51 protein-coding genes, 1 tRNA gene and 1 pseudogene (1 of these 53 cut by a window edge) are annotated in these 56,719 nt (G+C 69.0%); 25 read left to right on the plus strand and 28 right to left on the minus strand.

What is annotated here, in order from left to right; translation table 11 throughout:
* Window positions 1–722, minus strand: a 722-nt coding sequence (locus tag AC0IY1_RS08430) for a TPM domain-containing protein (RefSeq protein WP_471769150.1), incomplete at its 3' end; no start/stop codon positions are given.
* A 96-nt stretch (window positions 723–818) separates the two neighbouring features.
* The gene (locus tag AC0IY1_RS08435) at window positions 819–1,457 is read right to left on the minus strand and encodes a LemA family protein (RefSeq protein ID WP_471768872.1); all 639 of its coding nucleotides are present in this window, start codon (window positions 1,455–1,457) and stop codon (window positions 819–821) included.
* Between the two features lie 216 nt (window positions 1,458–1,673).
* Between AC0IY1_RS08435 and AC0IY1_RS08440 the strand changes: the two genes are divergently transcribed.
* The 9 genes from AC0IY1_RS08440 to AC0IY1_RS08480 all read left to right on the plus strand — a co-directional run bounded on the left by AC0IY1_RS08440 (window position 1,674) and on the right by AC0IY1_RS08480 (window position 13,751).
* Window positions 1,674–1,991, plus strand: coding sequence for an Rdx family protein (locus AC0IY1_RS08440; RefSeq protein WP_471768874.1), 318 nt, complete (start codon window positions 1,674–1,676; stop codon window positions 1,989–1,991).
* Window positions 1,988–4,201 (plus strand): sensor histidine kinase, encoded by a 2,214-nt coding sequence (locus tag AC0IY1_RS08445; protein ID WP_471768876.1) that lies wholly within the window; start codon window positions 1,988–1,990, stop codon window positions 4,199–4,201. Before AC0IY1_RS08440 ends, AC0IY1_RS08445 begins: the two co-directional genes overlap by 4 nt.
* Before the next feature lie 589 nt (window positions 4,202–4,790).
* Window positions 4,791–6,164 (plus strand): methyl-accepting chemotaxis protein, encoded by a 1,374-nt coding sequence (locus tag AC0IY1_RS08450; RefSeq protein ID WP_471768878.1) that lies wholly within the window; start codon window positions 4,791–4,793, stop codon window positions 6,162–6,164.
* Window positions 6,165–6,285: 121 nt separating this feature from the next.
* Window positions 6,286–7,854, plus strand: coding sequence for a class I adenylate-forming enzyme family protein (locus AC0IY1_RS08455; RefSeq protein WP_471768880.1), 1,569 nt, complete (start codon window positions 6,286–6,288; stop codon window positions 7,852–7,854).
* 173 nt (window positions 7,855–8,027) lie between these two features.
* Window positions 8,028–8,119 (plus strand) — tRNA-Ser (locus AC0IY1_RS08460).
* 574 nt (window positions 8,120–8,693) lie between these two features.
* Window positions 8,694–9,902, plus strand: coding sequence for a Na+/H+ antiporter NhaA (gene nhaA, locus AC0IY1_RS08465; protein WP_471768882.1), 1,209 nt, complete (start codon window positions 8,694–8,696; stop codon window positions 9,900–9,902).
* Between the two features lie 116 nt (window positions 9,903–10,018).
* Window positions 10,019–10,657, plus strand: coding sequence for a TRAP transporter small permease subunit (locus tag AC0IY1_RS08470; protein ID WP_471768884.1), 639 nt, complete (start codon window positions 10,019–10,021; stop codon window positions 10,655–10,657).
* A gap of 44 nt (window positions 10,658–10,701) precedes the next feature.
* Window positions 10,702–12,585: a TRAP transporter large permease gene (locus AC0IY1_RS08475; protein ID WP_471768886.1), complete on the plus strand. Its 1,884-nt coding sequence runs from the start codon at window positions 10,702–10,704 to the stop codon at window positions 12,583–12,585.
* Between the two features lie 74 nt (window positions 12,586–12,659).
* Window positions 12,660–13,751, plus strand: coding sequence for a TRAP transporter substrate-binding protein (locus tag AC0IY1_RS08480; protein WP_055953301.1), 1,092 nt, complete (start codon window positions 12,660–12,662; stop codon window positions 13,749–13,751).
* A gap of 261 nt (window positions 13,752–14,012) precedes the next feature.
* Here AC0IY1_RS08480 and AC0IY1_RS08485 read toward each other — a convergent pair whose 3' ends face one another.
* From AC0IY1_RS08485 to AC0IY1_RS08510, 6 genes are all read right to left on the minus strand, one after another.
* Window positions 14,013–14,357, minus strand: coding sequence for a nitrile hydratase accessory protein (locus AC0IY1_RS08485; protein ID WP_471768888.1), 345 nt, complete (start codon window positions 14,355–14,357; stop codon window positions 14,013–14,015).
* The gene (gene nthB / locus AC0IY1_RS08490; RefSeq protein WP_471768890.1) at window positions 14,354–15,031 is read right to left on the minus strand and encodes a nitrile hydratase subunit beta; all 678 of its coding nucleotides are present in this window, start codon (window positions 15,029–15,031) and stop codon (window positions 14,354–14,356) included. The genes AC0IY1_RS08485 and nthB overlap by 4 nt, the downstream gene beginning before the upstream one ends.
* Complete coding sequence (nthA, locus tag AC0IY1_RS08495; RefSeq protein WP_471768892.1) at window positions 15,028–15,669, minus strand: nitrile hydratase subunit alpha; 642 nt, start codon at window positions 15,667–15,669, stop codon at window positions 15,028–15,030. Before nthA ends, nthB begins: the two co-directional genes overlap by 4 nt.
* A 345-nt stretch (window positions 15,670–16,014) precedes the next feature.
* Complete coding sequence (locus AC0IY1_RS08500) at window positions 16,015–17,706, minus strand: FAD-dependent monooxygenase (protein ID WP_471768894.1); 1,692 nt, start codon at window positions 17,704–17,706, stop codon at window positions 16,015–16,017.
* Window positions 17,707–17,735: 29 nt separating this feature from the next.
* Window positions 17,736–18,104, minus strand: coding sequence for an antibiotic biosynthesis monooxygenase family protein (locus AC0IY1_RS08505; RefSeq protein WP_471768896.1), 369 nt, complete (start codon window positions 18,102–18,104; stop codon window positions 17,736–17,738).
* 1 nt (window position 18,105) lies between these two features.
* Complete coding sequence (locus AC0IY1_RS08510; RefSeq protein ID WP_471768898.1) at window positions 18,106–18,621, minus strand: MarR family winged helix-turn-helix transcriptional regulator; 516 nt, start codon at window positions 18,619–18,621, stop codon at window positions 18,106–18,108.
* 406 nt (window positions 18,622–19,027) lie between these two features.
* On the opposite strand from AC0IY1_RS08510, the gene AC0IY1_RS08515 reads away from it, so the two are divergent.
* From AC0IY1_RS08515 to AC0IY1_RS08535, 5 genes are all read left to right on the plus strand, one after another.
* Entirely contained in the window at window positions 19,028–19,984 is a 957-nt protein-coding gene (locus tag AC0IY1_RS08515) for a LysR family transcriptional regulator (protein WP_471768900.1), read from the plus strand.
* 134 nt (window positions 19,985–20,118) lie between these two features.
* A complete protein-coding gene (locus AC0IY1_RS08520; protein WP_471768902.1) occupies window positions 20,119–20,487 on the plus strand; it encodes an HU family DNA-binding protein in 369 nt (122 codons plus the stop codon).
* 208 nt (window positions 20,488–20,695) lie between these two features.
* Window positions 20,696–21,709 (plus strand): iron ABC transporter substrate-binding protein, encoded by a 1,014-nt coding sequence (locus AC0IY1_RS08525; protein WP_471768904.1) that lies wholly within the window; start codon window positions 20,696–20,698, stop codon window positions 21,707–21,709.
* Window positions 21,710–21,762: 53 nt separating this feature from the next.
* On the plus strand, window positions 21,763–22,767 hold the full coding sequence (locus AC0IY1_RS08530) for a FecCD family ABC transporter permease (RefSeq protein ID WP_471769151.1): 1,005 nt from the start codon (window positions 21,763–21,765) through the stop codon (window positions 22,765–22,767).
* A complete protein-coding gene (locus AC0IY1_RS08535) occupies window positions 22,764–23,540 on the plus strand; it encodes an ABC transporter ATP-binding protein (RefSeq protein ID WP_471769153.1) in 777 nt (258 codons plus the stop codon). Before AC0IY1_RS08530 ends, AC0IY1_RS08535 begins: the two co-directional genes overlap by 4 nt.
* A 50-nt stretch (window positions 23,541–23,590) precedes the next feature.
* Here AC0IY1_RS08535 and AC0IY1_RS08540 read toward each other — a convergent pair whose 3' ends face one another.
* Window positions 23,591–24,607: a substrate-binding domain-containing protein gene (locus AC0IY1_RS08540; protein WP_471768906.1), complete on the minus strand. Its 1,017-nt coding sequence runs from the start codon at window positions 24,605–24,607 to the stop codon at window positions 23,591–23,593.
* A gap of 325 nt (window positions 24,608–24,932) precedes the next feature.
* Here AC0IY1_RS08540 and AC0IY1_RS08545 point away from each other — a divergent pair, with 325 nt between their 5' ends.
* Entirely contained in the window at window positions 24,933–25,559 is a 627-nt protein-coding gene (locus AC0IY1_RS08545; RefSeq protein ID WP_471768908.1) for a hypothetical protein, read from the plus strand.
* Window positions 25,560–25,855: 296 nt separating this feature from the next.
* A complete protein-coding gene (locus AC0IY1_RS08550) occupies window positions 25,856–26,932 on the plus strand; it encodes a catalase family protein (RefSeq protein ID WP_471768910.1) in 1,077 nt (358 codons plus the stop codon).
* A gap of 306 nt (window positions 26,933–27,238) precedes the next feature.
* Here the strand turns inward: AC0IY1_RS08550 and AC0IY1_RS08555 are convergent, their stop codons facing one another.
* Complete coding sequence (locus tag AC0IY1_RS08555) at window positions 27,239–28,258, minus strand: zinc-dependent alcohol dehydrogenase family protein (protein WP_471768912.1); 1,020 nt, start codon at window positions 28,256–28,258, stop codon at window positions 27,239–27,241.
* Window positions 28,259–28,522: 264 nt separating this feature from the next.
* On the opposite strand from AC0IY1_RS08555, the gene AC0IY1_RS08560 reads away from it, so the two are divergent.
* The 4 genes from AC0IY1_RS08560 to AC0IY1_RS08575 all read left to right on the plus strand — a co-directional run bounded on the left by AC0IY1_RS08560 (window position 28,523) and on the right by AC0IY1_RS08575 (window position 32,429).
* A complete protein-coding gene (locus tag AC0IY1_RS08560; RefSeq protein ID WP_471768914.1) occupies window positions 28,523–29,515 on the plus strand; it encodes a catalase family peroxidase in 993 nt (330 codons plus the stop codon).
* A gap of 567 nt (window positions 29,516–30,082) precedes the next feature.
* Window positions 30,083–30,358, plus strand: coding sequence for a hypothetical protein (locus tag AC0IY1_RS08565; RefSeq protein ID WP_245436647.1), 276 nt, complete (start codon window positions 30,083–30,085; stop codon window positions 30,356–30,358).
* Window positions 30,359–30,497: 139 nt separating this feature from the next.
* A complete protein-coding gene (locus AC0IY1_RS08570; protein WP_471768916.1) occupies window positions 30,498–30,785 on the plus strand; it encodes a hypothetical protein in 288 nt (95 codons plus the stop codon).
* Between the two features lie 210 nt (window positions 30,786–30,995).
* A complete protein-coding gene (locus tag AC0IY1_RS08575) occupies window positions 30,996–32,429 on the plus strand; it encodes a mannose-1-phosphate guanylyltransferase/mannose-6-phosphate isomerase (protein ID WP_471768918.1) in 1,434 nt (477 codons plus the stop codon).
* Between the two features lie 362 nt (window positions 32,430–32,791).
* On the opposite strand, the gene AC0IY1_RS08580 is transcribed toward AC0IY1_RS08575, so the two are convergent.
* Complete coding sequence (locus AC0IY1_RS08580) at window positions 32,792–33,058, minus strand: DUF6894 family protein (protein ID WP_471768920.1); 267 nt, start codon at window positions 33,056–33,058, stop codon at window positions 32,792–32,794.
* Between the two features lie 259 nt (window positions 33,059–33,317).
* Between AC0IY1_RS08580 and AC0IY1_RS08585 the strand changes: the two genes are divergently transcribed.
* A complete protein-coding gene (locus tag AC0IY1_RS08585) occupies window positions 33,318–34,151 on the plus strand; it encodes a YdcF family protein (protein ID WP_471768922.1) in 834 nt (277 codons plus the stop codon).
* Here the strand turns inward: AC0IY1_RS08585 and AC0IY1_RS08590 are convergent.
* From AC0IY1_RS08590 to AC0IY1_RS08645, 12 genes are all read right to left on the minus strand, one after another.
* Window positions 34,109–34,372, minus strand: coding sequence for a DUF3253 domain-containing protein (locus tag AC0IY1_RS08590; RefSeq protein ID WP_245436063.1), 264 nt, complete (start codon window positions 34,370–34,372; stop codon window positions 34,109–34,111). The genes AC0IY1_RS08585 and AC0IY1_RS08590 overlap by 43 nt on opposite strands.
* 146 nt (window positions 34,373–34,518) lie before the next feature.
* Window positions 34,519–35,241, minus strand: a complete 723-nt coding sequence (locus AC0IY1_RS08595) for a DUF599 domain-containing protein (RefSeq protein WP_055953252.1) — start codon at window positions 35,239–35,241, stop codon at window positions 34,519–34,521.
* A 114-nt stretch (window positions 35,242–35,355) separates the two neighbouring features.
* Complete coding sequence (locus AC0IY1_RS08600; protein WP_471768923.1) at window positions 35,356–35,634, minus strand: acylphosphatase; 279 nt, start codon at window positions 35,632–35,634, stop codon at window positions 35,356–35,358.
* A gap of 166 nt (window positions 35,635–35,800) precedes the next feature.
* Window positions 35,801–36,232: a gamma-glutamylcyclotransferase family protein gene (locus AC0IY1_RS08605; protein WP_471768925.1), complete on the minus strand. Its 432-nt coding sequence runs from the start codon at window positions 36,230–36,232 to the stop codon at window positions 35,801–35,803.
* A 79-nt stretch (window positions 36,233–36,311) separates the two neighbouring features.
* Window positions 36,312–38,315, minus strand: coding sequence for an acetyl-CoA carboxylase biotin carboxylase subunit (locus AC0IY1_RS08610; RefSeq protein WP_471768927.1), 2,004 nt, complete (start codon window positions 38,313–38,315; stop codon window positions 36,312–36,314).
* 199 nt (window positions 38,316–38,514) lie between these two features.
* On the minus strand, window positions 38,515–38,949 hold the full coding sequence (locus AC0IY1_RS08615; protein WP_055953242.1) for a hypothetical protein: 435 nt from the start codon (window positions 38,947–38,949) through the stop codon (window positions 38,515–38,517).
* A gap of 250 nt (window positions 38,950–39,199) precedes the next feature.
* Window positions 39,200–39,622 (minus strand): aspartate 1-decarboxylase, encoded by a 423-nt coding sequence (locus tag AC0IY1_RS08620; protein WP_471768929.1) that lies wholly within the window; start codon window positions 39,620–39,622, stop codon window positions 39,200–39,202.
* A gap of 163 nt (window positions 39,623–39,785) precedes the next feature.
* Window positions 39,786–40,931, minus strand: coding sequence for a helix-turn-helix domain-containing protein (locus AC0IY1_RS08625; RefSeq protein ID WP_471768931.1), 1,146 nt, complete (start codon window positions 40,929–40,931; stop codon window positions 39,786–39,788).
* Between the two features lie 188 nt (window positions 40,932–41,119).
* Complete coding sequence (locus AC0IY1_RS08630) at window positions 41,120–42,739, minus strand: porin (protein WP_471768933.1); 1,620 nt, start codon at window positions 42,737–42,739, stop codon at window positions 41,120–41,122.
* 361 nt (window positions 42,740–43,100) lie between these two features.
* Entirely contained in the window at window positions 43,101–44,171 is a 1,071-nt protein-coding gene (locus tag AC0IY1_RS08635) for an ABC transporter ATP-binding protein (RefSeq protein ID WP_471768935.1), read from the minus strand.
* A complete protein-coding gene (locus AC0IY1_RS08640) occupies window positions 44,164–45,834 on the minus strand; it encodes an ABC transporter permease (protein ID WP_471768936.1) in 1,671 nt (556 codons plus the stop codon). Before AC0IY1_RS08640 ends, AC0IY1_RS08635 begins: the two co-directional genes overlap by 8 nt.
* A 3-nt stretch (window positions 45,835–45,837) precedes the next feature.
* Complete coding sequence (locus AC0IY1_RS08645; protein ID WP_103709237.1) at window positions 45,838–46,935, minus strand: ABC transporter substrate-binding protein; 1,098 nt, start codon at window positions 46,933–46,935, stop codon at window positions 45,838–45,840.
* A gap of 153 nt (window positions 46,936–47,088) precedes the next feature.
* Here AC0IY1_RS08645 and AC0IY1_RS08650 point away from each other — a divergent pair, with 153 nt between their 5' ends.
* The 3 genes and pseudogenes from AC0IY1_RS08650 to AC0IY1_RS08660 form a co-directional block, all read left to right on the plus strand.
* Complete coding sequence (locus AC0IY1_RS08650) at window positions 47,089–47,772, plus strand: response regulator (RefSeq protein ID WP_471768938.1); 684 nt, start codon at window positions 47,089–47,091, stop codon at window positions 47,770–47,772.
* The gene (locus tag AC0IY1_RS08655; RefSeq protein ID WP_471768940.1) at window positions 47,769–49,208 is read left to right on the plus strand and encodes a sensor histidine kinase; all 1,440 of its coding nucleotides are present in this window, start codon (window positions 47,769–47,771) and stop codon (window positions 49,206–49,208) included. The genes AC0IY1_RS08650 and AC0IY1_RS08655 overlap by 4 nt, the downstream gene beginning before the upstream one ends.
* A 411-nt stretch (window positions 49,209–49,619) precedes the next feature.
* Window positions 49,620–52,892, plus strand: a pseudogene (locus AC0IY1_RS08660) (5'-nucleotidase C-terminal domain-containing protein); the annotation flags it as partial.
* Between the two features lie 226 nt (window positions 52,893–53,118).
* Here AC0IY1_RS08660 and AC0IY1_RS08665 read toward each other — a convergent pair.
* Window positions 53,119–53,775: a L,D-transpeptidase gene (locus AC0IY1_RS08665; protein ID WP_471768942.1), complete on the minus strand. Its 657-nt coding sequence runs from the start codon at window positions 53,773–53,775 to the stop codon at window positions 53,119–53,121.
* A 150-nt stretch (window positions 53,776–53,925) separates the two neighbouring features.
* Here AC0IY1_RS08665 and AC0IY1_RS08670 point away from each other — a divergent pair, with 150 nt between their 5' ends.
* Window positions 53,926–54,855 carry a histone deacetylase family protein gene (locus tag AC0IY1_RS08670; protein ID WP_055953830.1) on the plus strand — a complete coding sequence of 310 codons (930 nt, stop codon included), beginning with the start codon at window positions 53,926–53,928 and terminating at the stop codon, window positions 54,853–54,855.
* A 29-nt stretch (window positions 54,856–54,884) separates the two neighbouring features.
* Here the strand turns inward: AC0IY1_RS08670 and AC0IY1_RS08675 are convergent, their stop codons facing one another.
* The 4 genes from AC0IY1_RS08675 to AC0IY1_RS08690 all read right to left on the minus strand — a co-directional run.
* Window positions 54,885–55,082, minus strand: coding sequence for a hypothetical protein (locus AC0IY1_RS08675; RefSeq protein ID WP_055953211.1), 198 nt, complete (start codon window positions 55,080–55,082; stop codon window positions 54,885–54,887).
* A 23-nt stretch (window positions 55,083–55,105) separates the two neighbouring features.
* On the minus strand, window positions 55,106–55,729 hold the full coding sequence (locus AC0IY1_RS08680; protein ID WP_055953208.1) for an acyl-homoserine-lactone synthase: 624 nt from the start codon (window positions 55,727–55,729) through the stop codon (window positions 55,106–55,108).
* Window positions 55,730–55,877: 148 nt separating this feature from the next.
* Complete coding sequence (locus tag AC0IY1_RS08685) at window positions 55,878–56,612, minus strand: autoinducer binding domain-containing protein (protein WP_055953205.1); 735 nt, start codon at window positions 56,610–56,612, stop codon at window positions 55,878–55,880.
* A 96-nt stretch (window positions 56,613–56,708) separates the two neighbouring features.
* Window positions 56,709–56,719, minus strand: the final stretch of a protein-coding gene (locus tag AC0IY1_RS08690; protein ID WP_471769155.1) for a DUF488 domain-containing protein. Its footprint extends 421 nt past the window's final position; 11 of the gene's 432 nt are visible here — the last part of the coding sequence; the start codon falls outside the window, past its right edge; its stop codon occupies window positions 56,709–56,711.

The following is a 56,719-nucleotide window of genomic DNA, read 5'->3' on the forward strand; positions in this document are numbered from 1 at the left end:
CCCGACGAGCCACCCCCGCCGGAGAAGCCGCCCCCGTCGAAGCCGCCGGAGACGCCGCCGCTCCAGCCACCCGAGGATGGCCCCGGCAGGATGATGAAGCCGCCTCCCCCGCCCCGGCGCCCACGGTTCATCCGGTAGACGACGAACAGGACGACGAGGAACAGCACGATGAAGATCACCACCTGTCCGGGATCGGCCTCGTCGCTGCGCACCTCCGCCTTGCGGTGCCACGCCTCGGCGTCGCCCGCGACGATCGACAGCATGGCGTCGACGCCCGCATTGATGCCGCCGGCGTAGTCGCCCGTCTTGAAGCGCGGCGTGATCGCGGTCGTGATGATCACCTTCGAGAGGGCATCGGTCAGGGCGCCCTCGAGGCCGTAGCCGACTTCGATCCGGACCTTGCGTTCATTGGGGGCGACGAGGAGCAGCGCCCCGTTGTTGGTCTTGGCCTGTCCGAGCTTCCAGGCGCGGAACAGGCGGTTGGCATAGTCCTCCACGGTCCGGCCCTGCAGGCTCGGGACCGTGGCGACCACCACCTGATCGGAGGTCTTGTCCTCGTACGCCTTGAGCTTGGTCTCGAGGACCGTCCGGTCTTCGGGCTTGAGGATGCCGGCGCCGTCGACCACCCGTCCGGTCAGGGCGGGAAAGGTCGGTTCGGCGGCACCGGTCTGCGCGAGGGCGAGGCCGCTGGTGGCTGCGACGAGCCAGAGCCCGAGGATCAGCCGCGTGGCGATCGACCGGATGGCGGATGTCCCGGCGCCGCCCGAGCGCGGACGGCCCGAGTGCGGACGGCCCAAGCGCGGGCGATCCATGGCGGGCTAGAACTTCACGTTCGGCGGGCGCTCGGAATTGGGCGTCGCCGTGAAGGTCTCCATCGGCTTTGCCTCGGGGTAGAACCAAGCGGCGATCCAGCGTCCCGGAATGGTCCGGACCTCGGTGTTGTAGTCCTGTACGGCGCCGATGTAGTCGCGGCGCGCAACGGCGATCCGGTTCTCGGTCCCCTCGAGCTGCGATTGCAGGGCGAGGAAGTTCTGGTTCGACTTCAGCTCGGGGTAACGCTCCACCGTCACGAGCAGGCGACCCAGGGCGCCGGAGAGCTGGTTCTGGGCGTCCTGGAATTCCTTGAATTTCTGCGGGTCGCTCACCGTGGAGGCGTCGACCTTGACGCTGGAGGCCTTGGCCCGCGCCTCGGTGACGCCGATCAGCACGTCCTTTTCCTGTTGGGCGTAGCCCTTCACCGTCTCCACGAGGTTCGGGATCAGGTCGGCCCGGCGCTGGTACTGGTTCTGCACCTCGCTCCAGGAGGATTTGGCCCGCTCCTCCAGGGTCGGAACCCGGTTGATCGCGCCGCAGCCGGTCAGGGTCGTGCCCAGGGCGAGAGCCGCGACGGCGATCCGAACCCTGCCGAGCCAGGCCCGGACGGGGCCCGTCGTCGGGGTGACGACACCTGAACGCATGCTTGAACTCCCTGCAAACCGAGCGCCGCGCGAGGATGGGTCCCTCACCGGCACGTGATCACACATAGGCACGCTGGCGCTGCGATAAAGACGCACAGGGAAAAACTTGGCCGTTCACGGGAAATCTTGGTCGAACCCTGCCGAGGCCGGCGCCTCGGGGTGCCCCGGCGTGCGTTTCGGTTGACAAGCCGGGGGCGATCGGTCGCTTTACCCGCCATGGACGAAACGCCCCGCCCATCGCCCGAGAAGCCGCGGGTTTCGATCACCTACTGCACGCAGTGCCAGTGGCTGCTGCGGGCGGGATGGATGGCGCAGGAGCTCCTCTCCACGTTTCGGGACGACCTCGGCGAGGTGGCGCTGGTTCCCGGAACCGGCGGCGTGTTCGTGATCCTGTGCGGACCGCACCTGATCTGGGATCGGACGCGCGACGGCGGCTTTCCCGACGTCAAAATCCTGAAGCAGCGCGTTCGGGATCACCTCGCGCCGGAGCGCGACCTCGGACATATCGATCGCGCGGGCGTCGCGCGCCCATGAGCAATCCGCCTCCGGGAGAGACCACGACGGGGCGCCGCTGGTGGGGGCCGAGGTCGCTCGCCTCCGCCTTCGCGCGTGTTCGACAGCGCGGGTTCTCGACCCAGGTCTATCTGGTCGCCTTGGTGATCGCGCTGATCGGACCGGGCCTGCTGTTCACGGCCATCCTCCTCGCGCGCTATGCGGGGACGGAGCGGGCCCGCTTCGAGCAGGACGCCCGCGAGAACGTGCGCAGCATCGCTCTCTCCGTCGACCGCGATACGGCGGGCCTCGTCTCGGTGCTGCAGACCCTCGCCACGTCGCCGCGGTTGAAGGACGGCGAATTCGACAATTTCGACGCTCAGGCGCGCCTCGTGCGGGACGCGGTCGGCCTCGACATCCTCCTGCGGCGGCCGGACGGACAGCAGGTCGTGAACACGGCGGTGCCGCGCCGGGCCCCGCTGCCGCGCAGCGCGTTGCCGTTCGATCGCGAGATCGCCTCGGGCAGTCAGCGCGCCGTGGTCTCCGGGTACGTCAAGGGCATGAAGCCGACGGACGCGACCTACGCGGTCGCCGTGCCGGTGTTCGGCGAGGGCGGCGTCACCCACATCCTCAGCTTCACGGTCCCGATCAGCCGCCTGGACAGCCTCGTCGCCCGGGAAGCCGTCGAGGGTTGGACCACCGGCCTCTCCGACCGGGACGGGCTCATCCTGGCGCGGCTGCCCGATCCGGACGCCATAATCGGCTCGCAGCGCCTCGCGACGCTGCGTCAGTACCAGACTGCGACGCCGAATGTCTGGGAAGGCAAGGATCGTCGCATGAAGCCCGTGACGGTCGTCGAGGCACGCTCCCGCCTCACCGGCTGGACGGCGGCCGCGATCATTCCACAGGCCCTGGTGGAAGCGCGCCTGCGCAACTGGATCTGGGCCTTCTGCGGCTTCGGCCTCCTCGTGCTGGCGACCTCGTCCATCCTGGCGGTGCACCTGTGGTCACGGGTCTCGCAGCCCCTGCGCCGGCTCGCGGCGACGGGGCCGGCCCTCGCGCGCGGCGAGGTCATCCCGCGGATCACCTCGCCGATTCACGAGATCCGGCGCCTGGGGGACGTGCTCGCGGATGCCTCCCAGCGCCTGCGCCTGCGCAGCGACGAGCGCGACCGGGCCTTGGCGGAGACCGAGCGGGGCCTGAGTGCCCTGCGCGAGAGCGAAGCGCGCTTCCGCCACATGGCCGATTCCGCGCCGGCCCTGATCTGGATGACCGACGAGAGCGCCCAGATCAGCTTCGCCAACATGCATTTCGACCACATGTTCGGCCTCCATACGGCCGCCGTGCTGGCCGGCGAGGACTGGCGCCGGATCATCTTCGCCGAGGATTACGAGGCCTTCGCGACCCGCTTTCGCGATGCCTTCGTGGCCCGGTTGCCCTTCCAGGCCGACGTCCGGGTGGTGGACCAGGACGGCGTCGTGCGCTGGCTGCGCTGCGAGGGGGTGCCGCGGACGGACGATACCGGCAATTTCCTCGGCTATACCGGGTGCAACGTCGACATCACCGACGCCAAGCGCGCCGCCGAGCACCAACAACTCCTGATCCACGAATTGAACCATCGGGTGAAGAACACCCTGGCCACCGTGCAATCGATCGCGGGGCAGTCCCTGCGCCGGCTCGAAGGGCCGGAGGCCACCGCGGCGCGCGCCGCGTTCGAGGCCCGCCTGCTGGCCCTGGCGCGGGTCCACAACGTCCTCACCCGGGAGAGCTGGGACGGCGCCGAACTCGGAAACGTCGTGGCCGACGCCATCGCCCCGCTCGATGCGACGGAGGGACAGCGCTCCCGGTTCGTCGTCTCCGGTCCCGCCCTGCGGCTGCCGCCGCGTCTGGCCCTCTCGATCGCCATGGCGCTGCACGAACTCGGCACCAATGCGGTGAAGTACGGTGCGCTCTCGCAGGAGGGGGGCACGGTGACGATCGCCTGGTCGGTGGAGCGCCAGGCGGAAATCCGCCTGATCCTGCGCTGGAGCGAGGATGGCGGCCCCCCCGTGGTTGCGCCGACCCGGACCGGGTTCGGCTCGCGCCTGATCGAGCGCAGCCTTGCCCGGGAACTCGACGGCGAGGTTCAGCTGCTGTTCGCGGCCACGGGTGTCGTCTGCACCATCGAGGCTCCGGTCCCGCCGCCGACTTTATTGGAGCGCAAGGCGGATCTGATCGGTCCGCGCGAAGTGCCCCTGTCCCGCTCGGCCTGAGACACGGCTCGCTCCGACCGGTCTCCCAACGCGGACGAGCGACCGGGATCCGACGCGCCGCGGGTCGCCCGGCGCCCCTGCCCCGGTGCCACCCTGCATTGTGGGGCCCTGCCCGGCGCCATGATCCCCGGGGTGGTTCAACGACTGAACAGATTTGGTCCAGACTGGTGCCTGCCGCCCTCGCTGGAGGCTGCGCGAAGCTGCGTCCCCGACCGCCCAGGCGAGGCTCAGCATCGTTGGATTGTGTGAAAGTAGACACAGGCCTGAAGCATCTTTCATGCCCGCCTTAATACCGGAGGGACGCGCCTCTCGGTCTGCGCAACGGCCCCTCGGCAGTCGCGGAAGGGCCCTGTCAAGACCGCCTTTAGGCTATAGACTCAGGAAAGATCGAAGTTTTCCGACCTCGGATCTACGGTAGACAACAAGCAGTGATTGCGCCGAGCGAGGTTTCGATCGGTTGCGCTGCACCAAGACTCGTCAAGGCAGGACACGGAACGCTTCTCGACCTGATGTGGATGTCTTGGGCAATAAGGATACATTAATGGAAGACCGGTAGATCACATCGCTACGCCTTACAGGACCAACCGCGATGCTCGGCCTTCCCTTCGCCCGTTCCACCCAGAAGCCACCCGTCACCGAAGCGGCGCCGGAGGCCGCTCAGATCCGCGACGAAGCCCGTCTGGTGCAGGCCGTCGAATCGCTGATGGTGAGCCAAAATCTCGCATCGGTCGATCTGCCCGAGGGGCCGCTGCGCGCCGCGATCGAGCGGTTGCACGCCGATCGCGAAGCCGACCTCCTGCGCAGCCTGGGCACCACCGCCACCGTCGCGCGCGAAGCGTCGGAGGCGGCAACCAACACGGGCTGGATGACCTACGACGTCGGTGAGGTGGCGAGCGCCACCCAGACGATCGCGGGCGCCGCCGAGGAGATGGCGGCGTCCGTGGCGGAGGTGGCCCAGACGTCCGAGACGGTCGTGACCGTCGCGCGGGATGCCCTCGCGGAGACCCAGGCCTGCATCCAGGACGCGCAGAAGGCGCGCACGGCGATGCACGAGATCGATGCCCGGACGTCCCAGATCTCCGATCGCGTCATCGTCCTGGAGCGCGCCATCGCCCAGATCGAGGTGATGGCCACCACCATCGCGGCGATCTCGGCGCAGACCAATCTCCTGGCCCTCAACGCCACGATCGAGGCCGCCCGGGCGGGCGAGGCCGGTCGCGGGTTCTCCGTGGTCGCCGCCGAGGTCAAGTCGCTCTCCGCCCAGACCGCCAAGTCCACCGGGGAGATCCGCGGGCTGCTGAGCACCCTCACCGCCGAGATGGGGGCGATCTCGGAGGCGGTTCACGAGAGCCGCAGCGCCGTCACCACGGGCCGCACCATCGTCGATCACCTCGAACATCGGATCGTCGAGACGAATGCCCGCATCGCCCAAGCCAGCGACCTGAACCAGGCGATCTCGCAGATGCTGGGACAACAGCGGGCCGCCACCTCGGAAATCTCGACCAGCGTGCAGAACATCGCCGCGAAGGCCGCGAAGACCCACGAGGAGATCGAGAAGATCACGAGCCGCCTCGTGCGCGCCGAGGCCACCGGCCAGACGGCGCTGAACACCAATGCCCGCGACGTACCGGTCTACGCCCTGGTGCGTCTGCCGGCCGATATCGGCGCCTGGAAGCGCAAGCTCGCGCGGGTTCTCGTCGGCATGGCGCAGCCGGACCCGACCCTGGCCACCCTGTCGGGACAGCCCGGCCGGAGCCTGAAGACGGACCTGGCCGGGACCGCGCCTGCCGCCCACCCCGCCTTCGCCCGGTTGGTGGCGGCGGAGAGCAAGGCCTTCGCAGAGGCCAGCAAGATGCTGGAAGCCCTGAAGGTCAGCAACTGGGATGTCGGCACCCCCGCCTACCAGGCTGCCGCGGAAGCCATGAAGGAGATGCTGGTCGCCGCCAAGGAGATCGCCGGCTGAGGCGTTCGCTGGCGGAGGGCGCGCCGCGCCGCGGGGCACCAAGCCGGGAACAGGGAAGCGGGTGCCCTTGTCGGGGCGCCCGCTTTCGGCTTCCTTGCGCGGGTCGCCACGGAGCCCACGCTTGACCTCATCCTTCGCCGCCGCCGCCGAGGCCCCGCCGTTCAACGGCGCGCGCTTCTGCCTTGCCGAGAATGCCCGCCTGCGTGCCGACAAGACGGCGCTCATCATGGCGGGCGCCGGCGACGACGTTCGCAGCCTGACGTTCGGCGAGGTCGATCGGGCGGTCCGGGGCATCGGCGCCGGGCTCCGTGCCCTCGGCCTCGCGCCCGGCGCGCGCGTCATGATCCGCATGGGCAACGAAGCGGACTACGTGCTGGTCTACTTCGGCGCGCTGGCCGCCGGCCTCGTGGCCCTGCCCTCCTCACCACAGCTGACGGAGCCCGAGGCCGCGTTCCTGATGGAGAATGCCGGCGCGTCCGTCGTGGTCGTGGGGGCGGGCCATTCCATCGATCCGGCCGGGCTCGGGGACCGCATCCTGCTCCGGTCCGACGACATCGCCGCGATGAAGACCGGCCCGGCGCTGACCGACTACGCGGACACCCGGGCCGAGGATCCCGCGACGCTGGTCTACACCTCCGGGACGACGAGCCGGCCCAAGGGCGTTCTGCACGCCCATCGGGCCATCCGCGGGCGCCGGCCGATGCATGCGCACTGGCTCGGCCTGTCGGAGCACGACGTCATGCTCCATGCGGGTACGATGAACTGGACCTACACGCTGGGCGTCGGGATCACCGATCCCTGGGCCTGCGGCGCCACGGCGGTGCTCTACGACGGGCCGCGCGATCCGGCGATCTGGCCGACCCTGATCGCCCGTCATCGGGCAACGCTGTTCGCCGCCGTGCCGAGCCTCTACCGCCAGATCCTGAAATATGCCGATCTCGGCGCCGTCGATCTCGGCACCCTGCGCCACGGGGTGACGGCGGGGGAGGCCTTGTCGCCCGAACTCCTCACAGCCTGGACCGAGGCGACCGGAAAGCCCCTCTACGAAGCCCTCGGGATGAGCGAGTGCTCGACCTACGTCTCGAGTGGCCCGACGATTCCCGTGCGCCCCCGTTCGCCCGGCAAGCCGCAGCCCGGGCGCCGCGTCGCGATCCTGCCGGCCGAGGGGCCGGCGGATCCGCTGCCGCCGGGAGAGGTCGGGCTCCTCGCCATCCACCGCTCCGAGCCCGGCTTGATGCTGGGCTACTGGAACCGGCCCGAGGAGGAGGCCGCGGTGATGCGCGGCGCGTGGTTCGTGGGTGGCGACCTCGCGAGCCTCGATGCGGACGGCTACCTGACCTTCCACGGCCGCAACGACGACCTCATGAATGCGTTCGGCTACCGCGTCTCGCCGAACGAGATCGAGGGGGTCCTGATCGAGCATCCCGGCGTCGCCGAGGTCGGTGTCGCGGAGATGGCGGTTCGGGCCGACCTCAGCGTCATCACCGCCTTCGTCGTCCCGAAGCCCGATGTCGTGATGGACGCCGACGATATCATGGCCTGGTGCCTCGATCGGCTCGCGACCTACAAGTGCCCCCGCGAAGTCCGCTTCCTCGACGCGCTGCCGCGGACCGCCAACGGCAAGGTCCAGCGCAAGCGCCTCGCCAGCGCCCAAGACCGTGCCAGCTCTCAAGACCGTGCCAGCGCCTGAGACGGCGCGGCGGCTGGGAGAGGCCGCCCCGCCCTGCCCGGATCAGCCGTGCCGAGGCATCCACCGGGCCTGTGGCCCCGACGGCACGCCCGCCCGGAAGGCATCGATTTCCCGGCCGCCGCGCCAATCGCAGCTTGACCCGCCCCATCCGAAATTCTAGATCGACCGCCTGCGGAGACGTGGCCGAGCGGCTGAAGGCACTCGTTTGCTAAATGAGCATACCCCGAAAGGGGTATCGAGGGTTCGAATCCCTCCGTCTCCGCCATCCCCTTCGGTGCCCTGCAAATTCCTGCCGACGCTGCTGACGCGTCTGCGACCGGCTCGTCGCCGCTTTGGTCATGGAACCCTGTCGGATCGGCCAGCGGCGTCATCGCTTCGGGCTCCCATCCTTAACTGTTCCCACGCGCGTCCCGCCCCTGCCCTTCGCGAGGGATCGGATGCGCCAGCTCATGGACCGCTCACGGCCTCGAAGCCTCGGAGCCAGCGGCTCGGCCGCCCTCGCCCGGACAGGGTCCGTGCTTAGCGCGGTAAGGTCGCCGGGATATCGGAAACCCTGTTTCCGAGAGGTGCCTCCACGCGGCGTCACGCGGCCCTTGCCGGGTCAGCCTTGGCGCGCCTTCGCCGATCCGACGAGAAACGGCATCTGCTCTCCAGGATCTCGATCGGTGCGAGGAACCGCGCGGCCGGATCGGCCTGCCTCGATCCGTCCGACAGGTCGCCAGGCCGCGTGTTGCGAGATCGGGCCTGCCGATGGCATAGAACCCGTGGGTGCATGGTCCGAAGATCGGATCCGCAGGCTTCTTCGCTGGTCGGGCCGCCAGCGACGGAGACGCACGACCATGCCACGTCACTTTCGCCCCGCCTCGGTCCTGCGCAGCTTCCTGACGAGTGAAGCCAGCGGCGGCATGATCCTGATGGCGAGCGCGGCCCTCGCCTTGGCGATCGCGAATTCCGCTTGGTCCGACGCGTACTTTTCCACCCTCAAGACCTACGTCGGCGGCCTCAGCATCCTGCACTGGATCAACGACGGCCTGATGGTGGTGTTCTTCCTGCTGGTCGGCCTGGAGATCAAGCGCGAGGTCCTCGACGGACGCCTGCGGACCTGGCCGGACCGGCTCCTTCCCGGCATCGCCGCCCTCGGTGGCATGCTCGCCCCGGCGCTGGTCTACGTCGCGGTGAACCGGCACTCGCCCGAGACCCTGCGCGGCTGGGCGATCCCGACAGCCACCGACATCGCCTTCGCGCTGGGCGTACTCGCCCTTCTGGGATCGCGCGTCCCGGTCTCGCTCAAGATCTTCCTGACCGCGCTCGCCATCATCGATGATCTCGGCGCCGTCGTCATCATCGCGGCGTTCTACACCGCCGACCTGTCGCTGCCGATGCTCGGCGGCGCTGCCGCCGTCTTCGCGGTCCTGTTCGGCATGAACAGGGCCGGGGTCAAACGCCTGACGCCCTACTTGGTCCTGGGGGCGGTGCTGTGGTTCCTGGTGCTCAAGTCCGGCATTCACGCCACCATCGCGGGCGTCCTCCTCGCCCTGACGATCCCCCTGCGCCTCAGTCTCGGTGAGCCGGACGATCCGACCTCGCCCCTGCACACGCTTGAGCACGCCATCCACCCGTGGTCCGCCTATCTGGTGCTGCCGGTGTTCGGCTTTGCCAATGCCGGCGTCTCGTTCGCGGGCATGAGCACGCAGATGCTGCTCGACCCGGTCACGCTGGGCGTGGCCCTCGGATTGTTTCTGGGCAAGCAGGCCGGCGTGTTCGGAGCGGTCCTCGCAGCGGTCAAGCTCGGTCTGGCGCAGCGCCCCGCCCATGCGGGATGGTGGCAGGTTTACGGGTTGTCGCTCCTGTGCGGCGTCGGTTTCACCATGAGCCTGTTCGTCGGCCTCCTGGCTTTTGCGAGCAGCCCCGAACTCGAGGCCGAGGTGAAGATCGGTGTCCTGCTCGGCTCGGGGACATGCATGGTCGCCGGTGCCCTCGTCCTCCTCCTCGCGTCCAAGGCCGACCGGATCGCGATTGCCCGGAAGCGGCACGAGACCCCTGCTTAGAGCCCCGCAACTGTAACAAAGACTGTAAAATCTCTCATCGTGTGCTGATCTCGGCCGAGCTTCGCGCTAGGAAGCATGGAAGGGCGTCGAATAACGACCCCGTGAGGAGGATGCGCATGCTCCGCTTGAGCCGCTGGATCGACGTGCTCAACGAGCGCATCGGTAAGATCGCCGCCTGGGCGATCGTGGCTGCGGTCATCGTCTCCACCTTGAACGCGATCGTGCGCAAGCTGTTCGGCACGTCCTCGAACGCGTGGCTCGAGCTGCAATGGTACCTGTTCGGTGCCGTCTTCATGCTGTGCGCGGCCTGGACGCTCAAGGACAACGAGCATATTCGCATCGACATCCTTTCGAGCCGGCTGTCGAAACGCGGACGTGACCTTGTCGACGTGTTTGGACACTTATTCTTCCTGCTGCCGTTCCTTGCGGTCATGATCTGGCTGGTGGTGCCGTTCTTCCTAAACTCATATAATTCCGGCGAAGTCTCCACCAACGCAGGTGGATTGCTGATCTGGCCAGCCAAGGGGTTGATCCTCGTCGGCTTCGTCCTGCTCGGGCTGCAGTGGCTCTCCGAACTGATCAAGCGCCTGCTCATCCTGTCCGGCCGGATCGAGGACACGACGAGCGCGGGCGGTCATCACGCTGCCGCCGAATCGGAGGCCGAGCGCCTCGTGGCGGAACTCGCGGGCGAGCCCGCGAAGGCAGCCTTCGCGGTCGACCCCAAGGCGGGTCCGAAGCCGGCGCCCAAGGCCTGAGCCAGACATAAGCCCTTCACAGCCCTCGAACCCACCAAGGTCCGATGTTCGCCGAGTTGATCGCCCACAACCTCGCGCCGATCATGTTCGCGACACTCGTCGTGTTCCTGCTGCTCGGATACCCGGTGGCCTTCGCGCTGGCCGCCAACGGTCTGCTGTTCTTCGTGGTGGCGGTCGAACTCGCGCCCTACGCCCCGGACACGATCACCCTGTCCTGGCCGCTGCTGCAGGCGCTGCCGGAGCGGGTCTTCGGGGTGATGTCGAACGAGGTGCTGCTGGCCGTCCCGTTCTTCACCTTCATGGGACTGGTTCTTGAACGCTCCGGCATGGCCGAGGACTTGCTCGACACGATCGGCCAGCTCTTCGGGACCATCCGTGGCGGCCTCGCCTACGCCGTGATCTTCGTCGGCGCGCTGCTCGCCGCCACCACCGGCGTGGTTGCGGCCTCCGTGATTTCCATGGGCCTGATCTCGCTGCCGATCATGCTGCGCTACGGCTATGACCGGCGCCTCGCCACGGGCGTGATCGCGGCCTCCGGCACGCTCGCGCAGATCATCCCGCCCTCCCTGGTGCTGATCGTCATGGCCGACCAGCTCGGCCGCTCGGTGGGCGACATGTACGAGGGCGCGTTCGTGCCCGGGCTCGTGCTCTCGGCGATGTATGCCGGCTATGTGCTCCTCGTCACGCTGATCTGGCCCAAGGCAGCGCCCGGCCTGCCCAAGGACGCGATCGGCTACCGCGAAGAGAACGGCGCCCGGGGCGTCTGGCAGCTCGGCATCCTGGTGCTGTTCTCCGCCGTGATCGGCATCGCCGTGATGGCGCAGACCGGCACGAAGGCCGGTGCGGACTACGTCATCCTGACGATCTGCATCGCGACCGTGGTGGCGCTGGTCTGCGCGGTGATGAACCGCTTCCTCGGTGCGCAGCGCGTCATCGTCTCGGTGTTCCTCGCCGCAGGCCTCGTGAGCCTCAGTCTCTACCTGCGCGCGACGGCGGCGGGCACCTGGGGCCTGGTGGCCGAGCTCGGCGCGGCCGGCGCGCTCTACGCCCTGGTCGTCGGGATCGTCGAGCGCCTGACCGGGCTTCGCCTCATCTCGCGCATGGCGCAGCAGGTCACCTTCGTCATGGTGCCGCCCCTGCTGCTGATCTTCCTCGTGCTGGGCACGATCTTCATCGGCATCGCGACCCCGACCGAGGGGGGCGCCATGGGTGCCGTCGGATCGCTCATTCTCGCCGGGATCAAGCGCATCCTCGACCGCAACCCGGCACGCCTGAACGTCACGCTCGTGAAGCAAGCGACGGAGTCCACCGCTAAGCTCTCGACGTTCGTGCTGTTCATCTTGATCGGGGCGCGCGTGTTCTCGCTGACGTTCTACGGCGTCAACGGGCACGTCTGGGTCGAGCACCTGCTCACCAGCCTCCCGGGTGGCCAGATCGGCTTCCTGATCTTCGTGAACATCCTGATCTTCCTGCTGGCCTTCTTCCTCGATTTCTTCGAGCTGGCCTTCATCATCATCCCGCTGATCGGGCCTGCGGCAGACAAGCTCGGCATCGACCTGATCTGGCTTGGCGTGATGCTCGGGGTGAACATGCAGACGAGCTTCATGCACCCGCCCTTCGGCTTCGCCCTGTTCTACCTGCGCTCGGTCGCCGCCAAGGTTCCCTACCTCGACCGCGTCACCGGCAAGCGCATGGAGCCCATCACCACCGGGCAGATCTACTATGGGGCGATCCCCTTCGTGATCATCCAGTGCATCATGGTCGCCCTGGTGATCCTCTTCCCCGGCATGGTCACGCACTACAAGTCGAGCGGTACCAAAGTCGATCCGGCGGCTGTCCAGCAGCAGCTCGACAATCTGCAGGGGCTGGGAGCCGGCTCCGGCGACGATGCGCCTCCGATCGATCTGGGCCCCCCGAAGATCGAGTGAGCGCGCGGGCCGACCCGTCCGGAGGACTGCGCCGTCCTCCGCAGAGTGCGAACCAGAAACGAACGGAGGAAACGATGAAGAGACGCGAATTCCTGAAGCGTGCCGGCCTCGGTGCGGTCGCGGCCGGCGGCGTCGCCGCTCCCGCTATCGCCCAATCGTCCCCCGAGGTGCGCTGGCGCCTGAGCTCCGGCTTCCCGAAATCCCTCGACACGATCTACGGCGCGGCCGACGTCCTCGCGAAGTTCGTCTCGGACGCCACGGACGGCAAGTTCGTGATCCAGCCCTTTGCCGCGGGCGAAATCGTCGGGACCTTCCAGGCGGCGGATGCGGTCAGCAACGGGACCGTCGAGATGGTCCACACGGCGGGGTACTACTACGTCGGCAAGGATCCGAGCTTCGCCCTCGGCGCTGCCGTTCCCTTCGGGCTGAACAGCCGTCAGCAGAACGCCTGGCTCTATCACGGCGGCGGCAATGAGATCGTCAACGAGTTCATGGCCAAGCAGAACATCTACGCGCTACCCGGCGGCAACACCGGCACGCAGATGGGCGGCTGGTTCCGCAAGGAGGTCAAGACCGTCGCCGACCTGCAAGGTCTGAAGATGCGCATCGCCGGCATCGCCGGACAGGTCATGGCCAAGCTCGGCGCGGTGCCGCAGCAGGTCGCGGGCGGCGACATCTACCCGGCGCTGGAGCGCGGAACCATCGACGCCGCCGAGTGGATCGGCCCCTACGACGACGAGAAGCTCGGCTTCAACAAGGTCGCGCCGTTCTACTATTATCCCGGTTGGTGGGAGGGCGGGCTCACCCTGCACTTCTACATCAACAAGGCGAAGTGGGAGAGCCTGCCCAAGAACTATCAGTCCGTTCTCCAGGCGGCCGCCATGGCGGCCAATGTCGACATGCTGGCCAAGTACGATGCCAAGAACCCGGCCGCTCTGCGCCGCCTGATCGGCACCGGAGCACAACTGCGGCCCTATTCCAACGAGATCATGGAAGCGGCCCTGAAGGCGACGAACGAGGTCTATGCCGAGATCTCCGCCAAGAACCCTGACTTCAAGAAAGGCATCGACAGCCTGCGGGCGTTCCGCGGTGAGGAGTATCTCTGGTTCCAGGTGGCGGAGTACACCTATGACGGCTTCATGATCCGGAACCGGACCAAGAACTGACCAGCGCGTCTGGCCGACGCGTCCACCGCGACGCGCCGGCCGGATGCTCGAGAGCCGTGGTCCTCGGGTCTGGGGGCGGGACGCTCGAATGAAGGAGCCGAGATCACGGCGGCCGATCGGGCGTTTCGAGTTTGGAGCGACGATTCAGGTACCTGTCCGGCTCTTGCTGCGGTTGCGTCACACGTCAGGACACCATTTCGTTTCGGCCTCGCCCGGCCTGCGAGCCCAAGCGCGGGGCCGGAACAGCAGCACCTCGGGCCGTCATCCCGGGAGGGGGACTGAGAGCGGATCGTTCGCCAGGAGAATCGGCTCGCCGTGCGGTGTCGCGGCAGCGGCTCGCGCGAAGGCCGCTCGGCGCTCGGCGAGGAGCTCGGGCGGCGCGACCCCGCGTGCCGCGAGCAGGCTTTCGAGGGTCGAGAGCCAGGCGGCATAATCCGCGGCCTGCCCGGTTCGCCGCGTCTGCGCCCCCAGCGCCTCTGCCCACTCGCTCCAGTCGAACAGCCCCTGATCGTGGAGCGCCACCACGAGGGCGAAAGCTTGTGCCTCCCAGGGCTCCGCAAAGACCGGGGCAGCGGCGTCGTCCCGGGGAATTCGATCGGTGCTCATGCGATCCGTTCCGGTTCGAGGGCTTCCAGATAGCTCTCGAAGGCGTTCACCGAGACGCTATGGCCGGGTTCGGCCTGGTCCCCCCAGAGGTCACGCCCGCAAAATCGGACGGTGTAGAGCCATTGCGGCGCCTCGCCGGCGAGTTGCGCGTTCGTGTCGGGGAAGACGAAGCCGCCATGCACCGCCTCGACGGTACCGATATGGCCCCGCACGTAGCGTGGCAGCCGCGTGTGTCCGACCGGATTGATGCGCCGGGCGCGGACGCGGTCACCCAGCGAGAAGCGCGCCGGGTCGGGAACGAGCCGGTCGCTGGGGAAGCCTCGCGCGAAGAGCGGCGCCACCTCCTCACCCCGAAGGACGCGCTTGACCGGGGCAGCCGGGGCTGACGCCGTGCCGGTGGACAGCTCCTCGGGCGTGACGAGGCCATGGTGCTGAACCTGGCGTTCCAGGGCCTTGAGCCAGATCGCGTAGTAGCTGGAGGTAAGGTACTCGCCCGGCGGCAGCGCTTCGCGGGCCGACCGGCTCGCATCGAGGTTCCAGGTGCCGGAGAGACCCATGGCCATCGCGAGGCCGAACACGCGCTTCTCCCAGTCGGCATGGAAGCGCGGCTCGTCCTTTTCCGGCGCGACGGGACCGAAGCCGTGCATGCCGCCGAGATCCTGACCCCCGTTCATGCGATCCGTTCCGCAGTCGGCGGGAGGCCGGTGCCGATCATGGAATCCCGGGTGACGAGGGCGGCGAGGGCGGGCTCGTCCAGCCCCTCCGTCCCGGCGGGGCGCATCGGCAGAACCATGTAGCGAAGCTCGGCGGTGGAATCCCACACGCGGATGCGCTGGGCGGCCGGGAGCGTCAGGCCGAATTCGGCCAGGACGGCACGCGGCGCGATCACGGCGCGCGAGCGGTAGGGAGGCGACTTGTACCAGACCGGCGGCAGGCCGAGCACCGGCCAGGGATAGCAGGAGCAGAGGGTGCAGACGACGAGGTTGTGTTCCTCGGGCGTGTTGGCGACGACGACCATATGCTCACCGCCCCGCCCGCCGACCCCGAGTTCGTGCATGGCCGGGGTTGCATCCGCCAGCAGGCGGGCGCGAAAGCCGGGATCGACCCAGGCCCGCGCGACCACCCGGGCCCCGTTATGAGGTCCGACCCGGGTCTCGTAGGTCTCGATCAGCGCATCGAGGGCTGCCGGGTCGACGTAGCCCTTTTCCACGAGAATGGATTCGAGGGCACGAACCCGCAACTCCATCGGCGAGAGTTCACTCGCCGGGTGCGTTCCGTGCGGATGGTCATCGTGATCGTGATGGTGCGCCATGCTCAATCTCCAGGTCGCACCTTACGGGCTGAATCCGCGAGCGTCATGCGTGCCGCCAGCCCTGCGCGCATCCCGGGCAGATCTGTCACGATCGACGACGCAGACGGATTGGACGCCGGGCGGCAAGGGACGGCGATGGCACCGTCCGGTATCCGGCTCCTCCGGCCGAATGCGTCCGAACGACGGCATTCTGCCAGCCGTGATCACACCTCGTGCGGTCGCGGCGGAGCGGGACCCGTCCGCGCTCGCAGTGCGCGGAACGGACGATCGTGGGTCCTCCCCGCGCAGATGCCGCATCGACCCCGCGGCGTCCCGGTCCGGATTGCTCCGACCGGTTTGAACCGCTCAATCCTGGACGCTCGACCCCGAGACACCTGCACCAGTCCCGAAGATCCGGTGACAGTAAGCAGCCAGCCGGTCGTGCCGCTCGGCTGCGGCGCGGAAGGCGATATGCCCGTCCGGGCGGATCAGGACGACACCCGGCCGGCCCTCCAGGCCGTAGGCCCCGTGTGCCTTGCCGTCGAGGTCCGACAGCATGGGCACGTCCCCTATGGCGAGAGACGGGCCCGCCAGGACGAGCCGCGGGCGGAGGTGCCCCCAGGGCGACACGGCGTTGATGGCCTCCGCCAGCGAAGGGCCCGCGTCCGATGAGCGACCGTCGAAGCAGAGCAGCGCCCAACCCGTTGTCCAACCATCCGGATTGTAGAGAAACCGGAACAGCGAGGTCGTCGTCCCGGCATGCGTCACCTCTGCATCGGGGGCGCGTTCGCCCGGTGCCGGCCCGCGTTGCAGCAGGTGGGTCGGCCCGGAGAGATGGTCCTCGTTCAGCGGACTGTCCGGATAGCGCACGCTCATCTGCTGCAGGTCGTCCGTTCCCTGAAGCAGGGCTCCGAGGCTCGGGATCGCCTTTGCCGCCAGTCCGAGTGCGGCATCCGTCAGGGAGCCGCGATAGACCGTGCGGCGGAAGCCCTTCGCCTGTTGCGCGCTGAGCCGGGCATGTTCGCCGCCGCGCTCGACGTCGTAGGAGTCCAGCACGACGGGCGCGGCCTCGCCTCGCAGCGTCATGGCGAGCCGCCAGGCGATCTCGACCCCATCGTGCAGGCCGGCATTCATGCCCTGCCCGCCGATGGGCAGGGACAGGTGGCCGGCATCCCCGGCGAGGAACACCCGGCCGCGGCCGTAGCCCGGCGAAACGCCGTACTGGAAGCGGCTGTGAGTGAGCCATTGCGGGTCGGTCAGCGTGAGGGTCTCGTCTCCGGTGACCTCGCGTGCCAGGGCTTGCAACTCGTCGAGGGTCGGGTCCCGGTCGGGCACGCCTGCATCGTCCGCAAGGAAGAAGAGGCGGTGGTAGCCGCCCCAGACCGGCAGCACGCCGCAGAAGCCGCGCTCGTAATAGAAGAACCAAAGCTGGTCGGGCTCCAGCGATCGACGCCAGGACAGCCGGGCATCGACCTGCCGGTTCATTCGCCCCTCGAATCGCTCAGGCTCGAAGTCGAGGTCCAGAAGGGGGCGCACCGTGCTCTTGGCGCCGTCGGCGGCCACGACGTAGCGGCAGCGCAGGTGCTCTTCCGGACCATCGTCCCCCCTCCCCAGGGTGAGGGTCACGCCGTCGCTGTCCTGGGCGATGCCCGTCACCCTGTGGCCCCGGGCCAGCCGCCCGCCCCGCCCCTCGAACGTCTCCGACAAGGTCTTCTCGATGACGTCCTGTCCGCTGTAGAGGACCTGCGGGTACGGACTGGCCACGTCATCGATCGCGATGGGCGTGGTCGGCGTTCCGTTGATGAAGAAGTTGACGAGGCGGATGGGGTAGGCTTGCGCCGCGAGCGCCTCGCGGAGGCCGATGCCGGCCAGGAGTTCCTGTGGCCGCGCCCATAGGTTGTTGGCGCGCGAGTAGGCCTGCAATTCCGTCCGCTCTTCCAGGATCAGGCAATCCACGCCGTGGTGGCGCAGGCCGCAGCCGGCAACCAGGCCAACGGGGCCGGCACCGACGACGATGACGTCGGCATCGTAGGGCTTGGCGTTCGCGTCCTGGCGCATGGTGACCTCGTCGTTGGGTAGGATGGGGTTCACGCTGCGCAGATGCCGGGAACGGCGACCGTGCGGAACAGGTGTGGGCTGGCTGTCGCGCTCGCCGGATAGTCGGCGAGACGGGCCTGGAACTCTGGATTGGTGAAGGCTGCCCGGAATGCCGCGACGCTGTCCCAAACGGCGTAGTTCAGGAAGGTGCCGCTACCCGCGATGCCGCGGTGGAGCTGGGTCGACACGAATCCGGGCTGCCGCTTCATAATCTCCGCGTCGGCCGTCCAGGCGGCGAGCAGGGCGTCGGCCTCCGCGGGTGGGACGACGAAGGTGTTGATCAGGACGACGGATTGGCCCTCGTCCTTCAACTGGTCCGCCAGGGTCACGGTCCGGTCCATCTCGATGAATGTCGGCATGTCAGGCTCCTTCGGTTGCCGGATGCGTTGCAGGGGTCGGTGCGTGCGGCCCGTCGAGACGTCGCTGCATCTCGCGCAGGAGTTCACTCGCCGCTTCGAAGGATTCGGCCGGAAGGCCTGACGCGAGAGCGTCGGCCCAGCGCTCCTGTCGCGCGCTCGCCGCGCGATAGGCCGCCGCCCCGGCTTCCGTCATCACCACCAGCATGGCGCGGCGGTGATGCGGATTGGGCTCCAGGCGGACCAGGCCATCAGGCCGCATGTCGTCCACCAGGCGCTGCACGGCCTGCCGGGTCAGCCCCATGTTGCGGGCGATGTGGGCGACCGGCAGCGGCACCGGCGAAAGGGCGATGGCCCCCAGCACGTGCCAGCGAGCGCTCGTCAGTCCGAGGTCGCCCACAAGGGTGTCTCCTGCGGCGAGGAGATCGCCGTTCAGGCGGAAGATGTCGAGGACGAGGCTGGTCCAGGCGCGCCGGAGGCGGGTGGGGTCTGACGAGGCGTTGGTTCGGGTGGGGCGCATGTCCAACGTTATAGCGTTTAGGCCGAATTCGTCAAATGGACAACATATTGTCAAATTGGGCGTGCGTCGGGGTGTCTACGGGGGCCCTCGCTGGCCGGAGCGATCCTCCGCGACGATGACGATGACGGGGTTCCGGTGCGGACGAAGTCGGGCCGCTGCCGCTCCAAGTCATAGGTCGCTGCACGGGGACGGTGTTGCCTAAGCAACGGCGGACCTGCCTGGCACCGGGCGCGGTGGGTTCCTCATAGTCCGCGAAGAGGGCGGTGCCGGCATCACCCTGGCTCCCGACGAATCATGCCCCTGAAGGAGTACCAACGGAAGTCTGCGACTTATTGAGCCCCATGCATCGGATGTATACCACCGGTCGTCTCGGGGCCTGACGGCGCCACGCTTCCTCCTTGGACCCGTGATCGACAAACTCGACCTTCTCCTCGCCTTGTCGCGTGAGCACCATTTCGGGCGCGCCGCGGAGGCTTGCTGCGTTACGCAGCAGACCCTGTCGGCCGGTGTGAAGAGCCTGGAGAATCAGCTCGGTACCCGCTTGGTGCAGCGCGGCTCCCGGTTCCAGGGATTCACGCCGGAGGGCGAACGTGTTCTGGCCTGGGCCCGGCGGATCGTCGCCGATGCGCGAGCGATGCGCGAGGATGTCGCGACCCTGCGCCGGGGACCGGCAGGACACCTGCGGATCGCCGCGATCCCGACCGTCCTCCCGATGATCGCGGCGCTGACGACGCCCTACCACCTGCGCTACCCGGACGTGCGCCTGAGCGTTCTGTCGGCGACGTCGGCGAACATCCTCGACCTGATCGAGAATCTCGAGGCGGATGCCGGTCTCACCTATCTCGATCATGAGCCGTTGAGCCGGGTCACGGCGATCCCGCTCTTCCAGGAACGCTACCAGCTTCTTACCGCGGCCGGCGGTCCGCACGACGGTCGGACGAGCATCAGCTGGTCCGAGGTGAGCCGGATGCCGCTCTGCCTGCTGACGCCGGACATGCAGAACCGGCGCATTGTCGATCAGCAACTGCGCGCTTCGGGGAGTGCCCCTGCGCCGACCCTCGAGTCGAATTCGATGATCGTCCTGATGAGCCATGTGCGCACGTTGCACTGGTCGAGCATCATGCCGGCCGCGCTGACCGAGGCCCTCGGGCCGATGCCGGGCCTGCGAACCATCCCGATCGTCGAGCCGGATATCGCGCACACGATCGGCCTCGTCGTGCCGCAGCGCGAACCGGCGACGCCGATGGTCGCCGCGCTGGTGGGCCTCAGTCGACAATTGGCGCGAACCCTGGATGGGCGGATCGGGAATGCGGATTCGTCCCGCGCCTGCGCCATCGACGCGCGTCAGGACAGTCTTCGATGAGACGGGCGCGTGCTGTGTCCGGATCGATCGATCCGAGAAACGATGCCGCCGCTGCGATCAGGTTCTGCGACCGATGCAGAGAGACGCGAAACCGCGCCGTCATCTCGATATCCCGTAAGCGCTGAGTTTCCGCCATGATCAAGTCTGGTCTGATCGCTCGCGTCTCCGAGCAGTACCCACATCTTGGGAGCGCGGCGGTAGACGCCGTCGTGAACGCCATCCTGGCGCGGATCGCCCAAGCCCTCGCGGCCGATGACCGGGTCGAATTGCGGGGCCTCGGAGTGTTCTCAGCGGTCGCCCGCGCGCCGCGCCCGGGGCGAAACCTGGCGTCGGGGGAGCCGGTCCTGGTGGGAGAGAGGCGCATCATCTCCTTCCGGGCGAGCCGCACGATCGCGGTGCAGCTGCGTCGGTCCGTGGCGCCGATCATCCTCCGGACGAGAGACCCGGTCGTCAGATCGTCACTCCAGCCCACCTGCACCGCCGATCAATCGCGTGCGGCTTAGCGTCCGTCGTCGTCGCGCACGCGGCACTGTCGCTTCGTGACCTGCACGGGGCTCGGACATCCCGTCCGTAGGCGATGCCGGTCGGACCGACTACATTGATGCGGACACCCGCTCGGCTGGGAATTGCTCTCCTGTGAACACGGCCCCGTTTCCACGTCCGCATGGTGAGCGTCGTCGTTCGCTTCGCGCCTCCCTTCGCCTCGTTCCCTTGCTGGTCGGGTTCGGTCTCAGCGGGCCGGTCGAGGCGCGGCCTTTCACCGATGCCGCCGGCCGGACCGTCGAGGTTCCGGAGCACCCCACCCGCATCCTGGCGGCCGGCCCGCCGGCCTCCGTCCTGCTCTACACCCTGGCGCCGGACCGGATGGTCGGCTGGATCCGCAGCCCAACTGCGGAGGAAAAGGCTTACCTCGCACCCGCGACCCGCGACCTGCCCGCAACGGGGCGCCTGACCGGGCGCGGCGGAACGGCGAACGTCGAGGCGGTGCTCGGCCTGAAGCCTGATCTCATCCTCGACGTCGGCAGCACGGCGCCGACCTACGTGTCCCTCGCGGATCGGGTCCAGGCCCAGACCGGAATTCCCTACGTGCTCCTGGACGGGCATTTCGAGAAGACCGCGGAGAGTTATCGGCATCTCGGCGCTCTCCTCGGGCTGGAGGCGCCGGCGGCGGACCTCGCGGGCGCGTCCGAGGCCGCGGTGGCGGATGTGGCCCGGGTCATCGCGACGGTGCCGGAGGAGCGGCGCCCCCGGGTCTACTACGCTCGCGGGCCGAAGGGACTCGAGACCGGACTCGGTGGATCGATCAACGTCGAGCTGCTCGGGGTCGTCGGAGCCCGCAACGTCGCGGCTGCGGCCGGGCCCGGCGGGATCGCCACCGTCTCGCCGGAACAGGTGCTGGCTTGGGACCCGGACGTGATCCTCACCCAGGAGGCCGGCTTTCGGCGTGGGATCGCGCAAGACGCGCTCTGGTCCGGGCTCCGGGCCGTGCGCGCGGGTCGGGTCTACCAGGTGCCGGCCCTACCCTTCGGTTGGTTCGATGCGCCGCCCGGGGCCAATCGCCTGATCGGCATCCGTTGGCTGGCGCAGGTGCTCTATCCGGACCTGTTCCCGACCGGCCTGGAGGCAGCGACGCGGGAGTTCTACCGGCGCTTCTATCATGTGAATCTCGATGACGGGCAGGTGGCGGCGCTGCTCTCTGGCGCCGTCGCCGGTCCGAAGCCGTGACGCATGAGACCGAAATCCCTGCGCTGCCCGGGCGGGCCAGGCGCCGGGCCTGGGTGCGGATCTGGCCCGTCCTGGTGTCGCCGCTGGGTCTCCTCATCCTGGTGGTCCTCGCACTGGCCACGGGACGCTTCGCCGTTCCCCTGAGCGACGTGATCGAGATCCTCGGTGCCCGGCTCCTCGGCCTGCCCGCGCGGACAGACCCGGCGATGCAGACGGTCATCCTCCAGATCCGCCTGCCCCGTGTCCTCGCCGCCCTGGTGGTGGGTGCCAGCCTCGCCGCCGCCGGGGCGACCTACCAGGGTTTGTTCCGAAATCCCCTGGTCTCGCCGGACATTCTCGGGGTCTCGGCAGGGGCGAGCCTCGGGGCTGTGCTCGGCATCTTCCTGTCCCTGCCCGTGGGCGCGATCCAGGGGCTCGCCTTCGCGGGCGGCCTCACGGCGGTCGCCGCTGTCTACGCGGTGGGCGCGGCGGTGCGTGGGCAGGACCCGGTGCTGACACTGGTCCTGGCCGGCGTCGCCATCGGGGCCGTGCTGGGCTCGGCCATCGCGCTCCTGAAGGTCCTGGCGGACCCCTACAACCAGTTGCCGGCCATCACCTACTGGCTTCTCGGGAGCCTGGCTTCGGTGAACTTAGGAGATGTCGGCGCAATCCTGCCGGCCATCGGCCTCGGTCTGGGGCCCCTGGTGCTCCTGCGCTGGCGCATGAACCTGATGGGTCTCGGGGAAGAGGAAGCCCGCGCCCTCGGGGTCGAAACCCGGGTCCTGCGTCCGGTCCTGATCGCCGCCGCGACCTTGGTCACCGCCGCGTCGGTGTCGGTGACGGGTGTGATCGGATGGATCGGCCTCCTGGTGCCGCACGTGGCCCGACTGCTCGTGGGTCCGGATTTCCGCCGACTGCTACCGGCTTCCCTGGTCCTCGGCGCGGGCTACCTGCTCGCCGTCGACCTCGTGGCGCGCACCATCGCCCCGATCGAGGTGCCGCTCGGCATTCTGACCGCGCTCATCGGCGCGCCATTCTTCCTCTGGCTCCTTGCCAGCGGCCGGCGGGGCTGGGCCTGATGCTGAGCGTCGAGGATCTCGCCTTCGGCTACGGACGCCGTCGCATCGGCGCGGGCGTCGCCCTCACCGTCGAGCCCGGCGAAGTGCTGTGCCTGCTCGGTCCGAATGGCGGCGGCAAGACCACGTTGTTCAAGACGCTCCTGGGTCTGCTCCCGCCCCTCGGCGGCCGCATCTGCCTCGACGGGGAAGACATCGGCCGCTGGTCCCGGCGCCGACTGGCGGCGAGCCTCGGCTACGTCCCACAGGCACAGAGCGGGTTCTTCCCGTTCCGGGTGCGTGACGTCGTCCTGATGGGGCGTGCCAGCCGGCTCGGCGTCTTCGCGAGTCCCGGCGCGGCCGATCATGCCGTGGCCGAAACGGTCCTCCAAACCCTGGAGATCGGGCATCTTGCGGACCGGGTCTATACCGAGATCAGCGGCGGAGAGCGCCAGATGGTGCTGATCGCGCGCGCGCTCGCCGGCGCGCCTCGGATCGTTGTGATGGATGAGCCCACCGCCAGCCTCGACTTCGGCAATCAGGCCCGGGTGCTCGGCCAGATTCGGCGGCTGTCGCGCGCCGGGATCACCGTCATCCTCTCGACCCACGACCCGGACCACGCCTTCCTGTGCGCCGACCGCGTGGCCCTGCTGCACGAGGGCCGCCTCCTCGCCCTCGGAACTCCGACCGCGACGATCACGCCCGAAACCCTGGCGCACATCTACGGCGTCGCCGTCGCGGTGGTACCACTGCCGGGTCATGGGCACGCCGTCTGCGCCCCGCTCCTACCGGATTAGGGGTGCGGATCTCCGGGGCCGGCAGTCCCTGTTCCTATGCCTCGCATGGTCTAAACAGGCCGGTATCCGGATGTCCGGCACGCACGCTCGGTGAGGGCCTCGGCGAGGGAATCGAAGGTGGCGTCGACCAGGGAATGGGCGGTTGCGAGGTAGTAGCGCTCCCAGCCCACGGAGAGAAAATCAAGTCCGAACCGGTCGGCCGCCGCCCGTGCACCGAGCCCGGCATCGGCGGCGCCGTAGGCAATCACGGCAGCGACTGCCTGATGGGTGAATTCCTCGGTGGCGTAACCCCGGATCCCGTCGGCTGAAATGTCGTGTTGGGCCAGCAGGCGATCGAACCAGACGCGCGTGCCCGAGCCCTTCTGGCGGTTGACGTACCGGGCCCTCCCCGCGGCGAGGTCGGCCACGCCCCGGATGCCGAGGGGATTGCCCGCTGCGAGCATCAATCCCTGCTCGCGCTCGAACAGGATCCTGATCCGGAAACCGGGATTGGCCGCGAGCTCTGCGAAGGCGGGACCGGCCGAAGGCCAGTCTACGGCACCGCAGTGGAATCCGGCCGCATCGGCGCGGGCTTCGGTCAGGCGAGCCACGGCATCCTCGCTGCCGGCGATCGCCAGTGCGAGCCCCGGCCACGTCGCCGCGACGTCCATGAGGAGCAGGTCGTGGCTGGCGACCAGCGTGACCGGGCGCGGGGCTCCGGTCAGGACGGGTGCGAGGCGCGCGCCGATGACACGCGCTTCCCGGGCCATCGGCATGGCGAGACTGGCCGAGGCCGTTCCGAGGGACTCGCGCAGTAGCACACCCGTGGGCGTCAAGGCGCTGCCGTGCCCGCGCGTCTTCTGGACGAGCTGGTGCCCGAGCGCGGCTTCGAGGGCCCGAAGGCGCTCCCAGCCCGCCCGGTAGGAGAGGCCGAGCGCGGTGGCGATGCCCTGGACGGAGCCCGTCTCTGCGATCGCGTCCAACACCGTCACCGTCTCGGCGACCGAGATGCGGTGAGACCCTACGGTGATCGTGCCGCCCACGGCGAGATCGACGTCGATTGCCGTGTCATCGGATGTCTGCGTCATATTGCTGTCGGCATAGCATCTTTCTACGCGTTTGTGACCAGCGAGCGCGCTTGGGGTGGCCACAGATGACGGGATCCAATCGTATGAAGCGGGAGCACAAGATCGAGACCGGTCCTGCTCCGGTGTTGGCTTGCGCCGCTCGCGATGCGGGGTCGGTGAGCCCCGAAGCCGCCTCCTGCAAATCGCAGATTTGACCTTGGCCCCCACCCTTCGAGCGACGCACGCCTTCGGACCGTCGCGGCTCGCGCGCGACGTGGCGTTTCCCCTCCGATTGCAATTCTCACCGTCGGAGATTCCAGGCCTCGCGGCCGGGTATCGGATCGACGTGAAGGAGCAAGCGGCCTTCGCCGCGGGCACGCGCATCCGCAACGGCGGCTGCAGACGTGAGAATCTCGCGCCCATTCTGACCTGGAAGGTCAGCGACCGTGGCCGGTCGCGTCAGCAGAGGAACAGTGACGAGGAGGTCGCCGATGCTCTGCGAACGGCGTTGGTCGCCACGACTCCACGGGTGGCCGTGTCGGTCCTGACCGGTCTCTCCGGTGTTGCCGTCCCGGTCGCGTCCGCGATCCTGGCAGTCATCCTGCCGGATCAGTACGCTGTCATCGACCCTCGGGGCCTCAAGGCCCTCGGCTGGGGACCGCTCGAGATCGGTGCGAAGGCATCCCTGCCGCTCGACCTCTACCTCCACTACCTCGCGTTCTGCCGGGACCTTTCCCGAAGCTGCGGCATCACCCTTCAGGATTTGGACCGCGCCCTCTGGGAATGGACGAAGGTCGCGGACCTGCGACCCGGGCTGCTGCCAGGTCTCCTGCCAGGTCTCCTGCCAGGTCTCCTGCCAAGTCTCCTTCCAGGGCCCCTGCCAAGTCTCCTTCCAGGGCCCCTGCCAAGTCTCCTTCCAGGGCCCCTGCCAAGTCTCCTGCACGGCCGGGAGGAGAATCACGCACCGCGCTGAGTGAGGGAGCGGGGCGGCGAGTCGGGCCGGTCCCTGGGGCAGCAGCGATGGCGGCGATCCTGCGATCCCAATTGGCCGCCCTATTCCGAAGCTCTGGCGCAGCGTCGAGCGGGGGGGGGCGGGTGTTCGCGGCCAGTGTCCGGCGATCTGCGATGACGGCCATCGTTTGAGCTGAGTGAGGGATCGACGCTTGCAGCCCCCCGGGGGGCTCACGAACCGTTGACGGGGCACAATCCGGAACGGAGCTCGGATCGATCGGTTCACCTGAAACCCGATCCGGCCCGGAGTTTGTGACCTTGAAAGCCCCCGTTCGCTACAGTCCCGACGTCGAGGTGGTAACGTCCGATGAGGACGTGACCATCGCGCAACTCAACCAGACCTTCGACAAGATCCTGCAGACCGTAGCCGCGGATTCCGGCCACGCGGTGCGGTCGGTGCATGCGAAGGCGCACGGCATCCTGGAGGGCGAGCTCCGCATCGATGACGCCCTACCTGAAGAACTTGCTCAAGGCCTGTTCGCCCGGCCTGGGACGCACAAGGTTCTGATGCGCCTGTCTACCAACGCGGGTGATATCCTTCCCGACGCCGTGTCCCTGCCGCGGGGGCTGGCGCTGAAGGTGCTGGACGTCGAGGGCGAACGGCTGCCGGGTGCCGAAGGTGCCACGCAGAATTTCATCATGGTCAACGGCAAGGTCTTCCAGGCTCCGAGTGCCGACAAGTTCCTCGGCAGCCTGAAGCTGCTGGCCGGCACCACGGATCGGGCCGAAGGCCTGAAGGTCGCAGCCTCGACGGTGCTGCGGGGCGTCAACAAGGCGCTTCAGGCCGTGGGCGTGGAGAGCACGACGCTGGCGTCCCTCGGCGGGGCCCCCAACGTCGACCCGCTCGGCGAGACTTACTACAGCGTCACGCCGTTCCGGTACGGCGACTACGTCGCCAAGTTTTCGGTCGCCCCAATTGCCCCGGCCCTCACCGCGCTGACCGGTCACGAGATCGATGCGTCCGGTCGCCCCGATGCGATCCGCGAGACGGTGCAGTCCGAAATGCGCGCCATCGAGGGCGTCTGGGAATTCCGCGTCCAACTTTGCCGCGATCTTGAGCGCCAGCCTGTCGAGGACCCGACCGTGGAGTGGAACGAGGCGGAAGCCCCCTTCCAACGCGTGGGGCTGATCACCGTCCGGCCGCAGGACAGCTGGGATGCGACGCGCGTCCAGGCGGTCGACGAGGAGATGCGCTTCAGCATCTGGACGGGGCTCGCCGCCCATAAGCCCCTGGGCAACATCAACCGCGCTCGCAACGCGCCCTACAGGCACTCGGCCGAGTTCCGCCAACGCTTTAATGGCTGTCCGATCCACGAGCCCGGCACGGTGCGTTGAGGTCCGGTGAACCCATGCCGACGGTGGGCAATCGCGCCCGATGCACGCGACTGAGGCGCGGCGAGACCGGGCACTCATGACACCCGCTCGCTGCCCTGCTGGCGTTCGAGCCTCGCCTCGCTGACTCGATCCGTGGTGGTGTTCCCTCCGGGATCCCACCGCGATCCATCAGCGATGTTGGCTCGAAGACCTCCTCCTGGCGATTCGCTTGCCGCGGGAGGGGCGGTATCTCGGCTAGCTTCGCAGTCATCGCCGTCGCGGCCGTCACCCTCCTGCTGCGGGTCGGTCGAGGAGCGCAGCGCCGGATCAGATCTCGATACAGATCTTTCCGAAGTGCCGGTTGCTCTCCTGGTGCCGGAACGCCGCGACAAGATCCGCTAGGGGATAGCGGCGATCGATGATCGGACGCAGCCCGCAGGCCTCGATGCCGCGGACCATCTCGATCTGCTGGCGTCGACTGCCGACCAGCACGCCTTGCAGGCGGATCTGCCGAAGCAGGGCGGGCACCAGGGGAAGTGGTCCGGCCACACCACTCAGGATGCCGATCACCGAGATGTGGCCACCCACCCGCACGGCCGCCATCGACTGCTCCAGGGTCGCGGGACCACCGACGTCGAGGACGTGGTCCACGCCGCGCCCATCGGTCAGGCGCCGGGCCGTTTCACCCCAGGTGATGTCGGACTGGTAGTTCAGGACGTGATCCGCCCCCAGAGCCCGCAGGCGTTCGAGCTTTTCCTCGCTCGACGAGGTGGCGACCACCGTGGCGCCGGCGGCTTTCGCAAACTGCAGGGCGAAGAGCGAGACGCCGCCGGTACCCTGAACCAGGACGACGTCACCGCTCTTGAGCCCCGCATCCCCGTGCAGAGCCCGCCAGGCCGTGAGCGCCGCCGTCGTCAGCGTCGCCGCCTCGGCATGGTCCCACCCTCGCGGTGCATGCGTGAACGCCATCGCGGACGCAGTGACGCGCTCGCGGGCGTACCCGTCGATGCCGTCGCCCGGCACGGTCGCGAATCCCTCGACCTGGGGATTTCCCTCCGTCCAGGTTGGAAAGAAGGTGCTGACCACGCGGTCGCCCACGGCGAACGCCTCGACGTCCGGTCCCAGGGCCTCGACCTCACCGGCCCCATCCGACATCGGCACGCGCGGCTCGCTCGGGCCCCACATGCCGCTGACCACGGCGTAGTCGTGATAGTTGAGCGAATTGGCCCGCAGGCGAACGGTGATCTCGCCGGGGCCGGGCTCGGGAACCGGTCGCTCGCCGAAGCCGACGGTGTCGAACCCACCACCGGGTTGAACGATCACTGCGCGGGATGTCGATCCAGTCATTCTCAACCTGTCCGTCTCGCCGGCGCAACGTACCGGCCCTGCAGGGGGCGAAATCCGTGCCGGGAATGGGGGCGCCGGACTTCCATGGTGGCCGCAGACTCGACGCCTGTCGAGACAGTCTGGCCGGACTCCGCCGGGACGAAGCAGTCCAGTCCAGATCGCGAAGCAACCGTGGCATTGTGGACCATCGTCGTTCGCGCTTAAGAACGACTCCAAGTTCAGCCAGTCGACGCACCCAGCGTCGACGCTGCCCTGAGGATCGTCATGCGTTCATCCAGCACCAAGTACGCTCTTGCGGCCGGTATCGCTTTTGCTGTCGTGACTGCTGCGCCGGTCTTTGCCGAGGAGGCAACGACCGCCGAACAGACCATCAACGTCATGAACAAGCTGTTTGGGTCGCATCCGGGTAAGCGCGCCAACCATGCCAAGGGCGTGGTGGCGGAGGGCAGCTTCACGCCTTCGGCCGAGGCCGCGCGGATCAGCAGGGCGTCGCTGTTCCAGGGATTGCCCGTTCCGGTGACGATCCGGTTCTCGGATGCGACCGGCGTGCCGACGATCCCCGACGGCTCGAAGAACGCGAATCCGCACGGGATGTCGCTGAAGTTCAAGCTCGTGGATGGCTCGGAGATGGACGTCGTCCTGAATGCACTCAAGTACTTCCCGGTGGCGACCGGCGAGGCGTTCCGCGACCTGCTCCAGGCGGTCGCCGAGAGTGGCCCGGACGCGGCGCATCCGACCGCTCTGGAGCGCTTCACCGCGGCGCATCCGGCAGCGGCCACGGCCGGCGGCACGGCCCAGACCCCGTCGAGCCTGGCGCGGCAGACCTATAACGGCGTGAACGCCTTCATCTTCGTCGACAAGGATGGCAAGCGCCAACCGTTCCGCTTCCGCGTCGTGCCTGTCCAGGGCGAAGACATCCTCTCGCCCGAGGAGGCGGCCAAGCGCGAGCCGGACTATCTGATGGCGGAAATCGGTCCCCGCGTCGCGAAAGAACCGGCTCGCTTCACCATCCAGGCGCAGCTCGCCGCGCCGGGCGACCCGACCAACGACGCCACCAAGCCCTGGCCCGATGATCGAAAGATCGTCGACCTGGGCGTCCTTACGGTCTCCAAGGTCGTACCCGACAGTGCCGAGGCCGAGAAGGCGCTGCTGTTCATGCCGAACGCCCTCACGGATGGCGTCGAGGTCTCCGACGATCCCCTGATCGACGCCCGGGTCCAGGCTTACGCCGTCTCGTTCGGACGCCGGAGCCAATAGGCTCGGTCGCTCCCAGATCCGCTCTCACCGGGTGGTTCCGGCGGCCGGGGCACCCGAGGCTCCGGGCCGTGACGATGCTGAGCCTTTGTCGGAAGCCGCTTCGGAACCGGTGCGGCGGCTGCCATCTTCGATCGCGCCGGAGCCGGTCAGTCCGCCGGCTCCCACGCTCGTCGTTCCGGAACCTGCGGGACCGCGCGATCCCGACTGGGACCCGTCACCCGCCTTGGCCGAACCGTCCACGGCAGATGCGGATCCCGCGAGGCCGATCAGGATCGCGCCTGCGATCAGAGGGGCGTGCATCGGCATTGTGCAAAGTCTCCGTCGTCCGTCGGACTGTTCCGACTCGTGCGATCCGAGAAGCCGCGCGCCGCACCGGGTGTTCCCGGCACCTCCGGAGAGGCTTCGCTGACCCGGCGCCGAGATCAACCGGGCCTTTGGCGGGCCCGGGCACCCTACGCACGGTGGCCCCTATGGTGGGTACCGCAGACATGGGGGCGCGGCTTCGCCACAGGAACAGCTCCCTGACCACGCCAGTTTACGCGTCAGGTCTATCCCACGGGGCTTTCCATGAAGATGTCCGCTCCCCTGTTGAGCGCCGGCGTGCTCGCGATCCTGATGACATCGTCCGCTCTGGCGCAGGGGTTGCTGGCCCCGGACGGCCGCCGCGGCGTCATCATCCAGAACCAGCCCAACACGACCGGCAATAGCCGCGATCTGGTAATTTCGTACGGGGCCACAGGGGCGGATACTGTGACCACGAATTCGGCCGCCGGAGGCAATGCGAGCCGGCCGGAGCAAGCCTTCCCCAACGGCAGTGCCAACGGTGGACCGGGCGGCCGCTGACGGTCCTGGCGGGTACGACGCCGCCCGTCGGCGGCTCTGGCAGAGTTCCCCGTCGCCGATTGGTGCCTGCCACGTGATCCCGTCCCTGGCCTGCTGCGCCGGCCGTTGTCGGAGCCGGAGCGTCCTGGCATGATGCGGCATGCCGCAAACGTCCTACCCCCGCTGGTCGCCCGCCGAACTCGTCGATGAACTGCGCGAAGCTGCCGAGGAGATCGCTCCCGAATTGAACGGGATCAGGGCCGAGGAAACCCTCGAGGGTGAATCGGCCCAGATGATCGAGGAGATGGCGGACGCCCTCAAGCGGATCGCGAGCGGGGCACCGCGTCCTCAAGACATCGCACGTGAGGCGCTGGCCGCGCAGACGCCCCGCAAGCCGATCGGGCGGCCGCAGCCGGTATTGCGCAAGCCGCCGAAGCCGCGGCGCTGATCGAGGGGCTTCCAGGTACCTGGGCCGCGTCCGGGCCGCAGCCAAAAAGGTCGGTCTAACTTAAGGTTACCGCCGCTATGGCCATCGCTGGTGGCGCCTCCATACTGGTGGAGGATCGTGCGAACTGGTAGGTCACGATCAGGTTGGAATGCGGTCTATGGCGGGTCGGCCAGCGCGATACACTGAGCTCCCCACGAGGCGAACCTAAGAATGTCCGTGTCTGCCGGCGCATCGATTCACCCGATCATTCTCTGCGGCGGTTCGGGCACGCGGCTCTGGCCGGCGTCGCGGGAGAGCATGCCCAAGCAGTTCACGCCGCTTGTGGACCCCAAGACCTCGACCTTCCAGGCCACCGCCCAGCGCCTGAGCGACACCGGCGTCTTCGCGCGCCCGACCGTGCTCACCAGCAGCGATGCGCGCTTCATCGTCGCCGAGCAGCTGCAGCAGGCCGGCATCGCGGCCGACATCATCCTCGAGCCCGAGCGGCGCGACTCCGCCGCAGCGGTGGCGGTCGCCACCCTGCACGCGGCCCGGCGCGACCCCGAGAGCGTCGTGCTGATCATGGCCGCCGACCACGTCATCGGCGACACCCCCGCCTTCGTGGCCGCTGCCAAGGCCGCCGCGGCCGGCGCCCGGGCCGGGGCCATCATGACCCTCGGGATCACCCCGACTTCGCCCGCCACCGGCTACGGCTATATCCGCGTCGGCGCAGCCCTTTCGGGCGGCGCGGGCAACCATGCGGTCGAGCGCTTCGTGGAGAAGCCCGATCACGACGGCGCCCTGCGGCTGATCGACGAGGGCGCCCTCTGGAACTCGGGCTACTTCCTGTTCCGCGCCGACGTGATGCTGGCCGAGCTCGAGGCCCATGCCCCGGAGATCCTGGCGGCCACGCGGGCGGCGCTCGATGCGGCCGTGACCGACCTGGACTTCGTGCGCCTCGACGCGGACGCTTTCGGGCGGGCCCCCAAGACCTCGATCGACTACGCCGTGATGGAGCGGACCCGGCATGCTGGCGTCCGTCCGGTCTCTTTCGCGTGGTCGGATGTCGGCACCTGGGACGCGGTCTGGGACGTGCTGGCGCACGATGCCGACGGCAACGCCGTCCGGGGCCGGGTCGAGACCATCGACACCCATGGCAGCCTGATCCACAGCGAGGGCGAGCACCTGACGACGGTGGTGGGCCTGGACGACGTCGTCGTGGTCACGACGCCCGACGCCGTCCTGGTGACCTCGAAGGCCCGCTCGGGCCGGGTGAAGGACCTCGTCACCCGCCTGCGCGAGAAGGCCCACCCGGAGGCGGACGCGCATCGGCGCATGTACCGGCCCTGGGGCTGGTACCAGCGGATCGACATCGGCGAGCGCTTCCAGGTCAAGCGGATCATGGTGACGCCGGGCGGACGGCTGTCGCTGCAGAAGCACTTCCACCGGGCCGAGCACTGGGTGGTGGTCAAGGGCACGGCGGAGGTCACGCTCAACGAGTCGGTGGTGCTGGTGCACGAGAACGAAGCGATCTACCTGCCGATCGGCTCGATGCACCGCCTGACCAACCCGGGCAAGATCCCCCTGGAGCTCATCGAGGTGCAGGTCGGCTCCTACACCGGCGAGGACGACATCATCCGCGTCGAAGATATCTACGGACGGTGAGACACAGGCGTTTCCCTGCAAGGCTCCCGAAGAGGCTCTGGAACGCACACAAGGCAAGTGATCGCCTCCAACGGTGATGCGCCGCCGGCGTATCTTGACCGTCTGCAACGCCAAAGCCGCCGAGAAGACTGGTCCGGGGAGACGGACGCCAGGGCCCGATTATCCGGGGGCCTGTCGATCACGCAGGGCCTGACGCACACGCGATAGCGCGAGCAGGACGATGCAGGGGATGATGATACACGTTATGGTCGTGAAAACGTCTTCCGGCGGCGAACCTCCGAGGGGCGCTCCGCCGTCTCAGCAGAAAGGCCACTCGTTCCTCGCCGGTTCGTGATGAGCGATTTCCGGCGTGTCGAACGTCTTCAGGTCTCGTTCGAGATGACCTCGACCGTACCGTCGACCCGCTCGATATCGAGCGAGAGATGCGCCCGGAAAAGGACCTGCGCTTCGTCGCCACGCACGATCGCAAGATAGTCCTGACGCTCGGTCTCGACGCTGAATTCCTGTGCGATCTTGGCCATGATGCGCACGAGCTTCGTGCGCACCGCATCTTCGTCGGACAATTCGAATCCGACCTTGTCCTTGACGAAGTTGGCTCCGTCGTGGAGGTCGATGAAAAAGCGTGGCATTGACAATATTACCCGTGGGAATTTATCCCACTCCATGGAATTAAACTAGGCCGTTCGCGGGCCGAGTGCAATCGGTGGTCCCTGCTTAGGTCTGCTACGAGACGGATTTGTCAGCCTCGTGGCCTGCGCGACCGAATGACAGTGTCTTGACCAGCCTCTGTCCGCTGCGAAGGTTCGTGTCATTGAGCAACGCGCGGGACAAGGCGGCGACCGTTGCGGTATCACGCCTCACCTCCCCACCCGCTCAAGTTGCCCGCGCATGTTCTTTCCCCTGTCGAAGCTGCTCTATTTCCTCGTGACGCCTTCGAACGCCCTTGCCCTCCTGGTGCTTCTCGGGATCGGATTGGCGGCAGGAGGATGGCTTCGGAGCGGCCTCTGGATCGGTGGCCTGGCTGCCCTGTTCCTTCTCATTGCCGGTCTGTCACCCTTGCCCGTCCTCATCGCCCTTCCCCTCGAGGAGCGATTTCCCGCATTCGTCGACGATGGTTCGCCGGTGACCGGGATCATCGTTCTCGGCGGTGCGATCGAGACCCGGCTCTCGGCGGATCGCGGCCAACTCCTTCTCAATGACGCGGCCGAGCGACAGGTCGCGATGGCGGATCTGGCCCGCCGCTATCCGCAGAGCCGCCTCGTCTTCACCGGCGGCAGTGGCAGCCTCGCCGGAAGCAAAGCCTCGGAATCGGAGATTGTCGGTCGCTACGCCGACACGATGGGCCTGCCGCGCACGCGCCTGATCCTCGAGGATCGCTCGCGCAACACGCGCGAGAACGCCCGCTTTACCGCCGACATGGTCAAGCCGCAGCCGGGGGAGCGCTGGCTCCTCGTCACGTCGGCTTGGCACATGCCCCGGGCGATCGGCTGTTTTCGCGAGGCCGGCTTCGGCGTCACCGCCTATCCGGTGGATTATCGCACCGGCGGTTGGGGCGACATCCTGCACGTCAACGCCTTCGCGTCCGAGGGGCTGGCACTCCTGGACATCGTCACGAAGGAGTGGTTCGGCCTCGTCGCCTACCGGCTCAGCGGCTACACCGATGCCCTGCTGCCGGCGCCTCAGGCCTCGTCCGGCGTCGAGGCTGCGGCGCCGAGCCGGTAGATGCCGCGGAAGTCATCGGGGTCCTCGACCGGCTTTCCCTTGCGCAGGATCGCCACTTCGCCGGCCTTGGTCATCCGTACGGCAATCCGACGGATCGGCTGCATCAGAGGGCTCCAGTCGTCCGGCTGCGGTCCCCCGAGTTCCCGGGCCACCTCCGACGGGCAGATGGTCTTGCCGGGGTCGCGAGCCGCGAGAAGGCGCAGGATCGTCTCCGCGATCAGCGCTTCGGACGGCCCCTTGCGTTCGGGGCGACCCGTGGATTTCGGTTCCGGCTTCGCCGCGGCCTTCGGGGGAGGCGCCGAGGGCACCTTCGAGGCGAGGATCTTCGGGGAGGAGGTGCGCTGGCGCGTGGGCTTCTTGGGAATCGTCATGGCTGCCATCCCTGCCCTGTCCCGTCGTCTTCCGCCAGCAGGGCGGCGCGAATTCGCGAGGCGAATTGCCGTCGCCACATGACCAGCACCACCGCCGTGGTCGTCAGCATCAGGAGCCAGGGGCTGACGAACCAGCCGAGATAGGCCAGGGCGAAGAAGAAGGCGCGCTGGCCGCGTGCGAAGTGGCTCCCGGCGGCGATGTTCATCGCAGCCGCCTTGCGCGCCGCGCGCAGCATCTGCTCCGGCGTCGCATCCGAACCTTTCGGCGGCACTGCGCCGAGGAGGATCGCGCCGTAATTGAACAGCCGGTAAGCCCAGGAGAACTTGAAGAAGGCGTAGACGAAGACGACGGCGAGGCCCGCCACCTTGATCTCCCAGGTCAGGCGCGTGGCGATGGCGCCGAAGGGAAGCGTGCCGAACAAGGTGAGGACGTCGTCGCCCGAGCGCGACAGGGTCAGCACGCCACCGAGGGCGATGAGCGAAGTCGAGGCGAAGAAGGCGGTGCCGTTCTGGAGCGAGGCGTTGATCGTGGTGTCGACGACGCGGTTGTCGCGCCCGATGAGCTGGCGCGTCCACTCCGCCCGCTGCGCGTTCATGATCTGGCTGAGGCTGGTACGGCGCCCGCGCATGCGCGCCACTGCGATGCCGTAGCCGGCCCAGGCCGCTACGAAGTAGCTGAGGGCCGCGAGGTCGAGGTAGGAGAAGTCGGCGGTCAGCATCGCGTCCGGTCTCTCGACGACCGATCGCCGGGCGTCCCGCCCGGGCGCTAGCGCGGATGCCGACGCGCTGTCCAGACGACGAGGCATCGGACGTGTCTCACCCGGGACGAAGCGTCAGCGGATCGCGAAACCGGCCTCCTGCGGTAGATCCGCATCCTCCGTCACGGCGATATCCGTGACGCGGGCGCCGGGCGGGCCCTGCCGGCAGGCTTCGAGCATGCGCGCCACGGCGTCGGGGGCTCCGGAGAACAGGGCCTCCACGGACCCGTCCGGCCGGTTGCGGACATGCCCGGCGAGGCCCAGGCGATCCGCCTCGCCGCGTGTCCAGAACCGGTAGCCGACGCCCTGGACCCGGCCCTGGATGATCACCGCGACGGTTCGGATCTCGGGCATCGCAGTCTTCTCCTCGGTGGCATCAGTGACGGCGGGGGGGGCGAAAGACGACATCGCACCCGCCGATGAAGAGGGGCCGGCGCGCGCAGCATCCCGTGCGGATCCGGCCGGTGTTCGGAGCGCAAAGCCGAGCGCGGGCGATCGAAGACCATCCCGGGACCGGACCTCAACCGGCGCGCCTGCGCTGCCAGGTCTGCAACTCCGCGCGATAGGCGGCCGGCAACTGTGCGGCGGAGGCGGCGGCCAGGACGGCTTCGAGGTAGCCCGGACGCGGCGCCCCCGTGGTGCTGGTGCCGCCGAGATAGATCAGCGCCCGCTTCGACCCGCCCGGCACCGAGACCGGCTGCATCGCCTTGACGTAGAGGCCGGAGGCGACGCCCTCGTAGCGGTCGAGGGCCGGGACGTCCCCGAGGGCCAAATCCCACAGTATACCATGTACGGTCGCGCGTGGGTCGCGCACCACCGAGGCGTAGCCCTCGCGCATGATGATGAAACGGTGCCGGTTGAGGCGGCCCTGCCCGATCAAGGTCGAGCGTGGGCAGCGCGCGGCCATGGCGACGGCATCCATGTTCGCGCCGTAGGCGAAGTACAGGGGCATCGGCCGGGTCCCGGGAGGCCGACCCGGAGCGCTCCGCGTCCCGGGACGGGAAGCCGCGCGCCCCGGGGCCGGCGGCGCGTCAAGCGAATTCGAGGATGACCGCGTCGACCGCGAGGCTGTCGCCCTCCTTGGCGGCGATCTTGGCGACGGTGGCGTCGCGCTCGGCCCGGAGCACGTTCTCCATCTTCATCGCCTCGACGATGGCCAGGGGCTCGCCGTTCTTCACCTCCTGGCCTTCCTTGACCAGGATCGCCTTGACGAGGCCGGGCATCGGGCAGAGCACCTGCTTGCCGGAACCCACATCCTCCTTGATCGGCATCAGGGCGGCCAGGGCCGCCTCGCGCTGGGTGTAGACGCGGGCCTCGGCCGCGGCGCCGGCGTGCTGCAGGGCGACGCCGTTGAGGAGGCCGCGGACCTGCATCGCCACGCGGGTCCCGCCGATCTCGCCCTGCCAGACGGGCTCGCCCGGGCGCCAGTCGGAGGAGACCGGCCAGGTGGTGCCGTCCGCGCCCGTGACGATCAGGGTCCCGCCGACGGCGTCGACGGTGACCGGGTAGGACTCGCCCGCCAGGACCACGACGCGGTCGCGCTCGAAATGCAGCAGGGCCGGATCGCGCATCTGGCCCGAGATGCCGCGCTTGCGCTGGTTCATCTTGTGGTCGATGGCGGCGGCGGCGGCCGCCATGCGCTGGGCGATCGCGCCCTTCGGCTCGGGGGCGACGAAGCCCTCCGGGAACTCCTCGGCGATGAAGCCGGTGGAGAGGTTGCCCGAGCGCCAGCGCGGATGCGCCATCAGGGCGGCGAGGAACGGGATGTTGTGGCGGATGCCCTCGATGGCGAAGGCGTCCAGGGCCTCGCCCTGGGATTCGATGGCCTCGGCCCGGGTCGGGGCCCAGGTGACGAGCTTGGCGATCATCGGGTCGTAGTGGATCGCGATCTCGCCGCCCTCCTCCACGCCGGTGTCGTTGCGCACGGTGGCGCCGCCGAACTGGCCCTCGGCCGGCGGCCGGTAGGTGGTGAGGCGCCCGATCGAGGGCAGGAAGTTGCGGGTCGGGTCCTCGGCGTAGACGCGGCTCTCGACGGCCCAGCCGTCGAGCCTCACGTCCGCCTGGCCGAGCGGCAGGGCCTCGCCGGCCGCGACCCGGATCATCAGCTCGACGAGATCGAGGCCGGTGATCATCTCGGTGACCGGATGCTCCACCTGCAGGCGGGTGTTCATCTCGAGGAAGTAGAACGACTTGTCCTGGCCGGCCACGAACTCGACGGTGCCGGCGGAGTCGTAGTTCACGGCCTTCGCCAGCGCGACGGCCTGCTCGCCCATCTTGCGGCGGGTGGCCTCGTCGAGGAGCGGCGACGGCGCCTCCTCGATGACTTTCTGGTTGCGGCGCTGGATCGAGCACTCGCGCTCGCCGAGATAGATCACGTTGCCGTGCTTGTCGCCGATCACCTGGATCTCGATGTGGCGCGGGTCGGTGATGAACTTCTCCACGAAGACGCGGTCGTCGCCGAAGGAGGAGGCGGCCTCGGACTTGGCGCGGGCGAAGCCCTCGGCGACCTCGCCGGACGAGTGGGCGATGCGCATGCCCTTGCCGCCGCCGCCGGCGGAGGCCTTGATCATCACCGGGTAGCCGATCTCGTCCGCGATGGTGACCGCGTGTTCGGGGCTCTCGATGACGCCGAGGAAGCCCGGCACGGTGGAGACCTTCGCGGCTGAGGCGGCCTTCTTGGATTCGATTTTGTCGCCCATCGCCGCGATGGCGCCGGGGTTGGGACCGATGAAGACGATGCCGGCCGCTTCCAGGGCGCGAGGAAAGGATTCGCGCTCGGACAGGAAGCCGTAGCCCGGATGCACGGCCTGGGCGCCGGTCTGCTTGCAGGCGTCGATGATCTTGTCGATCAGCAGGTAGGACTGCGCCGCCGGGGCCGGACCGATATGCACGGCCTCGTCGGCCATGGCGACGTGCACGGCGTCGCGGTCGGCATCCGAGTAGACCGCCACGGTCTTGATGCCCATGCGCCGGGCGGTCTTGATGATGCGACAGGCGATTTCGCCACGGTTCGCGATCAGGATCTTGTCGAACATCTTTCCGCGCACTCTGGTCCGTCAGGGAACATGCGGCGTCTTACAAACGCCCAAGCTCGTTCCCGTTAAAGCAGTTATGCGGCTTCGGGAAGCTGATGGATCCAGGCCAGAGGCCTGTTTATGCACGGGCACGGGGCACAATCTTACGGTGCGATGCACCATATGATTTTGAATGCGAAATATCAGGGACCGGCGGCTCTTAGGCCGCCAGCAATTCGCGGATCCGGTCGGTCTCGGCGGTGGCGCGGTTGGCCGCCAGCGCGAAGGCGATGAGGGCCTCGTCGCTGGCCTGGGCCTCGCGCACGACCTCGCGGGCGAGGCGGGCGGCGAGACGGGTCGGGCCGCTGCCGGCGCGCAGGGTGCTGACCAGCCAGGAGGCCACGCCCGCATCGATGTAGCCGGTGGGGCGCTCGCCCCAGACGGCGAAATCCACCACCGCCGCGACGAGGTAGTCGCCGAAGCTCGTATCCGCGAAGGTGACGATGCGGTCGAGGGCGATCAGCATGTCGGCCTCGTCGCGGCAAACGAAGCCGTCGGGGAGGACATCGCGCGCCAGGATCCGGACATCCTCGGCGGTGATGCAATCGGCGGCCACGATACGGTTACAGAAAACCTGAAGCGAAAGGTTGATCATCTCTTGATGCCTCCCCGGCTTTGTCTTGGCCGGCCTGTGTCTCTGTCGATGGTTCGACTATGCAGGACGGCATCGTTCAAGCGGTTAACGGGCAAATCTGAATCAATGTTCAGGTTAAAGCCTGCTCACGAATGAGCCTTTCGAAATCATGACGGTCCGGGGCCGGCAAACCCGTTCAGCGCCGCCCTCCCTGCCCCATCTGTCCTGCCCCGCCTCGCCTCCCCGCCCGACGGGCGAAGGGGGCGTCCGGTCAGCCCGCGGGTCCGGGCCCGAGGATCCGCATGTCGAGGCGTCCCTCGGCGTCGCGGAAGACGTCGTAGGTCACGCGATCGCTGATCGTGTTGTCGGCGCCGAAGATCAGCACCTTCGGCTTGCGCGCGATCACGTCGTCGATCGCGCCGTAGGTCGCGGAGGCGATGATGACCTCGTCGCCCACCTGGCAGGTGCGGGCGGCGGCTCCGTTCAGGATGCAGCAGCGCGATCCCGCCGCGCCGTAGAGCACGTAGGTGCTGATCCGGGCGCCCGACATCTTGTTCCAGATCTCGACGAATTCGAGCGGATCGAGTCCGACCTCCCGGCAGAACTCCGCGTCGAGGGTGATCGAGCCGTGATAGTTCAGGTCGGCACCCGTCACCCTGAGGCCGTGCAATTTGGCGCGGACGAAACTCTGCATCGGTCTGGCTCTCCCTCGTGCGGCCGCGTTGTTAGGCGGGGCCGTGCCGGGATGCCAGTTCAATCTGGGGACGTCCGGAAGGCGACGGGCGCGGGCTCGGAGCGCGGGCGCTCCGCTCCCCGGTGGGCCGACCCCGCCGAAGGGCGGACCGGTCCCGGGCCGCTCACGAGAGCCGGGACGATTCGTTCAGGCCGCGGATCCAGCCCCGCAGGCGTTCGGCCTCGAGATCCGCCGGGGGACGACCCTCCGGGGCCCGGATCTCGGCGCGAAGCTGGCCCGGCGCGAGGCCGTAAGCGTCCTTGAAGGCCCGTGAGCCGTGGCTCGGCGTGGCGAACCCGAGGGTCCAGACCAGGGTCGAGATCCGCACGTCCCCGCGGCTCCGCAGGATGGCCGAGCGCAGGCGGGCCACCCGGCGGCGTACGATCTCGCGCCCGACCCCGCCGACCGGGGCGAAGGCCCGGTAGAGGGAGCTGCGGGACATGCCGGAGCCGGAGGCGACCGCGTGCACGTCGAGGTCGCGCCGCCCGAGATGCGCGTCGATGAAGAGCAGGGCACGCAGGCGCCGGGCCGCGTCTCCCGCGTCGTCGTCGCCGGCCAGCCAGGCCGGCAGGTCGCTGGCCGGGCGCAGCAGGCCGGCGATCAGACGGCTCCCGCCCCGAAGGGCCTCCGGGGTGCCGGATGCCCCCCGGGCCAGCGACAGCACCGCCGCGGCGAGGGCCGGGAAGGCATCCCGCGGGAGCACCCGCCCGTGCAGGTCGCGCAGGTTCGGCACCGCCGCTTCCACCACGTCGCGCGGCAGCGAGACCGTGACGTAATCCGCATCGTACAGGACCGTGCGCTGTGGACGCGTCGTGTCGAACAGGACGGCGTCGCCCGCGGCCAGGAGGCGCTCGGCACCGGGAGCGCCCGCCAGCATGCGGCCCGAGCGCAGCACCTGCAGGTTGACGTGCTCAAGCGCGTCGCGCCGGACGCGCGGCGCTTCGCGCTGGTGGATGGCGCCGGCGACCTGGCGGTCGAACAGGAGCAACCCGGCGGCGCGACGGACCCTGACGGCGGCCTGGAAATGGTCGCCGATCCGCGAGACCGTCGAGCCGATCGCGTAGAGGTCGTGGTAGGCCGCGAAGCGGTCCGGCGCATCTCGCGTCAGCGCGCTTTGGGCCAGCGCACTTTGGGCCAGCGCATCCTGGGGCAGCGCCTCTTGGAGGAAGACGGCCTCGCCGACGGCAGTCCGCTCCGCGTTCGAAGCGTCGCCCGGGGGGCTCCGGTGCTCCGGGGGAGGCGGCAGGCGCTCCGATGATCCTGCCCGCATCGCCCACTCCGGGCGCTCCGCGCCTGCCTTGCAGGCCGGGAGTGGCACACGCGAGGGTCGCAGGCACGCCACGTGTTCGTGATCGTCCCGGGCGGCGTCGCGTCATCCTCTTTGCGCCGAGGCAGGGGGACCGGGCGCAGGCGCGGCGGCTTCGAGCGCGGCGGGGCCCGGAGGCCCCGGGAACGGCCTCAGAAGTCGCGCTGGACCCGGGCCCGGACCTGGACGGTGTCCTCGCTGGTCTTCGTCCGGATCGCGTTGACCGGATTGTTGACGAAGGCCGCGTTCTGCGCGGGGAACCGGCTCAGGTCGAGCACGCGCCCGGCGGTGACGCCGTACTGGGTGTAGATCGTCTCGACGCCGATATCGAGGTTGCGGACCGGCGACCAGATCAGGCTTCCGCCGACCACGAAGCGGTAGGTGTCCCGGAGGACCTGGCTGACCTCGAAGAACCGCGTGCCCGGGACGCCGGGCCCGGCCGCGGTGATGCCGTAAGCGGCGCCCTGCCGCGCGCGAGCGCCGTCGGCGAAGTTGATTTCGCCGTAGGAGGTGAAGAGGGCGGAGCGGAGTTCGGGCGTCCAGTAATGGAGGAACGAGGCGACGGCCGTGAACGTCGTCGAGAGTTCGAGACGGTTCGAGAACGGGTTCAGGACGGCATCGTTGAAGGACTGGTTGAAGCCCGAGCCCTGGATCGAGGACGTGTTGCCGATGTAGGAGCCGGTATACGACGAGAACCCGGTATACATCCCCGCACCGTTGCCGTAGGCGGCCTGGAGGTAGAGAGCGTCGCCCGGCGCGATGAACGGCGCGTTGACCTTCACGCCGCCCTGGACGGCCCAGCCATAGGCGGTGGCGAGGCCGGGGCCGGCGACGCTGTTGGCGGCCGTCACGGCGGTGCCGAGGTTGGAGCCGGCGAAGGCCCCGGCGATCGGGTTGCCGTAGTTCAGCTCGTGGACGGCGGCCGAGAGCTGGGCCGAGCCCCAGCTCGAATCGTAGCGCAGGACGCCGACGAAGTCGGGCATGCGGTTGCGCTGGACGACGTCGATGAAACCGACCCCCGTGGGCGTCCCGTTGGGGGCGAAGCCGATGAAGAGCGGGCTCGCGGCCAGGCTCGTGCCGGGCGCGTTCGCCGCCGTGAAGAGCGGGGTGCGCCGGAAGGTCGGGTCTTCCATCGAGAGGGTCGCGGAGAAGCCGGTGCCGCCGAGCTTGGTGGTGTAGGCCGCGAGATTGGTCGCGTTCACGTCGGAACTCATCGAGGAGGCGATGATCTCGAAGTCGTGAGCGTAGAAATCGTAGAAGGACGAGGCCCGGCCGGCCGTGAAGCCGGCGAACTGGATGAAGGCCTTGTCGGTGTTGAAGAACTGCTGCGCGCGTCCGGCCTGGTCCTGCCCGGTGGCCGGGAAGGCGTTGCCGATGCGCTCCGTGGTCCCCGACCGCATCGTCGGGATGCCGGTGCGGCTCGCGGCCTCGAGGCGCAGGAAGGCCCGCAGGGTGCCGTAGCTGGTCTGGGTGCGCGCATCGACGTTGATGCGGGCGAGGCCGCGATAGCCCACCAGGTCGCCGGGGGTCGAGCTGCCGCTCGACGACCGGCTGTAGCTGGTCTGGTAACCGGTCTCGAAGCGGGCCCGCCCGGAGAGGCGGATGCAGGTGTCCGTGCCGGGGATGTAGAAGAAGCCGCTGCCGTAGGCGTTGCAGACGCGGACGAATTCGATCGGCGCGGACGCCTTGGCCGGAAGATCGGCCGCCCCCGCTGAGGAACAGGCGACGAGAACTGCCGCAGACGCCATCAGTGTTCGATTGAGATCTTTCATGGTGTCACCCCCCCAAAGACTCGAGATGCCGTTTCGGCATGCGCCCGCGTTGCGTGCAGAGCCGAGGCTCGGCACGGACGGGCGGTTTGATTGTTTGATCAAGTCGGGATCCGGCGTTTTATCCCAACTGCATTGTGTGGTTCCGGATCAATGCAGTTTTTATCAGTCTATCTCAGGGAGAGTCCAGGCTATTCAACTGATCTTCCGCGCTCTCATCATAAATGCCACAGTGCAGGCGGGGATCGGATGCGGCATCGGCAGGACGCGCCGATCCGCGTCGGCGGTGCCGGCGGGTCGGTCGGATGGCAGCGTGGGGGCGCGCCGGCGTTTCCGCCGCCGCATGCCGGTTCCGTTCAGGTCATCAGAACACCCAGAGGCGGTCCGGCGGACATTCGAGCCAGTGCGTGCCGGGCGCCACCCGCTGGTGGGAGAGCACCCGCAGGCTCTGGCCCTCGCAGCGGAACAGGTGCTCGAACTGGTTGCCGAGATAGATCGAGGTCTCGTACTCGACCGGGATCCGGTTCTCGCCGGCCCCGTCGACGAGGCGCACGGCCTCGATCCGGATCACGCCCTTCGCCGCGCCGGTGGGCGCTTCCGCCGGGGCGGCGCCCGCCATCCGATCGGTGCCCCAGAGGGCGTGCGGGCCCAGGGTGACGCGGGTGCGTCCGCTCCGGCGCTCCGTCACCCCGAGGGTCAGGGTGTTGTTGGTGCCCATGAACTCGGAGGCGAACAGCGTGGCGGGCCGCTCGTAGAGCTCCTCCGGCGTGCCGGACTGGACCAGCCGCCCGCCGTCGAGGAGCACGACCTGGTCGGCGATGGCGAGGGCCTCGCTCTGGTCGTGGGTCACGAAGACCGCGGTGATGCCCAGCCGCTTGATCAGGGCGCGGATCCAGATCCGGGCCTCCTCGCGCAGCTTGGCGTCGAGGTTCGAGAGCGGCTCGTCGAGGAGGATCACCGGCGGCTCGTAGACGAGGGCCCGGGCGATGGCGACGCGCTGCTGCTGGCCGCCCGAGAGCTGGGACGGGTAGCGCTCCCCCAGGGCGCCGAGCCCGACGCCGTCGAGGGCCGCCCGCACCTTCGTGCCGATCCCCGCCTTGCTCTCTCCGCGCAGGCGCAGGCCGTAGGCGACGTTCTCGAACACCGTGCGGTGGGGCCAGAGGGCGTAGGACTGGAACACGAAGCCGAGGTCGCGCCGCTCCGGCGGCAGGTTCACCCGGGCGGCCGCGTCGAAGACCGGGCGGCCGTCGATGCGGATCGCCCCGCGGGACGGCTCCTCCAGGCCGGCGATGGAGCGCAGCAGGGTGGTCTTGCCGCTGCCCGAGCGCCCCAGGAGGCAGACCACGGAGCCTTCCGCGAAGCGGGCGTCGATGCCCTTCAACACCTCGACGGAGCCGTAGCGGAGGTGGAGGTCTTCGATGACGAGCTTAGGCATGACGCTTGTTCCCGAGTGCGAACATCAGGCCGAGGCCGACGAGGATCAGGGCGAGGTTGACGGTGGAGAGGGCGGTGACGAGGTCGACGGCGCCGGTGCCCCAGAGGGAGACCAGGAGCGAGCCGATGACCTCCGTGCCGGGGCTGAGCAGGTAGACGCCGGTGGAGTACTCGCGCACGAAGGTCACGAAGATCAGCACCCAGGAGCCGATCAGGCCGGCCTTGATCAGCGGCAGGGTGATGTCGCGGCTGACCTGGGCGGGGCGCGCGCCCGAGACCCGGCCCGCCTCCTCCAGTTCGGGGCCGATCTGCAGCAGGGACGCGCTGACGAGGCGCATGCCGTAGGCGAGCCAGACCAGCGTGTAGGCGAGCCACAGGCTGAACAGGGTCTGGCGGAAGGGCTGCAGGATCGGCGTGAACAGGAACAGCCAGAACATCGCCAGGCCGGCGATGAGCCCCGGCATGGCCCGCGGCACCAGCACCAGGTAGTCGAGCACCGCCGTCCAGCGCGAGCGCCAGCGGTGCAGGGCGAGGTTGACGAGGGCGTAGAAGCTCACCGAGAGCGCGCCGCCGACCGTGGCGATGAGCAGGGTGTTGACGATGCCCCGGACGAGGTTGGGGTACGCCATCAGCTCGCGGAAATGCGCGGTGGTCAGGTTCTCCCAGATGCCGACGCCCTCGCCCCAGGAGGCCAGGAAGGAGCGCAGCACCAGCGCGGTTACGGGGATCACCACGGTGACGCCGAGCCAGGCCACGATCAGCCCCAGGGCCGGCCAGCGCCAGGCGCCGATGGCCAGGGGGCGCTGGGCGCTGGCCTTGCCCTTCACCGCCACGTAGCGGCTGGCGGCGGCCAGCAGCTTGCGCTGGGTGTAGACCAGGGGCAGCGTCACGAAGATGATGGAGACCACCACCACCGCCATCAAGTCGTAGGACGGCGTGCCGAGCTTGTTCGTCAGCTTGTAGAGGTAGGTCGCCAGCACGAGGATGCGCTCGGGATCGCCCAGCACCAGGGGCAGGCCGAACAGCTCGAAGCCGAGGAAGAACACCAGCACCGAGGCGTAGAGGATGCTCGGCATGATCATGGGCAGGCTCACCGTCAGGGCGACCCGCAGGGGGCCGGCCCCGGCGGAGCGGGCCGCCTCCTCCACGTCGGAGCCGAGCGAGCGCAGGGCGGAGGACGCGTAGAGGAAGACGTGCGGGACGTGGGTGAGGCCCGCGATCAGGATCAGCGAGGTCTTGGAGTAGAGGTACCAGGGGATGCTGCCCACGAGGCCCTTCACCCAGAGGCTGACGAGCCCGACGGGGCCGAGGGCCACCACGAAGCCGAAGGCCAGCACCACCGAGGAGACGAACATCGGCACCAGCACCAGGGGCTCGATGAAGCGCTTGCCCGGCAGGTCGGTCCGCACCAGCAGGAAGGCCATCAGGCAGCCGAGCGGCACCGCGATCGCGGTCATGCCCGTCGCGATGATCGCCGAGTTCAGGAAGGCCTCGCGAAAATCCTCCTCCTCGAAGAGGACGAATTCGTAGGCCTGGGTCGTCAGCGTGCTGTTCGGCTGGAAGAACGGCCCGCTGAGGAAGCTCTGGTAGACCACCAGGCTTACGGGGCCGAGGATCAGGAGCGCGGTGATCAGGACCACCGCGATGCGGCAGGCGCGCGGCATCGCTCAGTTCGCCGCCAGGGCGCGCTGCCACTGCTTGAGGAAGCGCAGGCGGGTGATCTGGTCGAGATAGGTGAGGAGCTCGGGCCCGACCCGGATCGGCTTCAGGGTCACTTCGCCGGCGCCCGGGAGGCTTCTGATGCCGTGGCTCTCCTGCAGGTCGTCGCGCACCGAGGTCATGGCGTGGCGGGCGAGCTCGACCTGGCCGGCCTTCGACAGGATGAAGTCGAGGAACAGCTTGGCGCTCGCCGGGTGCCGGGCCTTGGCCGAGACGAAGGCGATGCGCGACATCACCAGGGTGTAGTCCTTCGGCAGGACGAAGCTGAGGTTCGGGTCCTTCCGGTTCCGCTGGAGAACGTAGGAGCCGATCATGTTGTAGGCGAGCGTGTGCTCGCCCGAGACCACGCGCTCGATCATCGCCCCGGTGGAGGTGTAGAACTTGGCGCTGGCCTTCCCCATCGCCTTGACCGTGTCCCAGGTCGTCGAGGGGCTGATCTGCACGTCCTGGGTGACGTAGAGGAAGCCGACGCCGGAGCGCTCCGGATCGTAGGAGGTCACCTTGCCCTTCAGGGCGTCCGGCTGCGCGGCGAGGAGCTTGGCGAAGTCCGCGTGGCTGCGCGGCACGTCCGCCTCGGGCACCAGGCGCTTGTTGTAGGCGAAGACGATCGGCTCGGCGGTGGTGCCGTAGGCCTGGTCCTTCCACTTCGCCCAGTCGGGCAGCGCGCCCTTCTCCGGCGAGGCGTAGGTCATCGCGTAGCCGTCGTTGACGAGCTTGATCTGCAGGTCCATCGCCGAAGACCAGATCAGGTCGGCAGTCGCGCCGGCGGCCGCCTCCGCCACGTAACGGCTATAGAGTTCGGTAGAATTCTGGTCGGCATACTCGACTTTCAGCTTCGGATAGAGCGCCCGAAACTGGGTGAGTAGCTCGGAAACCTCGGCTGCATCCGCCGTCGAATAGATCGACAGCGCACCTTCCTTGTTGGCGGCCTCGATCAACTCGGCATAGGCCGCCGGATAACCGGACGGGACTGTCGTCTGTGCCTGCGCCTCAGCGACGAGGCCAAGTATCGACAGCGCGAGCGACAATGCGAGCCGCTTGTTCATGGTGTGCTCCCTGGCGATGGTGCGTCTCGTTGCGCACCTGTCGACAGTTAAGGTAACCACGGGAGCTTGCATCATCCTGACACGGCCCGGCGCCGCGTCGCGAAACATAGTTCATGGCGGTCGTCGCGGCCGTCGGGGAGGTCGGGGCACTCCATGCGGATCCTCATCGTCGAGGATGACGCCGCGCTGGCCCGCGGGATCGTCTCGGCCCTGCGCCTCAGCGGCTTCGCCGTCGACCACGCGGCCCGCGGCGCGGAGGTGCTGCCCTGGCTGCGCCAGGAAGCCTACGCCCTGGTGGTGCTCGATCTCGGCCTGCCCGACCGCTCCGGCTTCGACGTCCTGCGCGAGATCCGCCGGGCCGGCCTCGCGGTCCCGGTCATGATCCTGACGGCACGGGCGGCGGTGGCCGACCGGGTGGTGGGCCTCGATCTCGGCGCCGACGACTACCTCGCCAAGCCGTTCGACCCGGCCGAGCTCGAGGCGCGGGTCCGGGCCCTCGTCCGGCGCGGGATCGGCCAGCCCGATCCGATCCTCACCTGCGCCGACCTGGTCTACGACCGCTCGGGCCAGATCGCGACCCTCGCGGGCCGGGTCCTCCCCCTGCGCAAGCGCGAGATCGCGATCCTCGAATCGCTGATGACCCGGGCGGGCCGCGTCGTCTCCAAGGAACGCCTGACCGCGGAGGTGTTCGGCTTCGACGAGGAGATCACGCCCAACGCCGTGGAGGTCTACGTGGCGCGCCTGCGCCGGCATCTCGGCGAGACCGGTCCGCGCATCGTCACCCTGCGCGGCCTCGGCTACCTGATGGAGCCCGGGCCGCCCGGGGATGCGCGGTGAGCATCCGCTCGCTGCGCCTGCGGGTCGCCGCCTACCTCCTGATCCCGATGGCGGCCCTCGCGCTGACGCTCGCGGCCGGCTCCACCTGGTTCGTGGATGCCTTCGTCACCCGCGCCTACGACCGGGTGCTGGCCGGCTCGATCCTGTCGATCGCGGAGCGGCTCTCGGTGCAGGACGGGCACGTGACCGTCGACGTGCCGGCGGCGGCCTTCGGCATGCTCTCCAACTCCGAGCGCGACAGCATCTTCTACAGCGTCACCGCCGACGGGGACTTGGTGACGGGCTACAAGGACCTGGGCCTGCCCGCGACGCTTCCACCCCCGGAGACGCTGGCCTATCGCGACGGCATCTTCCTCGGCCAGCGCGTGCGCATCGGCCTGATGGTCAAGCCGATCTACGTCACCCGGCACACGGCCCTGGTCCAGGTCGCCGAGACCACCCACGGTCGCGACCTTCTGGTGCGCCGGATGCTCACCGCCCTGACGATCCTGGGCTCGACCCTGGCCGCCATCGGCCTCCTGCTGGTCTGGTTCGCGGTGCAGATGGGGCTGACCCCCCTCGACCGCCTGCGCCGCGAGGTGGAGCAGCGCCGCTTCGACGGCCGTGGCGCGGTGCCGGCCTTCACCGTCGCGGGGGTCCCGCAGGAGGCGCTGCCCCTGGTCGGCGCCCTCAACGAGCTCCTGCGCCAGCTCAACCACGCGCTCGCGGTGATGCGCGAGTTCACCGCCGACGCCTCGCACCAGCTGCGCACGCCCCTGGCGATCCTGAAGACGCATCTGAGCCTCCTCGACCGGCAGCCTCCGGCGAGCGCGGCCTGGTCCGCGTCGCGGGCCGATATCGACGCCGCCGTGGACCGCCTCGACCACCTCATCGCGCAGTTGCTGACCCTGGCGGCCGTGGAGGAGGGTGCGGCCCGCCGCCCCAAGCCGGACACGGTCGACGTGGCGGCCCTTGCGCGCGACACCGCCGCCGACTTTGCCGGGCTGGCGCTCCGGCGGGACATCGACCTGTCCTTCGAGGCGCAGGGCCGGACCCGCGTCACCCTGGAACCGCTCCTGCTCGCGGAGATCCTGCGCAACCTGATCGACAATGCCCTGCGCTACACCGAGCCCGGCGGGCAGGTCGCCGTGACCGTCTCGACGGTGGAGGCGCGGGACGGCACCGAGATCCGCATCGCCGTGACGGATGACGGTCCCGGTATCCCGGAGGCGGAGCGCGAACGGGTCTTCGAACGCTTCCACCGCCTCGACGAGGGACGCGACACGGAGGGCAGCGGCCTCGGCCTCGCCATCGTCCGCGCGTTCTCCCGGCAACTCGGCGCCACGGTCACGCTCGGCAGCGGCCCGAACGGGCGCGGCCTGCGCGCCGACATCGTTCTGCGGTGCGCGCCCGAGCGGGACCCGCCCCGCGCGGCGACGGCCGCGGGCGGGGCGTGACGGGACCGGCGGGTCGGCGCTCAGGCCGGCCCATCCCGCCGTCGGTCTCGGACGCTTCCGCAGGCTGCCCGCGCAAGACCGATCGGTGTCCGGGGATGAAGGCCCGATGACCGGCCGGGATTACGGCCGGCCATGTTGTGGCGCGCGCCGGACAACCGACCCCACGATGGATCGCTGTGTTTCATCGCCCTGTCATGGGGCGGATCTATGGGCTGCCCGAGCCTGAACTGTCCCGATGCGGTCGAGCGGTTTGTCGTCCGATGCTGTCCAGCGGCAGGAGGGCGGAGCGTCGACCGTGTTGCCGACGGGTCATGCGGGCTCGCGAACAGGGCGTCGGTTCCCGGCGCTTCCCTCTCCGCAGAGCGCCCGCATGCATCCGACGCCGCCGGCCTTCGCGAACGGTTCCCCGGCCCCCGCGCCGGATTGCGACCCGCTCCGCGTCGGCCCACGCCCCGGCCGGACGGCATCCCCCAGGACCAGCCCGATTCCACGACGGAGACCCCGCCGGCCATGACCTACACGCTCCAGATCCTGCACGCCTCCGACTGGGAGGCCGGCCTGCTCGCCACGCAGCGCGCGGCGAACTTCGCCGCCATCGTGGACAAGCTCGAGGACGCAACGCCGAACTCGATCATGCTCTCCACCGGCGACGGCTGGATCCCGAGCCCGTTCTTCATCGCGGGTGCCGATCCGCAGCTCGCCGCCACCTACAACGGCGTCTACAACCAGGTCTACGGTCTCACCGGCGCGGCCGCCTACACCAAGCTCGCGGCCTCGGTCGGCCGGGCCGACGTCACCATCCAGAACATCATCGGCGTCCAGGCGGCGGTGTTCGGCAACCACGAGTTCGATTCCGGCCCGACCGAGGTCGCCAACATCATCGGCGCCAATCTCGGCACGGCGGCGGGCAGTGCCGACGATACCTGGGTCGGCGCCCAGTTCCCCTACCTCTCGACCAACCTGACCTTCTCGCGCGAGGCCGCGCTCGCGGGCCTCGTCAACCCGAACGTCGTGAACGCCACCTTCGCGCAGACGGGGCCGACCTCGACCCAGACCGGCACCGGGGCGGACAAGATCGCCAAATCCACGATCCTCGTGGAGAACGGCGAGAAGATCGCCTTCGTGGGCGCCACCACCCAGCTCGAGCCGCTGCTGACGACCCTCGGCAACGTCACGCTGGACGGCTTCAACGGCCAGGACAACATCGCCCTGCTGGCAAGCCAGATCAACGCCGAGATCGACCGGGTGCTCGCCGCCAACCCGGACGTGAACAAGGTCATCGTCGGGACCCACCTGCAGCAACTCGCCAACGAGCAGGCCCTGGCGCCGCTCCTGCGCAACGTCGACGTGCTCATCGGCGGCGGCTCGCACACCCTGCTCGCCGATAGCGGCGACCGCCTGCTACCCGGCGATACGGCCGGCGGCGGCTACCCGCAGTTCTACACCAATGCCAGCGGCCAGACCCTCGCCCTGGTGAACACCGCCTCCGAGTATTCCTACGTGGGCCGTCTCACCGTCACCTTCGACGACCGGGGCAACATCATCCGTGACTCGGTGAACCCGGCCACCAGCGGCGCGGTAGCAGTGGACGACACGACCGTGGCGGGACTCTACGGCTCGACGGCCGCCGCCTTCACGCCCGGCAGCAAGGGCTTCCTCGTCCGTGAGGTGATCGAGGGCCTCGACGCCGACAACGACGGCGTCCAGGAGACCGCCGGCATCGCCGACGTGATCCGCCAGCAGGACGGCAACATCCTCGGCCGCACCAGCGTGTACCTGGAGGGGCGGCGCGGCGAGGTCCGCACCGAGGAGACCAATCTCGGCGACCTCTCGTCGGATGCGAACCTCTGGTACGCCCGGCAGTTCGATGCCGGCGTCACCGTCTCGATCAAGAACGGGGGCGGCATCCGCGACTCGATCGGCTCCTTCTCGACCACGGGCGGCACCACCGCCGAGCTGCCCCCGGCGGCCAATCCCTCCGCGGGCAAGCAGGCCGGCGACATCTCGCAGCTCGACGTCACCAACTCCCTGCGCTTCAACAACAACCTGGCGATCACCACCGTGACGGCCGCCGAGCTGGAGCGCATCCTTGAGCACGGCGTCGCCGCGGTGGCGCCGGGAGCGACCCCGGGCCAGTTCGCCCAGGTCGGCGGCATCTCCTACAGCTTCGACGCCACGAAGCAGGCCCAGACCCTCGACGTGAACGGCGCGGTCACCCGCGAGGGCCAGCGCATCGTCAATGCGGCGATCATCGACGAGAATGGCCGCATCCTCGACACCCTGGTGCAGAACGGCCAGATCGTGGGCGATGCCGGCCGCGCCATCAAGGTCGTGACCCTCGACTTCCTCGCCACCGGCACCGCCTCGGCGCCAGGCCTCGGCGGCGACAACTACCCCTTCCCGGCCTACGGCGAGAACAAGGTCGCCCTGCGCGACGCCGCCGCGGTCTCCCTGCCCGACACCGAGACCTTCGCGGTCAAGGGCTCCGAGCAGGATGCCCTGGCCGAGTACCTCAAGGCCTTCCACGCCGTCACGCCCTACGGCACCGCCGATACCGGACCGGCCGGCGACCTGCGCATCCAGAACCTCTCCGCCCGGGCCGACACGGTGTTCCAGCGCGGGGTCGTGAAGACCGGCACGGACGGTGCCGACATCCTCCAGGGCACGCCCTTCGGGGACGTGCTGCAGGGCGGGGCCGGCGACGACACCGTGTTCAACAGCCTCGGCGACGACATCCTGATGGGCGGCCGCAAGGCCGGCGCGGTTGGCAACGACACCCTGATCTTCCAGTCGCGCCTCGCCGACGCGCAGGTGACGCAGGACGGGGCCGTCACCCTCGTCACCGGACCGGAGGGCCGCGACACGATCGGCGGCTTCGAGCGCATCCTGTTCTCGGACACGACCATCGTCCTGAACGACGGCAATCCCCTGGTGAACGACCTCTACTACCTCGCCCGGTACAAGGACGTGCTGGCGTCCGGCATGGACGCTGACGACCACTATGCCCAGTTCGGAGCCCAGGAGGGTCGCGACCCGAATGCCGTCTTCTCGACGAAGGGCTACCGCGCCGCCAACCCGGACGTGGCCGCCGCCGGCACCAACCCGCTGACGCAATACGCCGAGGCCGGCTGGAAGCAGGGCCGCGACCCGGGCGTGTCCTTCGACGACGAGGCCTATCTCGCCCGCAATCCCGACGTGAAGGCGGCCGGCGTCAACCCGCTGGCGCACTACCTCGAATTCGGTCAGGCGGAAGGCCGCACCACCTTCGCGGCGGTGGGCCGGCCCACCGACATCCAGGGCGGCTTCGACCCGGAATACTACCTCCTGGCCAACGCGGACGTGGCCGCCGCGGCGTCGGCGGCGGGCGGGGACGCCTTCGCGTTCGCCCGCCAGCACTTCGCGGCGTCGGGCTGGACGGAGGGGCGCGACCCCAACGCGATCTTCGACACCAAGGGCTACCTGGCCGCCTACGGCGACGTGGCCCGCTCGGGCATGAACCCGCTCGTCCATTACGAGACCTTCGGGTGGAAGGAAGGCCGCGACCCGGCCGCCGACTTCGACACCAAGGCGTACCTCAAGGCCTACGCGGACGTCGCCCGGGATGGCATCGACCCGATGCAGCACTTCCTCCAGTTCGGCTTGGTGGAGAACCGCGTGGTCGTGGACGACGGCCATTTCGGCTGACGCGCGGGTCCGCCCGGAGGGGCCCATCGACAGGCGCTGCGGCCGGGCCTCGGCCGCGGCGTGGATCGCTCGGGAACGAGGCCTCAGGCGGGGAAGGCCGGACGGGCCGGCATCCTCCCCGCCCCGGCTCGGTCGCGTACCCGGTCCGGGTTCGCATCGGCCTGTGGCCGGGCGAGCGGCACGCGTCGTCGCCTGAGACCGGCGCGCGGCATGCCCCTGCGGGGTGTCAGCGCACCACCACCTTCGCGCCGATCGGCACCCGGTCGTAGAGGTCGACCACGTCGTCGTTGAGCATGCGGATACAGCCCGAGGACACCGCTTGGCCGATCTTCTCCGGCTCGTTGGTGCCGTGGATGCGGAACAGCGTGTCCTTCTTGCCCTCCGCGAGATACAGCGCGCGGGCGCCGATCGGGCTGGTGGGGCCGCCCTCCAGGCGCTTCGGCAGGTCGGGCCGGCGGGCCAGCATCTCCGGCGGCGGGTTCCAGTCCGGCCATTCGCCCTTGCGATCGACCTCGGCCGTCCCGGCCCAGGCCATGCCGGCATGGCCGACGGCCACGGGATAGCGCACGGCCTTGCCGTCGGGCAGCACGTAGTAGAGCCGCCGCTCCTTGGTGACCACGATGACGGTTCCGGGCGCTTCCCGCGTCGGGTAGTCGACGCTGGCGCGGGCGATCTTCGGATCGACGGGGGCGGTGGGCGCGAGCTTCATCCAGGCCTTGTCGCGCTCCGGACCGGCCAGGGGAGCGGCGGCGAGCGGTCCGGTCGCCGGTCCCGTCGCCCCGGAATTGGTCTGGGTGTTGCAGGCGCCGAGCGGCAGCAACGCGCCGATCAGGAGCAGGAGGGCGGGCGCATGGGTCAGGGCCTGTCTCGACCCGCCCGTCATCGGGCGCGGTCTGATCGATTCGTGTTCAGACAGGTCTTGCACAACCCGAGCCGAGCGCGCATCCCGGCAACGTGATCACGCGCAAGATGTGATACATTGGCATCATCTGTTGTATCGAAGCGACAGGTCGGCGGCCGCAAGGGGATGATCGTGACGACGCTGTACGTGAGCCACCCGTCCGCCCTGGATCACGCGATGCCGGAGGGACATCCCGAACGCGCCGACCGGATCCGGGCGGTGGAGCGGGCCCTCGAGGACGAGCGCTTCGCCGGTCTTCTCCGGGGCCAGGCCCCGAAGGCCGAACCCTCGGTGCCCACCCTGGTCCATCCCGTACCCTACGTGCAGGCGCTCATCGAGGCGTCTCCGACGGACGGCTACGTCCAGATCGACGGCGACACCCTGCTCTCCCCCGGAACCATCGAGGCGGCGCTGCGCGGGGTCGGCGGCGCCGTGCACGCGGTCGATGCCGTGATGGCGGGCGAGTGCGCCAATGCCTTCGTGGCCATGCGGCCTCCGGGCCATCATGCCGAGCGCATGACCGCGATGGGGTTCTGCGTCTTCAACAACGCCGCCATCGCGGCGCGCCACGCCCGCGAAGCCCACGGGGCGAGCCGGGTGGCGATCGTCGATTGGGACGTCCACCACGGCAACGGCACGCAGGACATCTTCTGGGACGACCGCGCGGTGATGTACGCCTCCACCCACGAGATGCCGCTGTTTCCGGGCACCGGCACGACGTCGGAGCGGGGCAACCACGACACCATCGTCAACGTGCCCCTGCGGGCGGGCGACGACGGCCCCGTCTTTCGCGAGGCCTTCGAGGCCGGCATCCTGCGCCGTCTCGACGCCTTTGCCCCCGACCTCATCATCATCTCGGCCGGCTTCGATGCCCATCACCTCGATCCGCTCGGCCATGTCGAACTCACCGAAGCGGATTTCGGCTGGGCGACCCGCCGCCTGATGGAGCTGGCCCATCGCCACGCCGGCGGGCGCGTCGTCTCGGTGCTGGAGGGCGGCTACAGCCTCAAGGGGCTCGGCCTCTCCGTCGCCGCCCACGTGGATGCCCTGATGGGGCGCTGAACTCCCGGCGCTCGTCCACCCGTTCGCTGTCAGGCGACCGGCTCCAGGGTGAGGGCCGGATTGTCCGACGGATCCGCCATGGCGACGGCGATCTCGAACAGCAGAAGGTCGATCAGCCGCCGCATCACCGGCGTCCCGGTCTCCTCGATGACGGCGCGTGCCGCGATGCAATGGGCGGCGAGCACGTCGAGGGCTTCGCCCTTCGGCGGCGGGATCAGGGTGAGCATGGCAGGTCCTTTGCGGCCGCGCGTCAGGCGGCGAGGTAGGGGTAGGTCGGGGCGAGCACGGAGTCCGTGCGCCCCGTGAGGGTGCGCAGGCGCGCGAGGGTCCGGTCGTCGAACTCCGCGGTGGCCGCGATGATGTCCTCGCCGCTGATCGATTGCGGCAGGCCCAGCGGTCGGGCCCGGAAGTGGAGCTGCACCACGTGCAGCAGGTAGAGGGTCGGCATCTGCAGCACGAGCTGGCGTACGCCGTTGGCGAGGCCCCACTCGACGATGCCCGAGAGCAGGGCGAGCGAGACCGGATTGACCGCCTTGCCGCGTCCGCGATGGGACCGGGCGACGGCCTGGCGCGTCCATTCCCAGGTGTCGTGGCCGCGGGGCAGCGCCCCCTCGCAGAGCTGCGGCAGCACGTCCGAGAGGAGGTGCGGCCGGGTCGTCGGCAGGAGCCGGCTGTAGCCGATGACCCGCCCCGCCTCGATGGCGAGGAAGTGCATCGCGTGGGCCGTGTCGAACTGGTCGATCTCGCGCCCATCGGGACGAGCGAGGTCGAGCCAGCGCTTTTCCTCCACGAAGATCTCGTGCCTCAGGCGCCAGACCTGTTCCATTTCTTCGCGGAAGCAGTATTCATTCGCGGGTGTCACGATCTGGATCATGTCGAAACCTCCGTTCCGAGGTCGCTTCTGACATGAGCGTGACAGTCACAAACCTACGGGAACCCGTAGGTGGATGCGGTGCGGCGTGCGGGATCGGCGCCGGCGGACCGTGCGTGGCTCGTCGCGATGGTGCCCCGAAGGGGCCGTGTCAGGTGATCAGCCCGCGCCGCAACGCCACCGCGACCGCCTGGGTCCGGTTGGTCGTGCCGAGCTTCGTCCGGGCCGAGCGCAGGTGGAAGTCCACCCCGTGGGTCGAGATGCCCATGACCTCGCCGATCTCCCAGTCGGTCTTGCCCTCCGCCGCCCATTGCAGGGCCTCGCGCTCCCGCGGCGCGAGCTTGGCGGCCCGCGCCGCGCCGGCCGGGCCGCGCAGGCGCAGCAGGTGGCCGAAGGCGTAGGTGGCGATCAGGTGGAGCATCGGGCGATCGCCGGGATTCAGCCCGAGGCGCTCGCCCGAGAGGCTGAACCCGGCCATATCGCCGTCGAGGGTCATCAGCGGGACCGTGATCCCGTCGCGCAGGCGAAATTCGCCCGCCTCCGCCATCACGCGGCGGGCGCCGGCATCGTCGCGGAACCGCTCGCCCAGCTCGCTCCAGGCGAAGGGCGCCGTGCTGTCGACCAGGTGGCGGACCGTGGGATCGTGGAAGGCGTAGCCGCGCGTTAGGTAGCGCCGGCCCCATTCCTCCGGGAAGGTGTTGACGAGGATGTGCCCGTGCTGCTGCCGCGCCGGCGTCCCCTTCCGGGGAATGGTCCCCGCCATGGCATGGGACACGCCGTGGGCCGCGAATTCCGTGACCAGCAGCCGACCCACATCGTCGGTGCTCGCGGTCCGGTCGAGCGCCCGAAGGAAGCCCAACGTCTGGTCCAGCGCCTTGCGCGTCATCGCAAATCCGACATCGTCACCCCACCGCAAGTGAAAACCGGATAACTCTAGATTGTCAACGCGCCGGTGGTGTGCGCGTGGCGAGAGCGATCGGTCTCAGCCGAACA

It is taken from the genome of Methylobacterium sp. AC690, assembly GCF_979256535.1.

Bases quoted from the DNA above. Each gene is read 5' to 3' on its own strand.
- AC0IY1_RS08645 (WP_103709237.1), bottom strand. From the start codon at position 46,935: ATGAACAAGCGGCTCGCATTGTCGCTCGCGCTGTCGATACTTGGCCTC.
- AC0IY1_RS08620 (WP_471768929.1), bottom strand. From the start codon at position 39,622: ATGCAGAGTTTCGTCCGCGCCAAATTGCACGGCCTCAGGGTGACGGGT.
- AC0IY1_RS08680 (WP_055953208.1), bottom strand. From the start codon at position 55,729: ATGATCCAGATCGTGACACCCGCGAATGAATACTGCTTCCGCGAAGAA.
- nhaA (WP_471768882.1), top strand. From the start codon at position 8,694: ATGCCACGTCACTTTCGCCCCGCCTCGGTCCTGCGCAGCTTCCTGACG.
- AC0IY1_RS08560 (WP_471768914.1), top strand. From the start codon at position 28,523: ATGCGTTCATCCAGCACCAAGTACGCTCTTGCGGCCGGTATCGCTTTT.
- AC0IY1_RS08685 (WP_055953205.1), bottom strand. From the start codon at position 56,612: ATGACGCGCAAGGCGCTGGACCAGACGTTGGGCTTCCTTCGGGCGCTC.
- AC0IY1_RS08675 (WP_055953211.1), bottom strand. From the start codon at position 55,082: ATGCTCACCCTGATCCCGCCGCCGAAGGGCGAAGCCCTCGACGTGCTC.
- AC0IY1_RS08505 (WP_471768896.1), bottom strand. From the start codon at position 18,104: ATGCCGACATTCATCGAGATGGACCGGACCGTGACCCTGGCGGACCAG.
- AC0IY1_RS08480 (WP_055953301.1), top strand. From the start codon at position 12,660: ATGAAGAGACGCGAATTCCTGAAGCGTGCCGGCCTCGGTGCGGTCGCG.
- AC0IY1_RS08445 (WP_471768876.1), top strand. From the start codon at position 1,988: ATGAGCAATCCGCCTCCGGGAGAGACCACGACGGGGCGCCGCTGGTGG.
- AC0IY1_RS08600 (WP_471768923.1), bottom strand. From the start codon at position 35,634: ATGCCCGAGATCCGAACCGTCGCGGTGATCATCCAGGGCCGGGTCCAG.
- AC0IY1_RS08610 (WP_471768927.1), bottom strand. From the start codon at position 38,315: ATGTTCGACAAGATCCTGATCGCGAACCGTGGCGAAATCGCCTGTCGC.
- AC0IY1_RS08500 (WP_471768894.1), bottom strand. From the start codon at position 17,706: ATGCGCCAGGACGCGAACGCCAAGCCCTACGATGCCGACGTCATCGTC.
- nthA (WP_471768892.1), bottom strand. From the start codon at position 15,669: ATGGCGCACCATCACGATCACGATGACCATCCGCACGGAACGCACCCG.
- AC0IY1_RS08630 (WP_471768933.1), bottom strand. From the start codon at position 42,739: ATGAAAGATCTCAATCGAACACTGATGGCGTCTGCGGCAGTTCTCGTC.
- AC0IY1_RS08640 (WP_471768936.1), bottom strand. From the start codon at position 45,834: ATGCCGCGCGCCTGCCGCATCGCGGTGGTCCTGATCACCGCGCTCCTG.
- AC0IY1_RS08450 (WP_471768878.1), top strand. From the start codon at position 4,791: ATGCTCGGCCTTCCCTTCGCCCGTTCCACCCAGAAGCCACCCGTCACC.
- AC0IY1_RS08605 (WP_471768925.1), bottom strand. From the start codon at position 36,232: ATGCCCCTGTACTTCGCCTACGGCGCGAACATGGATGCCGTCGCCATG.
- AC0IY1_RS08615 (WP_055953242.1), bottom strand. From the start codon at position 38,949: ATGATCAACCTTTCGCTTCAGGTTTTCTGTAACCGTATCGTGGCCGCC.
- AC0IY1_RS08555 (WP_471768912.1), bottom strand. From the start codon at position 28,258: ATGACTGGATCGACATCCCGCGCAGTGATCGTTCAACCCGGTGGTGGG.
- AC0IY1_RS08580 (WP_471768920.1), bottom strand. From the start codon at position 33,058: ATGCCACGCTTTTTCATCGACCTCCACGACGGAGCCAACTTCGTCAAG.
- AC0IY1_RS08435 (WP_471768872.1), bottom strand. From the start codon at position 1,457: ATGCGTTCAGGTGTCGTCACCCCGACGACGGGCCCCGTCCGGGCCTGG.
- AC0IY1_RS08520 (WP_471768902.1), top strand. From the start codon at position 20,119: ATGATCAAGTCTGGTCTGATCGCTCGCGTCTCCGAGCAGTACCCACAT.
- AC0IY1_RS08540 (WP_471768906.1), bottom strand. From the start codon at position 24,607: ATGACGCAGACATCCGATGACACGGCAATCGACGTCGATCTCGCCGTG.
- AC0IY1_RS08575 (WP_471768918.1), top strand. From the start codon at position 30,996: ATGTCCGTGTCTGCCGGCGCATCGATTCACCCGATCATTCTCTGCGGC.
- AC0IY1_RS08650 (WP_471768938.1), top strand. From the start codon at position 47,089: ATGCGGATCCTCATCGTCGAGGATGACGCCGCGCTGGCCCGCGGGATC.
- AC0IY1_RS08510 (WP_471768898.1), bottom strand. From the start codon at position 18,621: ATGCGCCCCACCCGAACCAACGCCTCGTCAGACCCCACCCGCCTCCGG.
- AC0IY1_RS08570 (WP_471768916.1), top strand. From the start codon at position 30,498: ATGCCGCAAACGTCCTACCCCCGCTGGTCGCCCGCCGAACTCGTCGAT.
- AC0IY1_RS08475 (WP_471768886.1), top strand. From the start codon at position 10,702: ATGTTCGCCGAGTTGATCGCCCACAACCTCGCGCCGATCATGTTCGCG.
- AC0IY1_RS08470 (WP_471768884.1), top strand. From the start codon at position 10,019: ATGCTCCGCTTGAGCCGCTGGATCGACGTGCTCAACGAGCGCATCGGT.
- AC0IY1_RS08565 (WP_245436647.1), top strand. From the start codon at position 30,083: ATGAAGATGTCCGCTCCCCTGTTGAGCGCCGGCGTGCTCGCGATCCTG.
- AC0IY1_RS08485 (WP_471768888.1), bottom strand. From the start codon at position 14,357: ATGAGCACCGATCGAATTCCCCGGGACGACGCCGCTGCCCCGGTCTTT.
- AC0IY1_RS08665 (WP_471768942.1), bottom strand. From the start codon at position 53,775: ATGACGGGCGGGTCGAGACAGGCCCTGACCCATGCGCCCGCCCTCCTG.
- AC0IY1_RS08585 (WP_471768922.1), top strand. From the start codon at position 33,318: ATGTTCTTTCCCCTGTCGAAGCTGCTCTATTTCCTCGTGACGCCTTCG.
- AC0IY1_RS08595 (WP_055953252.1), bottom strand. From the start codon at position 35,241: ATGCTGACCGCCGACTTCTCCTACCTCGACCTCGCGGCCCTCAGCTAC.
- AC0IY1_RS08635 (WP_471768935.1), bottom strand. From the start codon at position 44,171: ATGCCTAAGCTCGTCATCGAAGACCTCCACCTCCGCTACGGCTCCGTC.
- AC0IY1_RS08440 (WP_471768874.1), top strand. From the start codon at position 1,674: ATGGACGAAACGCCCCGCCCATCGCCCGAGAAGCCGCGGGTTTCGATC.
- AC0IY1_RS08625 (WP_471768931.1), bottom strand. From the start codon at position 40,931: ATGCGGGCAGGATCATCGGAGCGCCTGCCGCCTCCCCCGGAGCACCGG.
- nthB (WP_471768890.1), bottom strand. From the start codon at position 15,031: ATGAACGGGGGTCAGGATCTCGGCGGCATGCACGGCTTCGGTCCCGTC.